The sequence below is a fragment of the Paenibacillus sp. FSL E2-0151 genome, from assembly GCF_037993015.1.
GTDB lineage: Bacteria > Bacillota > Bacilli > Paenibacillales > Paenibacillaceae > Paenibacillus > Paenibacillus amylolyticus.
The window spans coordinates 576716-634386 of the sequence record NZ_CP150308.1; the positions used below are offsets into that span (position 1 = coordinate 576716).

General features: G+C 47.4%; 48 protein-coding genes and 1 riboswitch (2 of these 49 running past the window's edge). Of the genes, 37 read left to right on the forward strand and 11 right to left on the reverse strand.

Features of this window, described 5'->3' with window-relative positions:
• The 9 genes from MHI55_RS02840 to MHI55_RS02880 all read left to right on the forward strand — a co-directional run.
• A protein-coding gene (locus MHI55_RS02840) for a phosphotransferase (RefSeq protein ID WP_340388701.1) crosses the window boundary here: on the forward strand, positions 1-510 show its final stretch. 522 nt of this gene lie to the left of the window's left edge; 510 of the gene's 1032 nt are visible here — the last part of the coding sequence; the start codon falls outside the window, past its left edge; the stop codon is at positions 508-510.
• Positions 511-702: 192 nt separating this feature from the next.
• A complete protein-coding gene (locus MHI55_RS02845; RefSeq protein WP_047840351.1) occupies positions 703-1413 on the forward strand; it encodes a response regulator transcription factor in 711 nt (236 codons plus the stop codon).
• Positions 1410-2900 carry a HAMP domain-containing sensor histidine kinase gene (locus MHI55_RS02850; RefSeq protein ID WP_340388703.1) on the forward strand — a complete coding sequence of 497 codons (1491 nt, stop codon included), beginning with the start codon at positions 1410-1412 and terminating at the stop codon, positions 2898-2900. The genes MHI55_RS02845 and MHI55_RS02850 overlap by 4 nt, the downstream gene beginning before the upstream one ends.
• Position 2901: 1 nt before the next feature.
• Complete coding sequence (locus MHI55_RS02855) at positions 2902-3996, forward strand: hypothetical protein (RefSeq protein ID WP_340388705.1); 1095 nt, start codon at positions 2902-2904, stop codon at positions 3994-3996.
• Positions 3997-4203: 207 nt separating this feature from the next.
• On the forward strand, positions 4204-5880 hold the full coding sequence (locus MHI55_RS02860) for a collagen-like protein (protein ID WP_340388707.1): 1677 nt from the start codon (positions 4204-4206) through the stop codon (positions 5878-5880).
• 134 nt (positions 5881-6014) lie between these two features.
• A riboswitch (glycine riboswitch) is annotated at positions 6015-6139 on the forward strand.
• 279 nt (positions 6140-6418) lie between these two features.
• Positions 6419-7108: an L-serine ammonia-lyase, iron-sulfur-dependent subunit beta gene (sdaAB, locus tag MHI55_RS02865; RefSeq protein ID WP_074093257.1), complete on the forward strand. Its 690-nt coding sequence runs from the start codon at positions 6419-6421 to the stop codon at positions 7106-7108.
• Positions 7098-8036, forward strand: coding sequence for an L-serine ammonia-lyase, iron-sulfur-dependent, subunit alpha (sdaAA, locus tag MHI55_RS02870; RefSeq protein WP_036672202.1), 939 nt, complete (start codon positions 7098-7100; stop codon positions 8034-8036). Before sdaAB ends, sdaAA begins: the two co-directional genes overlap by 11 nt.
• Positions 8037-8301: 265 nt before the next feature.
• Positions 8302-9516, forward strand: a complete 1215-nt coding sequence (locus tag MHI55_RS02875) for an ABC transporter permease (protein WP_180361883.1) — start codon at positions 8302-8304, stop codon at positions 9514-9516.
• Positions 9517-9570: 54 nt separating this feature from the next.
• Positions 9571-10083: a helix-turn-helix transcriptional regulator gene (locus MHI55_RS02880; RefSeq protein ID WP_076329668.1), complete on the forward strand. Its 513-nt coding sequence runs from the start codon at positions 9571-9573 to the stop codon at positions 10081-10083.
• A 140-nt stretch (positions 10084-10223) separates the two neighbouring features.
• Here MHI55_RS02880 and MHI55_RS02885 read toward each other — a convergent pair whose 3' ends face one another.
• On the reverse strand, positions 10224-11978 hold the full coding sequence (locus MHI55_RS02885; RefSeq protein ID WP_340388709.1) for an alpha-glycosidase: 1755 nt from the start codon (positions 11976-11978) through the stop codon (positions 10224-10226).
• Between the two features lie 227 nt (positions 11979-12205).
• On the opposite strand from MHI55_RS02885, the gene MHI55_RS02890 reads away from it, so the two are divergent.
• The 6 genes from MHI55_RS02890 to MHI55_RS02915 all read left to right on the forward strand — a co-directional run bounded on the left by MHI55_RS02890 (position 12206) and on the right by MHI55_RS02915 (position 20246).
• Positions 12206-12889 carry a response regulator transcription factor gene (locus tag MHI55_RS02890; RefSeq protein ID WP_017690959.1) on the forward strand — a complete coding sequence of 228 codons (684 nt, stop codon included), beginning with the start codon at positions 12206-12208 and terminating at the stop codon, positions 12887-12889.
• A gap of 44 nt (positions 12890-12933) precedes the next feature.
• The gene (locus tag MHI55_RS02895; protein ID WP_340388711.1) at positions 12934-14445 is read left to right on the forward strand and encodes a HAMP domain-containing sensor histidine kinase; all 1512 of its coding nucleotides are present in this window, start codon (positions 12934-12936) and stop codon (positions 14443-14445) included.
• 84 nt (positions 14446-14529) lie between these two features.
• The gene (locus MHI55_RS02900) at positions 14530-15444 is read left to right on the forward strand and encodes an ABC transporter ATP-binding protein (protein ID WP_047840345.1); all 915 of its coding nucleotides are present in this window, start codon (positions 14530-14532) and stop codon (positions 15442-15444) included.
• Positions 15441-16157: an ABC transporter permease gene (locus MHI55_RS02905; RefSeq protein WP_340388713.1), complete on the forward strand. Its 717-nt coding sequence runs from the start codon at positions 15441-15443 to the stop codon at positions 16155-16157. The genes MHI55_RS02900 and MHI55_RS02905 overlap by 4 nt, the downstream gene beginning before the upstream one ends.
• Before the next feature lies 1 nt (position 16158).
• Positions 16159-16893, forward strand: a complete 735-nt coding sequence (locus tag MHI55_RS02910) for an ABC transporter permease (RefSeq protein ID WP_340388715.1) — start codon at positions 16159-16161, stop codon at positions 16891-16893.
• A gap of 644 nt (positions 16894-17537) precedes the next feature.
• Positions 17538-20246 (forward strand): PAS domain S-box protein, encoded by a 2709-nt coding sequence (locus tag MHI55_RS02915; protein ID WP_340388717.1) that lies wholly within the window; start codon positions 17538-17540, stop codon positions 20244-20246.
• 163 nt (positions 20247-20409) lie between these two features.
• On the opposite strand, the gene MHI55_RS02920 is transcribed toward MHI55_RS02915, so the two are convergent.
• Positions 20410-21363, reverse strand: a complete 954-nt coding sequence (locus MHI55_RS02920) for an L-lactate dehydrogenase (protein WP_036607494.1) — start codon at positions 21361-21363, stop codon at positions 20410-20412.
• Between the two features lie 545 nt (positions 21364-21908).
• Between MHI55_RS02920 and MHI55_RS02925 the strand changes: the two genes are divergently transcribed.
• The 3 genes from MHI55_RS02925 to MHI55_RS02935 all read left to right on the forward strand — a co-directional run bounded on the left by MHI55_RS02925 (position 21909) and on the right by MHI55_RS02935 (position 23963).
• Positions 21909-22595, forward strand: coding sequence for a hypothetical protein (locus MHI55_RS02925; RefSeq protein WP_340019051.1), 687 nt, complete (start codon positions 21909-21911; stop codon positions 22593-22595).
• Between the two features lie 105 nt (positions 22596-22700).
• Positions 22701-23552, forward strand: a complete 852-nt coding sequence (locus tag MHI55_RS02930) for a protein kinase (RefSeq protein ID WP_340388719.1) — start codon at positions 22701-22703, stop codon at positions 23550-23552.
• A 162-nt stretch (positions 23553-23714) separates the two neighbouring features.
• Positions 23715-23963, forward strand: coding sequence for a hypothetical protein (locus tag MHI55_RS02935; RefSeq protein WP_017690948.1), 249 nt, complete (start codon positions 23715-23717; stop codon positions 23961-23963).
• A gap of 423 nt (positions 23964-24386) precedes the next feature.
• Here MHI55_RS02935 and MHI55_RS02940 read toward each other — a convergent pair whose 3' ends face one another.
• Positions 24387-24596 carry a hypothetical protein gene (locus MHI55_RS02940; RefSeq protein ID WP_017690946.1) on the reverse strand — a complete coding sequence of 70 codons (210 nt, stop codon included), beginning with the start codon at positions 24594-24596 and terminating at the stop codon, positions 24387-24389.
• Positions 24597-24803: 207 nt separating this feature from the next.
• Between MHI55_RS02940 and map the strand changes: the two genes are divergently transcribed.
• Positions 24804-25550, forward strand: a complete 747-nt coding sequence (map, locus tag MHI55_RS02945; RefSeq protein ID WP_340388721.1) for a type I methionyl aminopeptidase — start codon at positions 24804-24806, stop codon at positions 25548-25550.
• Positions 25551-25724: 174 nt separating this feature from the next.
• A complete protein-coding gene (locus tag MHI55_RS02950) occupies positions 25725-26738 on the forward strand; it encodes an NADP-dependent oxidoreductase (protein WP_036607487.1) in 1014 nt (337 codons plus the stop codon).
• A 120-nt stretch (positions 26739-26858) separates the two neighbouring features.
• Here MHI55_RS02950 and MHI55_RS02955 read toward each other — a convergent pair whose 3' ends face one another.
• Complete coding sequence (locus MHI55_RS02955) at positions 26859-27344, reverse strand: cytochrome c biogenesis protein CcdC (protein ID WP_036607484.1); 486 nt, start codon at positions 27342-27344, stop codon at positions 26859-26861.
• A gap of 217 nt (positions 27345-27561) precedes the next feature.
• Between MHI55_RS02955 and MHI55_RS02960 the strand changes: the two genes are divergently transcribed.
• The 4 genes from MHI55_RS02960 (at position 27562) to MHI55_RS02975 (ending at position 31324) form a co-directional block, all read left to right on the forward strand.
• The gene (locus MHI55_RS02960) at positions 27562-28716 is read left to right on the forward strand and encodes a HEAT repeat domain-containing protein (protein ID WP_036607482.1); all 1155 of its coding nucleotides are present in this window, start codon (positions 27562-27564) and stop codon (positions 28714-28716) included.
• Positions 28697-29074 (forward strand): glycosyltransferase family 2 protein, encoded by a 378-nt coding sequence (locus MHI55_RS02965; protein WP_340388723.1) that lies wholly within the window; start codon positions 28697-28699, stop codon positions 29072-29074. Before MHI55_RS02960 ends, MHI55_RS02965 begins: the two co-directional genes overlap by 20 nt.
• Positions 29075-29140: 66 nt before the next feature.
• A complete protein-coding gene (locus tag MHI55_RS02970; protein ID WP_340388725.1) occupies positions 29141-30139 on the forward strand; it encodes a glycosyltransferase family 2 protein in 999 nt (332 codons plus the stop codon).
• A 54-nt stretch (positions 30140-30193) separates the two neighbouring features.
• Positions 30194-31324: a hypothetical protein gene (locus MHI55_RS02975; RefSeq protein WP_076254452.1), complete on the forward strand. Its 1131-nt coding sequence runs from the start codon at positions 30194-30196 to the stop codon at positions 31322-31324.
• A 1054-nt stretch (positions 31325-32378) separates the two neighbouring features.
• On the opposite strand, the gene MHI55_RS02980 is transcribed toward MHI55_RS02975, so the two are convergent.
• Together MHI55_RS02980 and MHI55_RS02985 are read right to left on the reverse strand one after the other, a co-directional pair.
• The gene (locus tag MHI55_RS02980) at positions 32379-32951 is read right to left on the reverse strand and encodes a TetR-like C-terminal domain-containing protein (protein WP_340388728.1); all 573 of its coding nucleotides are present in this window, start codon (positions 32949-32951) and stop codon (positions 32379-32381) included.
• The gene (locus MHI55_RS02985; RefSeq protein WP_340388730.1) at positions 32948-33679 is read right to left on the reverse strand and encodes an MBL fold metallo-hydrolase; all 732 of its coding nucleotides are present in this window, start codon (positions 33677-33679) and stop codon (positions 32948-32950) included. The genes MHI55_RS02980 and MHI55_RS02985 overlap by 4 nt, the downstream gene beginning before the upstream one ends.
• A 430-nt stretch (positions 33680-34109) precedes the next feature.
• On the opposite strand from MHI55_RS02985, the gene MHI55_RS02990 reads away from it, so the two are divergent.
• The gene (locus MHI55_RS02990; protein WP_091038227.1) at positions 34110-34574 is read left to right on the forward strand and encodes an Rrf2 family transcriptional regulator; all 465 of its coding nucleotides are present in this window, start codon (positions 34110-34112) and stop codon (positions 34572-34574) included.
• Between the two features lie 262 nt (positions 34575-34836).
• A complete protein-coding gene (locus tag MHI55_RS02995; protein WP_036607468.1) occupies positions 34837-35463 on the forward strand; it encodes a nitroreductase family protein in 627 nt (208 codons plus the stop codon).
• Positions 35464-35647: 184 nt separating this feature from the next.
• Here MHI55_RS02995 and MHI55_RS03000 read toward each other — a convergent pair whose 3' ends face one another.
• Positions 35648-36331, reverse strand: a complete 684-nt coding sequence (locus MHI55_RS03000) for an S-layer homology domain-containing protein (protein WP_340388732.1) — start codon at positions 36329-36331, stop codon at positions 35648-35650.
• Between the two features lie 144 nt (positions 36332-36475).
• Positions 36476-37336 carry an AraC family transcriptional regulator gene (locus MHI55_RS03005; protein ID WP_180361885.1) on the reverse strand — a complete coding sequence of 287 codons (861 nt, stop codon included), beginning with the start codon at positions 37334-37336 and terminating at the stop codon, positions 36476-36478.
• 235 nt (positions 37337-37571) lie between these two features.
• Between MHI55_RS03005 and MHI55_RS03010 the strand changes: the two genes are divergently transcribed.
• The 7 genes from MHI55_RS03010 to MHI55_RS03040 all read left to right on the forward strand — a co-directional run bounded on the left by MHI55_RS03010 (position 37572) and on the right by MHI55_RS03040 (position 46137).
• Positions 37572-38627: a lactonase family protein gene (locus tag MHI55_RS03010; RefSeq protein ID WP_101314924.1), complete on the forward strand. Its 1056-nt coding sequence runs from the start codon at positions 37572-37574 to the stop codon at positions 38625-38627.
• A gap of 366 nt (positions 38628-38993) precedes the next feature.
• A complete protein-coding gene (locus MHI55_RS03015) occupies positions 38994-40190 on the forward strand; it encodes a transcriptional regulator (protein WP_340388734.1) in 1197 nt (398 codons plus the stop codon).
• A gap of 244 nt (positions 40191-40434) precedes the next feature.
• Positions 40435-42312 (forward strand): rhamnogalacturonan lyase, encoded by a 1878-nt coding sequence (locus MHI55_RS03020; protein WP_340388736.1) that lies wholly within the window; start codon positions 40435-40437, stop codon positions 42310-42312.
• A 482-nt stretch (positions 42313-42794) separates the two neighbouring features.
• Positions 42795-43874 carry a sulfate ABC transporter substrate-binding protein gene (locus MHI55_RS03025; protein WP_340388738.1) on the forward strand — a complete coding sequence of 360 codons (1080 nt, stop codon included), beginning with the start codon at positions 42795-42797 and terminating at the stop codon, positions 43872-43874.
• A gap of 87 nt (positions 43875-43961) precedes the next feature.
• A complete protein-coding gene (gene cysT, locus MHI55_RS03030; protein WP_340388740.1) occupies positions 43962-44798 on the forward strand; it encodes a sulfate ABC transporter permease subunit CysT in 837 nt (278 codons plus the stop codon).
• A 67-nt stretch (positions 44799-44865) separates the two neighbouring features.
• Positions 44866-45741 carry a sulfate ABC transporter permease subunit CysW gene (gene cysW, locus MHI55_RS03035; protein WP_340388742.1) on the forward strand — a complete coding sequence of 292 codons (876 nt, stop codon included), beginning with the start codon at positions 44866-44868 and terminating at the stop codon, positions 45739-45741.
• A gap of 156 nt (positions 45742-45897) precedes the next feature.
• A complete protein-coding gene (locus tag MHI55_RS03040; RefSeq protein WP_036607453.1) occupies positions 45898-46137 on the forward strand; it encodes a YezD family protein in 240 nt (79 codons plus the stop codon).
• 90 nt (positions 46138-46227) lie between these two features.
• On the opposite strand, the gene MHI55_RS03045 is transcribed toward MHI55_RS03040, so the two are convergent.
• Positions 46228-47868, reverse strand: a complete 1641-nt coding sequence (locus MHI55_RS03045) for an extracellular solute-binding protein (RefSeq protein ID WP_340388744.1) — start codon at positions 47866-47868, stop codon at positions 46228-46230.
• A 242-nt stretch (positions 47869-48110) separates the two neighbouring features.
• Positions 48111-50432 carry a helix-turn-helix domain-containing protein gene (locus MHI55_RS03050; protein WP_340388746.1) on the reverse strand — a complete coding sequence of 774 codons (2322 nt, stop codon included), beginning with the start codon at positions 50430-50432 and terminating at the stop codon, positions 48111-48113.
• Between the two features lie 364 nt (positions 50433-50796).
• Here MHI55_RS03050 and MHI55_RS03055 point away from each other — a divergent pair, with 364 nt between their 5' ends.
• Positions 50797-53508: an S-layer homology domain-containing protein gene (locus tag MHI55_RS03055; RefSeq protein WP_340390566.1), complete on the forward strand. Its 2712-nt coding sequence runs from the start codon at positions 50797-50799 to the stop codon at positions 53506-53508.
• 978 nt (positions 53509-54486) lie between these two features.
• Here MHI55_RS03055 and MHI55_RS03060 read toward each other — a convergent pair.
• Positions 54487-55374 (reverse strand): hypothetical protein, encoded by an 888-nt coding sequence (locus MHI55_RS03060; RefSeq protein ID WP_340388747.1) that lies wholly within the window; start codon positions 55372-55374, stop codon positions 54487-54489.
• Between the two features lie 111 nt (positions 55375-55485).
• On the opposite strand from MHI55_RS03060, the gene MHI55_RS03065 reads away from it, so the two are divergent.
• From MHI55_RS03065 to MHI55_RS03075, 3 genes are all read left to right on the forward strand, one after another.
• Positions 55486-55914, forward strand: coding sequence for a GNAT family N-acetyltransferase (locus MHI55_RS03065; RefSeq protein WP_340388749.1), 429 nt, complete (start codon positions 55486-55488; stop codon positions 55912-55914).
• 319 nt (positions 55915-56233) lie between these two features.
• Complete coding sequence (locus tag MHI55_RS03070; RefSeq protein WP_036607440.1) at positions 56234-56866, forward strand: NAD(P)H-binding protein; 633 nt, start codon at positions 56234-56236, stop codon at positions 56864-56866.
• A gap of 202 nt (positions 56867-57068) precedes the next feature.
• Positions 57069-57671 carry the 5' portion of an NAD(P)H-hydrate dehydratase gene (locus MHI55_RS03075; RefSeq protein ID WP_340388751.1) on the forward strand. 1077 nt of this gene lie beyond the right edge of the window, so 603 of the gene's 1680 nt are visible here — the first part of the coding sequence; its start codon is at positions 57069-57071; its stop codon lies beyond the right edge, outside the window.

Here is a 57671-nt window from a genome sequence, read left to right on the forward strand (position 1 = left end):
AGCCATGAGAACTTGGTCATGCTCGGGCAGCTAGAAGAAGGCGTCCGACTGGGGATTTTTACAACGGAAGACTTCGATCTGCTTCGTGAGACGTTTGAGAACATTAATGAGCAGTTAGAAACATACCCGCAGCACGCAGGGACATGGGGGATCATTCATGGGGATATTACTCGCAACAATCTGCTGATAACGGAGCAGGGGATTTCCATGATTGATTTCTGTCTACACGGTTATGGTTATTATCTTTTTGATGCCGGAGGGGCAGCACTTATGTTCAATCGGGAGGAACGTGACATATTTTTATCCGGTTATACCCAACAGATCGCACCACTGACGGATCGTGATATTCGATTGATGGAAGGGTTCATGTTGATCTTTACACTGGGTTATTATGCTTTTCAGATGGCGAATGAGTCGAGGCACGAATGGATGAAAGATCGCATGCCGAAGCTGTGCAGTAAGTATTGTAGACCCTATGTACAGAACGAGAGCATCTTCTATGAGTTATGAGGTGTTTCCTTTTCTAGGAGCTATAACTTAGGATTAAGATTGTGAATATTACCTGGGCGTCCTGAACAATCGGGGTGCTCTTTTTGCATGCATTAGATAACGATCTTAATGGACATTTATGAAGAAAGTATAAACTCTGAGGAGAGTCAACTTTTCTTAGCTACAATATAGTCATGGGAGGATGAAGCAGCGATGAGAGACAGCGAGAATATATTGCTGGTGGAGGATGATCCGGAGATTGCCCGTATTTTGAGAGATCATCTACGTCATGAGGGTTATGGGGTAACTTGGGCATCAAGCGGTTTGGAGAGCTGGGAAGACTTTAGGGAGGGAACCTATCAATTAGTCTTGTTGGATCTGATGCTGCCGGAAATGGATGGGTTCACGGTATGCAAAAACATTAGACTGATCAGCGATGTTCCGCTGCTCATGATGAGTGCTCGAATCGAGGAAGAGAGCAAAGTCAGGGGGCTTGGGCTGGGAGCTGACGATTATATTACGAAGCCCTTCAGTCTAACGGAACTTACAGCTCGCATTAAATCTCATCTGAATAGGTACCGCAGATATCAGGGCGTGGAGCCGGATTCGACAGATAGACAGTATAACGATGGGTTATCGATTGATTATTTGAATCAGCGCGCACAGGTTCATGGAGAACATGTGGCACTAACCAACAAGGAATGGGCTTTGCTCATACTGCTTGCTTCTCATCCGGGCCGGGTGTTTACCAAGGCGGAACTGTATGAACATGTCTGGAGTCAGCCAGAGGCGGGGAACTCGAGTACAGTAACAGTTCATGTGAAGAGCCTTCGGGCCAAGCTTGGTGACGAGCCCCATCATCCACGCTGGATTCAGACGGTGTGGGGCAGTGGTTACCGGTTCGTGGGGGAGCCTGAGGAATGAAGTTGAAGTACTGGTTAATGCTTGCCTTCCTCATTGTAATGCTGCTGCCTGTCGCTGCTGGGTGGGCGCTGTACTCCCTGTATAACTATTACAATGATCAGCGTGCCGTAACGGAATATGTGGAGTTGTCCGGACAATTGGCTCCTATTGAACTGGCTTTATCTGACCCGGGACTGTACCAGCTGCACTCGCCTGATGCTTTCGCTGCACTCTCTGAATTGGAGAATGGTCGGGTGAACTTTGCTCTGTATTTACCAACAGGGATTCGGGTGTACACATCAGAGGGGAGTACATGGTCTGCTGGAGCTTACACCGTTGGGGGGGCGGAGCTGTATCGTAATTTGTACAACTTACAGATTCGTCATCGTACATTCTCGTTGAAGAAACCCGTATGGGAAAAGGGTGAGTTGGTCGGCATTTACGAAATCGTCATGCTGCGTGGAGATTGGCTGGAAGGCATATCCTTGCGGACTACCTGGGTCATGGGTCTCGCTGCTACTTTCTTTATTCTGTTATACGGAACAGTGCTGTGGTTGCTATCCCGAAAGCTCTTTCGGCCGATGAAATATCTCATAGAACGAATGGATGCTTTTGCACGGGGAGAGGCTGCTACGGATGTGGTACCTGTTCGTCATGATGAAATGGGCATCTTGCTCCAACAGTTTGATGCAATGCAAGACAAGATCAGACATACTCAGGCCGATGTGGAGAGGGAGCAAAAAGAAAAAGAGCTCATGATCGCCTCGTTATCCCATGATCTGAAAACACCGTTGATGTCCATTAGTGCCTATACGGAAGTACTTAACGGTGATCGTCAACTGAAACGCCTTGAAAGGCAGGAATATCAGGATGTGCTGCTCGGAAATGTGGAGCGGATGAAACAGATGATTAGTGAACTTGAGATGTATACGGCGTTGGGTTCCAGTGAATCGGAGATGGCCATGGTTAAGGTGGAAGGTGAAGAGTTTTTTGATATGCTGCTTGGGAGCTATGAGGGACTTGCCGAGCGTGGTCAGATTGACGTGAAGATGGATGTCCGCACAGATCAACTGTACCGAGTTCATCCGGAACAACTGATGCGCCTGACAGATAATCTGATAAATAATGCACTACGCCACACAAGGACGAACGGTGTAATGGGACTAGGGGTTATTGCTTCAGATTGGGAGCTTCCTGAATGGATTATTCCTTCGCTTAGAGCTGAATTGGATAACTACAGGGCGGGAGCAACATTGATCATAGTACAAAACGAAGGTCCTGCTATTCCTGAGGAACAGCTCATTCGTATCTTCGAACCCTATGTTCAACACCAGAATCAGGAGGAGAAGACATATGCAGGTGGTTCGGGATTGGGATTGAGTATAGCCAAACGGGTTGCAATAAAGCACGGAGGGGATATGCGCATGTGGTCATACGAAGGATATGGAACGCTGGCAGCATGCCGATTGCCTGAACATGGAGAATGTAAACGCAGAGAGGGTGGATAAGATGATGAAAAAAGGATGGATGATGCTGGGTACTGCTGTGTTGGCAGGCGCCCTGCTTGGAGGTTGCGCGGAGAAGGATATGCTGGCTATGTCAGGAGATGAGATGATTGAGAAGGTTGTCTCAGCAGAAACAGAACCCGCCTCGTATTATGCGGAAGGTGTGATGAAGATATGGGCGGATGACAAGCTGACTAACACGATGCAAATTAAGGAATGGGTAGATGGTGAAACCGGACGAAAGCGCACGGAAACATCAGAGAATGGCAATGTCAGTTACGCAGTTAATGATGGAAAGAAGATCATCATATATGAAAAAGAAACAGGGGCAGCATATTCCATGGATGCATCATCCGTGTCACAACAACCTAATCAAACCCAGAAGCAAATATTGCTCGATCAACTAGAGCGGTTACGTACTACGCATGATGTGAATATGATGGGACAGGAGAAACTTCATGGACAGGACGTCATTCATATTGAATTGACACCAAAAGAAGAAGGCGCATTCTCCATATCTTCAGAGTATTGGGTAGATCCCAAAACGTGGATGATTGTCAAAGTAAACAGCGCGTATGGGGATGGAAAATCAGAAATGGTCTATGATCCGATTCAGTATGACCCTGAATTCACAAAGGATACTTTCGTAATTGACATCCCTGAGGAGGTCGATGTGAAGGACTTGAACGATATGATGCAGAATTCCGAAGTGACCCTAGAGGAAGCGGAAAAAGCGTTGGAACAGCCGTTCCTACAGGACATGAGTGGAGAATTCGAACTATCACGGATCGAAATGTCTACATCGCGCGGTGAGCTGAGCAGAGATGAAGTAACCTTGTATTATGTAAGTAACGACAAGGTAGAAGTCAGCCTGACGGTATTCAAGATGCCGGAAGAAAATGTGGACGATACACTAATACCGGATGAAGCCGAGATTAAGGTTCGTAACACCGAGGGTTCATATATGAAGAGCATTCGGAACATATCATGGAGTGAGAATGGCTTGCGGTACTCCATCATGGGTGAAAACGAAGGATGGACAAAGGCAAAGCTGCAAGCTTGGGCGGAAGAACTGACCTTTTCCAATCCGTCTAGATGAGCTAAAGAATAACAATAAGGTTGCCGCAGAAACGAGCGGCAGCTTTTTTTGTATATTCTCCTTTTGGTGTGGTGGATATCTATTCGATCTCCTTTCAGTCCACTCCAAAAAGGCAAGAGGGCAACTTCACGTTTACAGTTCAATATGCATATTCATAGAAGACAATCTTGATTTGGTGATGGAGGCAGGAGAAAGGGGCATCGCAGGATGGCTGTTTTATCAACAGGGCCAATAGAAAATAATATAGTGGTGGGAAGCGGCGAGCGTCCTACACAGAGAATTACAGTGAAATTAGACAATTGGAGTCTCACTAGTTTCTCTACCGTTCTGGTTCAAGGATATTATTTGAATGGTGTTCGCACACTATACGTTGAGGAATTGTTTAATGTTTTGCCTAACCAGGTTATAACAAATGACTATTATGCAGATTTGGATGCATTTGAGTTTATATTTATCACAGGTGATGATGCGGAGGATGAAGTTCAGATTTCGGTATGGGGGAAAAACGAGAACGGTCAACTGGTAACGGCACATCGTTTGGTGTCTGAGGAATTGTTAGGAGCGAACCCCGGTCTAGTCGGGGTAACGGGTGCGACTGGAGCTACAGGGACAGCAGGGGTTGCGGGAACAACTGGTCCTACAGGGGCTACAGGTGTTACAGGACTGACAGGAGTTACTGGTCCTCCTGGAGGAACTACGGGATCGACGGGAGAGACCGGTGTCACTGGGACCACGGGGGAGACAGGATCTACCGGAGTGACAGGAGTCACGGGCGCTACTGGAAGTACGGGGACCACAGGAGAGACAGGGCTTACCGGAGTGACGGGTGTTACTGGGAGTACAGGAATAACAGGAACGACTGGAGTCACCGGGAGCACAGGGGAGACAGGGTCTACTGGAGCCACGGGGATTACCGGGAGCACGGGAGAAACAGGGTCTACTGGAGCCACGGGGATTACCGGGAGCACGGGAGAGACAGGGTCTACTGGAGTGACGGGGATTACCGGGAGCACGGGAGAGACAGGGTCTACTGGAGTGACGGGGATTACCGGGAGTACGGGAGGGACAGGGTCTACTGGAGTGACGGGAGTTACTGGGAGTACGGGAGAGACAGGGTCTACTGGAGCCACGGGGATTACCGGGAGTACAGGAATAACAGGAACGACAGGGGTCACTGGTGTTACAGGTGCAACAGGCGTAACGGGAGTAGCGGGAACGACCGGAGTCACTGGTGTTACAGGAGCGACAGGACTGACGGGAACAACTGGAGTCACTGGTGTTACAGGAGCAACAGGACTGACGGGAACAACTGGAGTCACTGGTGTTACAGGAGCAACAGGACTGACGGGAACGACCGGAGTCACTGGTGTTACAGGAGCAACAGGACTGACGGGAACGACCGGAGTCACTGGTATTACAGGAACAACAGGAGTGACTGGGGCTACCGGTACGACAGGTGCCACGGGATCAACTGCAGCTTCGGCTCCGGCAGACTCTTCCTTGTTTGCTGATAGCCAGACCACGGCGTTGGGTCTTTCATTAGTAGCTGAAACAACGATTCAGACACTTAATGTACCTGTAGTGGCAGGTCAACGCGTGAAAATCGATAATAGTACACAAGTAGCAATAGTTGTAGGGTCTAACTGGAGTATTGCGTATAACATTAATCTGAGACGTAACGGAGTTTTAATTAATCAATTGCAACTCTCACGAACCGGTAATGCTTCGGGAACGTTGAGGTTTCTTTCCTCCAACACTTACGTGGATACATCCCCGACTACAACGACTAATGCATACACGATAAGTATCCAATTTACGACAACTAGCAACGTCACGAGTGCCTCAGCGGAAGTGAGAAATCTGAATGCTATTCGTTTCAGTTAAAATAGACATCGAACTTATGATAATTACACGTTACTTTTGTTGACATATATGATATTGTACATTACTCTATGGGTATACTTGATCAAAAATTTAGAAATATACCAATTCGAATCGAATTAAGATAATACAGCGGATGATAACGAGCGGGAGAGACCTGGGTTAGCCGAGCCAAATGGCTAGTGTTCAGGCACCGAAGGAGCAAGCTGCTGCGCACCCGGCGCAGTGGTTAATCTCTCAGGTAAATGTACCATCGTTGGACGCAACTCTGGAGAGTGCGCGAACTGCGCCACCCAAGGGGTATATGATCAGTCAGCCCGGTGAACTTGTCTGTAATCGCAGGCAGTGCACCCTTGTCGTGAGACACTGCTGATCATGAAACTCTCAGGTATCGAGGACAGAGAGAGGGCCTAAGGCCTTCTTCTGTCCTTTTTTGATGTCATCATACCTAAATAAGGGACATTGTGGATGAAACTCCTGGATCGAAATGACGAATACATTTTACAAATATGAATCATGATTAATAATGGAGGGTTACAAGGTGCGATTTAAAGATGTTTTCTCAATTATTGGTCCGTCGATGACGGGGCCTTCAAGTTCACATACAGCTGGAGCGGCAAGGTTAGGGAGAATTGCTCGACAGTGGCTAGGATGTACGCCAGATCGTGCCCGGCTGACGCTGTACGGTTCATTTGCAGATACGTATCAGGGGCACGGAACAGATCTGGCACTGATCGGCGGTCTGCTGGATTATGTCACAGACGATCCGCGTATCCCGGATGCAGAGCAATACGCAGAGGAAGCGGGCATGGAGGTTGAGTTTTATACAAGTGGCCTACCTGCTCCTCATCCTAATACGGTCAAAATTGAGTTGTGGCATGGAGAACGTGCCTGCTCCTTAATCGGTGCATCCATTGGTGGTGGAAGCGTATCCGTGCATTCGATGAATGATTTTCGTGTTCAGATTAGTGGTGAGTTTCCAACACTCGTTCTGCGGCATGCGGATAAAGCGGGCGTACTCGCGTCAGTGACGTCCACGATCAGTTCATCCGGGGTTAACATCGGGTATATGCAGGTGGACCGGAAAGCCCGTGATGGCGAAGCGCTTACCGCGATGGAAATGGATGGTGTGCCTAATCCTGATATGCTCAAGCGTCTAAGGGAGCTGGACCATGTATTGGACATTCGTGTTATCGATTTGAAGAGAGGAGTTGATTCGGATGCGGTTTAAACATTTGCACGAACTGAATACGATCTGTACAGCGGAATCCAAAACCATTGCTCAGCTGATGATCGAGGAGCAAGTTCAGGAGACCAATACACCGGAAGCGGATGTTGTGAAGCAGATGTCTGAATATTATCAGGTGATGAAGGAAGCGGTACGCAAAGGGTTAACGGAAGATACGACATCACGCAGTGGATTAACAGGTGGAGACGGCAAAAAAATGGCCGAGTACATTCGCAAGGGTGAGACTTGCTCAGGAGATGCTTCCGCACTTGCCATGGCGTATGCCCTGTGTGTATCTGAAGTGAATGCCTCCATGGGTCGGATCGTGGCTACACCAACAGCCGGTTCCTGCGGCATCATCCCGGGTGTGTTTATCAGTTCACAGGAGCGATTTGGCTGGACGGACGAACATTTGGTGAACGGGTTGTTCTGTGCGGGAGCAATTGGTTATGTTATCGCCAATAATTCATTTATCTCCGGGGCCGAAGGTGGCTGTCAGGCGGAAGTGGGTTCCGCTATCGGCATGGCTGCGGGTGCCATGGTTGAACTGCGTGGAGGTACACCGGAACAGGTTGTTCATGCCGTTGGTTTGGCGTTAAAAAATACACTGGGCCTTATCTGCGATCCGGTCGCAGGCCTTGTTGAAATCCCGTGCATCGTCCGTAATGGACTGGGTGCAGTTACGGCGCTGGCTGCGGCTGACATGGCCCTGGCCGGAGTGCGTAGTGCCATTCCGTCAGACGAAGTCATCGATGTCATGCTGGAAGTAGGCAGTGCAATGCCGAGCCGCCATCGGGAGACAGCCCAAGGTGGACTGGCCCAGACACCAACCGGCCGCAAAATGATGCAGAAGTTGGCTAAACCAAAGGCAAAGCGTGCCGAGCCTGAGCCGGAGTCCCCTGCTGAAAATGACGTAGAAACTAAGGCATAAATCGGATTGATATGAATTAAATCTAACGCTAACTTGTGGAGCCTGCCTTTAGCCTTGATTATTAAAGGTGAAGAAGAGTCCTTACATGATATGAAAAGCCGGTACAAATCTTCCTGGTGAAGAGATGTATCGGCTTTTTTTGTCTTTTTCCAACGAAGAAAAACAAAAACATTGACGATCTATATATCGGTTAGATATATTAATTGTTGTCATATATCAATACGATATATATAGGAGCGAAACAAAATTAAAGGAGATGGATAGAATGAAAGGTATTTTCCAGACGAGTCTGCTGTTTTTGAAAAACGGAGCCACCATTGTAGGTTTAATTACGGCTGTGCTGTTTCAGGTTTTTTTTAACATCATCTGGCTTAGCGGATACGACCAGGTTAACGAAAGAATGACTCAATTGGCTGTCACCATCGTGAATGAAGATGGGGTAGCGGCTGAACCGGTGGCCGAGTCTCTGGCAGCGGGCCTGAATTTCGAGGTCAAAACATCTGAATCGATGCAAGAAGCGAGACAGATGTTAACGGACCGGGATGTGTACATGATTATTGAGATTCCATCAGGTTTCATGCAGCAGGCAGAAGACTTGTCAAAACCGATGACAGTGAAGTATGTGATGAACGAATCAAACGTGGCTACCGTGAAAAGTGTGATGCAGAACGTAGCCGCACAAGTTACAGCGACATTGAACCGTGAAGTACAACAGGAGGTTATTCACGGAGTGCTGAATCAATCCGGTATGACTGCTGATCAGTCCGATGCGCTTGCGGTAGGGTTATCTTCACGCGTGGAGGCAGAGGTGGAGCGACTGAATCCTGTTGATAATTTTGCTTTCTCGATGGTACCGATGTTGATTGTAACGGCTACGTTTACCGGAGCGATGTTGCTAAGCATGAATCTGCAAAAGGTTTCTGGTGAACTGAGTGGCAGGGCAGGGAAATGGGAGCGCTTCTGGGCACGTAACATTATTAATCTGGGTGCGGCATTTATCGTCTCACTCGTTGGATCGGGGATGATGCACATTATGGGGGTATCGTCAGCAGCCAGTTGGTTCATGTTATGGCTGTTCCAGTTGCTGGTCACCATATCTTTTATACTCATGGCTCAGTTGAGCTTGTTGTTGCTTGGCAATGCTGGGGCTTGGTTAAACAGTGCGTTGTTGCCTCTGCTGATGCTGTCCTCGGGATCAACGATTCCGCGAGATGTAATGCCTGACTTCTACCAAGTGATCGGTCATTATCTGCCAGCGACTTATGCCGTAGAAGGGATGATGAACCTTGTGCTCGGAGGAAACGGAATTGGCCGGGATGCGATGTTGCTCGCCGTAATCGGTGGTGTAACACTGACTCTGGGTGCGCTTTGCATCTGGATCAGACGCTCCGGCCCGGTACGTTCTGAAGCTCGTAGGGAGGACCAGCCTGCTGCTGTGCCTGTTGCTCTGAAAGCAACCGTTTCGTCATCTGATCATTGAACAAGGGGTACTGATTGTGATACGTTAAGGGGAATGGAAAGGAGCGGTACACCGATGAACACGCAGCATGTCATCCTCGGAATACTGCACAATCAGCCAAGTTCCGGATACGAGATCAAGCAGTACTTTGAACAATATTTTTCATTTTTCTTTGATGCCAGTTTCGGCACCATATATCCTACACTTGCGAAGATGGAAAAGTCAGGATTGCTGACTAAGGAATCGGTGAAGCAGGAAGGGAAACCTGATAAGAACGTGTATTCATTGACCCCTGAAGGAGCAACGCAATTTCACGCCTATTTAATGAGTCCTTTGGAAGCTGAGGTATTTCGTTCTGATTTTCTGATGCGGTTGTATTTCGGAGAGTTGGCGGATGAAGATACCGTAACGGGTTGGATATCCAGCCAGTTGAAGCGAAAGGAAATGTTATACGCTGAACTTCAGCGCCAGATGGAGGAATTCGGCGAACGTATTTCGCCTGCACAGCGTCTGTGTCTGCAAGTGGGGCTTGTACAATATGAGGCCACCATCCAGTTGCTCAAGGAACAGCTGGTTCGGCCAGAGTAATCCATGGCCATAATGAATAACGTCAAAATCAAATAGGTGCTCCACAGATCAGGAACAGATCTGGGAGCGCCTATTTCGTTTGATATGCCGATGAACTGAACAGACTCCAGTCTTGCATATGAGCAAGTATAGCTTGGTGTTTATATGAGACTAGTACTCAGTACGGCATATCCATACGCGGGCAGTTCAATGGCGAGTATGCCATCTTCCTTGGCAGTACGATGGTTTCCGCCGAATAACTCGGTCCATTCCTCGTCACCAGCCTCCAGCTCGACAATAGCCGTCTCTTCTGATCGATTGAACAGAACCAGAATGCGTTCCTCCTCATTTTGTCGCTCAAATACCAGTTGGCTGCCATCGGGACGAGCCTGCAGGAAACGAACGGTGCCTTCTGCACGCAGGGCAGGATGAGCATGACGTAGGGAGATCAGTTTCTGATAAAAGTTAAACAGCTCTCGGTCCTGCTTTGCTTCATCCCATTCCATGCATTTACGGCAGCCCGGATCATGTTCGCCGTCCATGCCAATCTCGTCTCCGTAATAGATACACGGAGCACCCATATAACTGAACTGGAATAACGCAGCCAGCTTCATCTTGCGCTGGTCACCTTCACACAGCGTGAGCAGCCGCGGGGTATCGTGGCTGTCCAGCAAGTTAAACGCCACTTCGCTGGCCTGAAGCGGATAACGGGATAACTGTCGCCCGATGGAGTTTGCGAACTGTTCGGCGTGCATCGTATTTTTCACCAAGAAAGCATTCACGGCATCGGTAAACGGATAGTTCATGGACGCATCGAACTGGTCACCTTGCAGCCAGGAGGAAGACTCGTTCCATACTTCGCCCAGAATATAGGCCTCCGGATTAGCCGCTTTGACTACACGGCGGAAATCACGCCAGAATGCATCGTCCACTTCGTCTGCCACATCCAGCCGCCATCCGTCCGCACCCACTTCCTTGATCCAGTACTCGGCAACCTCCAGCAGATAGGCCTTAACCTCAGCATTCTCCGTATTCAGCTTTGGCATATGCGCTTCGAATCCGAATGTCTCATACGTTGGAATGCCGTCCTTCACGTCCAGCGGGTATTCATGTACATGGAACCAGTCCTTGTATTTGGATTGTTCTCCGTTCTTCTGCACATCAACAAACGGAGCAAATGTCTTCCCGGAATGGTTGAACACGGCATCCAGCAGTACGCGAATTCCACGTGCGTGGCACAGCTCGACCAGTCGTTTCACGGTATCTGCGTCACCAAAGTGCCGGTCTACCTGCAGGTAGTCTTCGGTATCGTATTTGTGATTGGTGGTGGCTTCAAAGATGGGTGTGAAGTAGATCGCATTAATGCCAAGATCGCTGATGTAATCCAGATGGTCAATCACGCCCTGAAGGTCACCGCCGAAGAAATTGAAAGGTGTCGGCTCACCACCCCACGGCTCTACCTTTTCCGGACTAATATTTGGGTTGCCGTTGGCGAATCGTTCAGGGAAAATCTGATAAAACACCGCGTCCTTAACCCATGCAGGGGGTGTGAATACAGCTCCGGCATGAATATAAGGGAACTGGAACATACGACCCGGATCGTCCGGTTCTTTTTCCTGGAAGTCCGTTTCGGTCATCCAGATCTGTTCGTCTCCGTTTTTGAGCAGAAAAGAGTATTTCAGTCGGTGGTAGGGAGGTTTCACCTCACCCTCGAAGTAATCGAACATGGAGTCAGAGGTGAACTTTGTTAAGGGAACCAGCGCTTTGGTTGCATCCCACGCATATTTATCCCCGGTCAGGGCATGTACCTCGGTCAGATCATTCTTTTTGGCACGCAGGCGCAGATGGATTGTATCTTGGTCATAGGCATAGGCCCAGTTTCGTTTCGGTTGATGATAAATAGCTTCCAGCAACATAATGATTTCCTCCCGTCAGGTGTAGCACTGATATGTACTTGGTAGACTTGATTAATATGACATTCCCCACGTTAATGGATAAGCTATAATTAGCATGTATGGTAACGTAAAGGACTTCAACATTTGCTCAACAAGACATGAATCCATATGATATAGACAGCTTTTATCATGATGATGCTCAGATATATCATTAACCCATTGGGGGCAGAAAGGAAACGAATATTCGGATGAAAACCAAACTGTTATATATTGAAGATGATACGGAAATTGCGACTTGGGTCAGAGCCGATCTGGAGGAGCGCGGTTATGAGGTGGTATGGCTCGGCAGTGGTGAAGGTGCAGCGGAGGCTGCTGTCGGTTGTTCACTCATTATTCTTGATGTCATGCTGCCTGGGCTGGATGGATTTACGGTGGGCCAGCGACTGAAAAAAGAACATCCCGCCGTGCCCATTGTCATGCTCTCGGCCAGAACGTCCATTGACGATAAGTTGCACGGTCTTGATTTTGCCGATGACTATGTGACCAAACCATTTCACCCCGATGAACTGGCTGCCCGGATTGAAGTACAACTGCGTAAGGCAGGAACAGCGGTCTCATCGGATACAGCCCTGAAGCTGGATCATCTCTCCATCTATGAGAAGGACAACCGGATCGTCAATGAGGAGACGGGAGATGAGATTATTTTATCGGGAAAACAGTTCCACATCTTCGCCTACCTGCTACGACATATGGGTATGATTCGAACCAAAGAGCAGATCTATGAAGCCGTCTGGAACGAGCCCTATCTGGATGGGGACAAAACTTTAATGGTACATATTCGACATCTACGCGAAAAGCTGGAGCTTGATCCGGCCAATCCTGTAGTTATTCAGACGGTCCGCGGTGTGGGATATCGTGTGAAGAAGCCATGATTCGGTTGTTCAGAGAACGGAAGATCATGAAGGGAGAACGAAGCATGGAGCAAAAGCAATCCGGGCGGCGCAAGCTTCGCTTTGGGCGGTCCTTGATGTCCAGATACATCCTCCTGATCTTGGCGGCTGTATTATTTGTGCCCGTTGTACTTCCGATCATATCCGTTATATATATTGTTGTAGTGAATAACACGGACACGAATATGAACCGCGCCGCGCCTTACGGTGATGTTACTAAGATCAGTAACCTCTGGTCACATGAAGCGAAGAACCTGGATGGTGCTTCGGATGAAGAGATTAAGGCCCGGTTGGAGCAATTACATGGCTCGTATCCCAAATCTTCCATGTATCGTGTGAGTGTGAGCGGTGAGACCCTCTTTATTCTTGGGGGTGAAGATGTAACGCTTCTGAAATCCACGTCGCCGGACGGGAGGACAGACAAGACATTGAGATGGTCACTGGATTCCGGGCAAACGACAGAGACTCATATTCCAGCCTTATGGAATGTAAACAATACGGTGCAATTCATGAAAGAAGCTTCTTTTCGCGATCCACTGACCGTAGTTGCATATATTGGCGGAGCTGAGCAGGACAAAGGACAGGGATTCATGATCATTGAAGTGCCACGGTCACTTCTGCAAATGAATCAGAGTAACTGGCCGATGGAACTCTTGTATCTTGGTATCGTAATGACCCTCATCTTTCTGATCTTTATCATGATGTCGATTCTCTTCTTCGCACGCATTCGCAAACGACTTATTCGTTTGCAGACAGCCATGATGACCACAGGCAAGGAAGGCCTCCCGCTTCCGGTAGATATCCGCCAGTCAGACGAGATCGGTCAACTGGAAGAAGCCTTCAATCAGATGGTGCATCAACTGTCCGACAGCCGTCACCGTGAACGCGAGGAGGAACAATTGCGCAAACGTCTCATTGCGGGGCTTTCCCACGATCTGCGTACCCCGCTAACGGTGATTCGTGGACATATGCATGCCTTGCACAAGGAAGAGCTGAGCGAGCAAGGTGACCGTTCATTACATCGCATGGAAGCAAAGATGGAGGACCTCGGCGGGCTCATTGACAACATGTTATCCTACAACTTGCTCACGAGCGGGAAATATACACTGAAGCTGGAAGAGAAAGATATACTGCGGATCGTCAGGGAAACGGCGGCGGCCTGGTACCCGGTCTGGGAGAAAGAGCAATTCGAGATTGATATTGACCTCCCGGAGGAACCGCTGATCTGGCATATGGATGAACAGGGCATGCGCCGTGTACTTGATAATTTGTTCCAAAACGTGATCCGTCATGCCGCCAGCGGGAAGTATATTAGCATATCAACCCAGGAGATTCAGGGTGAGACGGCTATTGTTATTCAGGATCAGGGTCCGGGAATGCAGCAGGATTCCGACACAAAAGGCACAGGTCTGGGCTTATCCATTGTAGACCTGTTGATTCGTGAGATGAGTCTGCGCAAGCGGGTAGATAGTTCCGATGCGGGTGTACAGACATATATCTACAGTGGTAAGGGAAATAAGGAAACAACAAACCGCTGAAATAGCTTTTTAAACTAAACTTAAACTAGAGACTACTTTGGCTTTAACCTTGGAAGGTTACGATAGTTCTGAGGTGATCATACAGTGAGTGAAAATATTATTCAAACGGCTAATCTATGGAAAACATACCGGGACCGTGCAGCGGTCCGTGAACTTGATCTGCATATTAAAAAGGGAGATATCTACGGCTTCCTCGGTCCCAACGGCGCCGGCAAAACAACAACGATTCGCATGCTTCTCGGCTTGATTAAACCAACCAAAGGTGTGATCCGTGTCTTCGACAAGGATATCCGCAAGGATCGCATGGATATTTTGCGCCGTGTGGGTTCCTTGGTCGAATACCCGTCCTATTACGGACATCTGAACGCAGTAGAGAATCTGGAAACTTTGCGCCGCATCATCAATGTACCAAAATCAAGAATTGCTGAAGTGCTGTCCATTGTAGATCTGACCAAGGATGCCAAACGTTCGGTGAAGGGGTATTCCCTTGGGATGAAGCAACGTCTGGGTATTGCCAGCGCTTTGCTGGGTGAACCGGAGCTGCTGATTCTGGACGAACCAACAAATGGGCTTGATCCTGCCGGTATTCAGGAGATTCGGGAACTGATCAAACGCATGCCTCTGGAACACGGCATTACCGTTCTGGTTTCCAGCCACTTGCTGAGTGAAGTCGAACAGATGGCAAGTCGTGTTGGTATTATCCGTGAAGGCAAGATGGTGCTTCAGGATACTATCGCAAGTCTGCATAGTCAGACGGGTAGCTCTATCCGGTTAACGGTTTCCGAGCCGGAAGAGGCTATGAAGCTGGCGAGAGAACAGGGACAATTTGGTCAGCAACAAGGTGCTGCATTAACGTTCCCTTATATGGATAACAGTTCAGTGGCACTGCTTGTGCGCCGATTAATTGAACAGGATCATGATGTGTATCGTGTAGAGGAACAGCGTCAGTCGCTGGAAGATCTGTTCATGCGGGTCATTGGCGAGGGGGCTTCCATATGACCGGGCGTGCATTATCGTCAGACTGGCTCAAGATTCGGGGGAAAGGGATCTGGTTTCTTGTCTTTCTGGCCCCTCTTGGATTGACAGCGATGCAGGCGCTTAATTTTGGCTTACGGCTGGACTATCTGAAAGAGCAGTATGCAGATAACCTGTGGGGCGGATTATTGGGCGATGTGGTTGTCTTTGTGCCCTTGTCTCTGATGCTGGGAGCAACCATTCTCAGCTCCATGATCGCTAATGTTGAGCATGAACAGGGATCGTGGAAACAGTTGCTCGCGATGCCCATTCCCAGACCAGCCGTGTATTTAGCCAAGTTCCTGCTTGCCTGTGTGCTGCTGGTGATCTCCTGCCTGCTCTTAACCGCAGGAATTGTAGGTCTGGGTCTGATCCTCGGATTCCATGCCAGCGAAATACCTTGGACACATGCGATCAAGCTGGGGCTATTGCCTTTGGCTGGTGCACTTCCGGTGTTGTCACTGGAGTTGTGGCTCACGATGGTTAACAAAAATCAGGCGCTTCCCGTCACCCTGGGCATCGTTCTCGCGATAACGGGTATGTTCTCACTCAGTATCTCACCAATCTTTCCGCTCGCATGGGCACAGATGGCCTGGAATGGGCCTAATCCATACCTGTATGCAGGCATGGGGGCAGGTCTAGGGTTATTAATCCTGTTGCTGGGTATGATGCATTTTAGCCGGAAGGATGTGGCCTGATATGAGCTTTGCGATAACGTACTTCCGAATCTTGTCCGCTGAACGATTGAAAATGAGCAAATCGCCCATATGGCTCCTGATTCTGCTGAGTCCACTCATTGCGCTGCTCATCGGACTGTTGTCCACGCCATCGGGAAATTGGCAGGTATTGATGACCACGATGGTTTTCCTGCACGGATTGTTATTGTTACCGATGCTGACTGGCGTGTTTACGTCCTTTGTCTGCCGTTTTGAACATGCGGGTGGAGGGTGGAAGCAGATGCTGGTTTTGCCGCTCACACGTTCAGGTGTATATGCAGGTAAACTGACGATTGTACTCATGCTTCTGGCGGGTACGCAAGCATTGTTGCTGATGTCCATTCTGCTGGCAGGCATAATTCATGGCATTACGATGCCAGTACCTTGGGGATTCTTGGTAGGAAAACTGCTGCTTGGGTTGCTGGCCTGTGTACCCTTGGCTGCCCTGCAGATGTTCGTTTCATTAGTGTGGAGCAGCTTCGCCGCACCGCTCGCACTGAATTTTGCACTGACCATACCGAATATTCTCATTGTAAACTCGGCGACATATGGGCCGTATTATCCATGGGCACAACCGATGATTCTGATGACACCCGTGGACGGCGCAGGTTTCGGAGCCTACAATGTTCCACTGATCACAATGCTGGCGGTTGTTGGAGGCAGTGCTGTTATTTTCATTGGAATCGGCATGATGTATTTTGCAAAAAAAGAAATCTGAATAATCTGTTACACCCTTGGTTATCGTAGATCCAAATCCTCTTTAAGCAAAACATGCAAGCTCTATTGTATGTAGGCTTCAGGAGGATTTTTTCTAATGTCTGACCCACCCATCATGAATGATTAGCTCGCTAACGAACCTGAGGAGTCTTAATCATGGATTTGAAGTGTTCTCAACAATCTAAGGAACCTGAGACATGTTATATCCAATGAAACAACCGTTTGCAGTGTGTTTATGACAGGAGATTATGGGGATTAACGTGTCTGATGTTCCTTAAAATATAAAAAGAGCACATGGACGCCAAATAAGATGTCCTGGGTTCTTTAGAAAATCGTTTAGCCATCCGCCAGAATCAGCTGACGTGGAATTGAACTTCAAGGTTGTTAGAGGCTTACATTGATCCTTGTATAAATTGTCTGCCTTTGAAGGCGCCTCCTAAGTAAAATAAAAATTCTAAGTATTACCTCACACATCATGTGAATTGAATCATAGATTGTAAGCAAAATGAGACGAGAATCTGGTAAAATAAAAAAAGCTGTTTCTAGGCAGGCTTACATGGTTATTCGAGGGTAGGCCCATTTTGTAAGGGATAATTAATCCCTGCTGTTAGATGAAGATATTGGCTGAGAAAAGAGGGGTAAGCCTTGGATATTAATAAAATGGAAACCCTGAAGCGCATTATTTCTGAGGGAAGTTCTTACCAATCACTGTTTTTTAACCATCCGGATGCCATTTATGTAATGGACATCCATGGAAACTATATTGATGCTAATCCCTCGGTAGAGCGGATATCTGGGTATACACTGGATGACTTGATTCGTATGAATCAGAGTGAGATCTGTCCTCCGGACAGTGAAAATTCACGCAAACAATACATTAAAGAGGTACTGGCTGGACGTTCAGTCAGTAATCCCATTACTTTTTATCATAAAGATGGTTCCCTGAAACAGGCAGAGATAACGTATGTGCCTATAACGGAGGGAAAAGAAGTTGTAGGAATCTATGGCATTGCCAAAGATGTTACCGATATCCTGGAAGTGCAACGTGAGCTTAAGGAGGCACAGGAGAAATATCAGGTGCTGGCTGACCATGCACAAGATCTGATTACAACTTGTGCTATGGATGGCGAGTTGTTATACGTTTCCCCTTCCGTGTACACCTTACTGGGTTATAAGCCGGAGGAAGTCATAGGTAAGTCCTTCAAGGATTATTGTTATTCGGGAGATTATCCGGACCCTATGGATCTTTCCAAGATCGGCAATGGCTGCAAGATGCGTGTGTTGCACAAGAAGGGACATTATATCTGGATGGAGACATTGGCGAAACCTGTTGCTGGAGAGCGTGGCAAGAGTGTCCAGATTGTAAGCATCAGCAGGGATATTACCCAGCATAAGGATGCGGAAAGACGTCTTCGGGAAAGCCGTCAGCGATACAGATCGTTGTTCGAACATAACCCGGCAGCTGTGTATTCATTGAATCTGGAAGGTAAATACAGCGCAGTGAACAGCAAACTGGTGCAAATGTTGGATATTCCGCGCAATAAGCTTATTGGCCAGTCTTTTTTATCCAATCTGGATAAATGCGAAGTGCAACATGGCAAACATTATTTTGACATGGTGAAGCAAGGCGAACCGCAATATTATGAGACCCGAGTCGTCAATTCAAGTGGTCGGAAGATTGAAGTATCTGTTACGAATGTGCCCATTATTGTGGATAAGGAAATGGTGGGCGTCTATGGGATCGTGTCCGATATTACCGAGCGCAAGGAATACACGGAACGGCTTCAGGAGCTTAGCAAGCAACATGAGCTGATTCTCAACACGGTTACGGAAGGAATATTTGGTTTGGATGCGGATGGAATCACCATGTTTATGAATCCAGCAGCAGCTTCGATGTTCGGTTATGAGGCGAAAGAATTCATTGGCAAAAACTCACATCCCATCATCCATCACACCCGTGCAGACGGAAGTCATTTGCCACAAGAAGAATGCCCGATCCACATGACCGTGTTGGATGGACAGATACGTTCAATCAAGGAAGATGTGTTCTGGCGTAAAGATGGCAGCAGCTTTCTGGTGCAGTATCAGGTGACGCCGATTATTGAACAGGGACAGATTCAGGGCGCGGTGGTTGTATTTAATGATGTGACTGGCGAACGTGAAATTGTACGTGCCAAAGAGACAGCTGAGCTGGCAGCTCAGGCCAAGTCGGAATTTCTGTCGATGGTTAGCCATGAGATCCGGACACCGATGAACGGGATCGTGGGGATGACAGAATTGTTGATCGGTACCGATCTATCGGAAGAACAGCGTGAATATGCCGAGATTATTCGAGACAGCGGTGATGCTCTACTGAACATCCTTAATGATATTTTGGACTTCAGTAAGCTGGAATCCGGGAAAATGGCACTGGCTTATGAACCATTTGCATTACGCAAGATGTTGGAACAGGTTGCCGAACTGTTTAAACCGCTTGCAGATGAGAAACATCTGGAGATCAGATATCGTCTCAATCCGAGCATCCCTGAGTTCATGGTCGGCGATGCCATACGAATCCGGCAGATTCTGGTGAACTTGGTTGGTAATGCACTCAAGTTCACAGATCAGGGAAGCATTGAGGTTGCCGTGGATATTATCAAGGGCAGAAAGCCTGAAGACAGTGTTCTTGATTTTGCGGTGCAAGATACGGGAATTGGCATCCCCGCTGACAAGCTGGATCAGTTGTTTCAGTCCTTCTCTCAACTACACCCGGTGATTAACCGGAAGTATGGTGGTACCGGACTGGGACTGGTCATTTCCAAGCGACTCGTGGAGATCATGGGGGGCAGTATCAGTGTCGAGAGCATAGAAGGGGAAGGCTCAACCTTCCGGTTTGCTGTTCCTGCGGCGAGTGTAGATGCTTCAGCAGAACAGACAGCAAGTCAGTTCCATCATGATCGCACACGTCAAAGTGATAAGGTGGCCATGCGTATTCTGGTGGCGGAGGATCATCCGGTGAACCGGAAGATTTTACGAGAATATCTGGAGAAGCTCGGATACCACGCAGATGTATGTACTAATGGTGTGGAAGCAATTGATGCCATCTCTCAGAATGCTTATGATATTGTCCTGATGGATATTCATATGCCTGTGATGGATGGACTGAAGGCGACAGACCTGTTACACCGCCTAATTCCACAGGATCGCATACCTCCGATCATCGCAGTTACAAGCAATGCCAAACGTGAAGATAAGGAAGCTTGTCTGGAGATTGGTATGCGTGACTTCATTAGCAAACCGGTTATGCTGAGTGAGTTGAAGCGGGTGTTACAACAGTGGGGGCCAAGGGACGAACCTCAACTTGCACCAAATTGAACAACTACTCAAATCAATTATGAAATTGATTCATCTGGCTGTGAAAATAATAAACGCAAACATGCCAATAAGACTCCTCACATGGAATGTTATTGGCATGTTTGTGTTGGCAGACTTTTGAAGTTGAACTGAAGCATACACAGTGGAGTTGTATACGAATGGCTTATACCAATGTCAGACGATTGATGTTACCTGATAGGATTTCACAGGAATTGTTGAATTTCTCACGTTCCGTTGCATCCAGATTCAATTCGATAATCTCTTGAATACCATTGCCACCGATGATTGCAGGAACACCGACGCATACGTTATGTTGCTCGTACTCTCCGTCCAGAATAGCCGATACGGCGATGATCTTGTGTTCGTCATTGAGGATGGAACGAGTGATATGCGCGAGGGCATTGCCGATTCCGAATTGGGTAGAACCTTTACGGGTAAAGATTTCCCAGCCGGCATCCTTTGTTTTGCGTGCAATATCCTCCAGATCCAGATGTTTGAAGCGCTCCTTGTGCTGATCCATGATATGCATAATCGGTTTGCCACCGATGGTCACATGCGACCAGGCCACGAACTGTGATTCTCCATGCTCCCCGAGAGCATAACCATGCACACTGCGTGGATCGATGGAGAAGACTTCAGACAGCAGTGTTTTGAGTCGTGAAGAATCAATGGACGTGCCTGTACCGATGACGTGTTCGCGTGGGAGGCCGGATAATTTCCATACCATATAAGTTACTATGTCAACCGGATTAGCAGCGACGACAAAAATCCCGTTAAATCCACTGTTCATGATCGGGACCACGATGTCTTTGGCAATCGACTCTGCTTCCTCCAGAATATCCAGCCGTGTTTGTCCTGGCTTGGGATTCGCCCCGGCAGTTAAGATAATCACATCCATATTGCCACAATCGGCGTACGTGCCTGCATATACCTTGGTGCGGTTATGTGTGAAGTCCATACAATGGGAAAAATCCAGTGCCTGTGCTACAGCACGGTCATACGTCCGGTCCACCATCATAATTTCCCTGCATATCGATTGATTAATCATGGAATACGCACAACTCGAACCGACAAGACCCGCCCCGATCACCGCTACTTTGCCTGATTTGCCTAACACTGCCGTTCAGCCCCCATTTAGATTGATATTTATCCATTACTAATGCGTCCTATGTTAAGTATAGTCCTTTATTTTATGCTGGAATCCACTTCTACGTTACATAAGATAACACATGAAAAAGCTGTGCAGCAATGATATCCGCTATCGCGGGAGCGTATTGGAGTAACGGAGTTAACAAAAATGACATGATTAATTCATAATCATACGATTTGACGGCGTTTGCACCCGTGTCATTCGACATGACAGCATTCATGCTTGTTGTCGGATTGGGGGTTATTTGTGCGGATCATATACCTGACAAAACTTCTTAGGAATCCGCAGAAACAGAACAAAACCGCCAAAGGGATCTGCCGAGAAGCTGACGAATACATACGGACAAGCAAAAGATAAGCATACTTGATCCATGAGACAGGTTGCCCCGATCCGATGACGGTTCCATAAAGGAACGCTGAAGCCATAATGTTTTTATCCAAGAATCAATTTCATAACTCACTAAGGGTATTATGAAATTGATTCCCAAAAGACTTCATTCCGGGAGGGAATTAATGATGATTGAAGAAGCAGGAGCAACGACGGAAACGGCCAAGAGCCTGGGCATAGGTGCCAGTACTCTTCGTAAATATGCGGCGGCACTGGAAGAACAGGGATACCGGTTCGAACGGTCAGCCAACAAATCCAGACTATTCAAGTCCGACGACATCGAGTGCATTGAACGCCTGATGACTGAACTCAGAGAGCATAATCTACCCCTGGCTGATGCTGTGGTGACTGTATTGGCTCCAGAAGTACCTGTAGCTGTAGTAGAAGTAGATGTCCCGGTGGTGGGAATTGAAGGTCTGTCAGAGACGGAATGTGCAGCGACAGTCATGTCATCTGTACTCCCTGAAGAACCTGAAATAATGGGTAATCTGAGATCCTATGAAGGTCTGGGGCAACTGGTAAGTGAGGTGACTTATGGTGCTGTAGAACAACAGCAGGATGATCGGGTACAGCTGCTGCAACAGCGGGTCGATGAACTGGAGCTGACCCTTCAGCATCTGGCGGAGACACATATGGCGCTTCAGGAACAGATGGAGAAGCAGCGCCTGTGGATGAATGAGAAGCTGGAGGAAGAGCGGGATCGTGAACTCGTAACCAATCTGCGCAGTTTCCAGGGAAGAAAACGCAAACCCAAAGGAGTATCCCTGCGTATGTTGTTCGGGTTCCTGCCCAAGAAGCATAAGGAAGCTTGAGCAACAGGCATTTACCCATCGTGATTTTGCATTATGGGCCTGATATAATAAGCTCCATACAACATGAAGACTGGCAACGAACTGCTCAGTATAGATAAAGACTGAGTGGATCAGGAAGCTGGCGTGGGAGGATCTGTGGAGCTGCGACGAAGTTGGCAAAGATTGCTCGGACTATGGACGGATCGTCCTCGGCGGAAAGGCACGACCATTGCTGAGCGTTATACAATACAGGAATTGCTGGGTATGGGGAGCTATGGGCTGACATACCTGTGTACAGATGACCAGAACGGCAGGGAAGTGGCATTGAAGGAGTCCAAGCCTAGCAAGGGCAGACTCTCTGCGCACCTGTTGGAGCGGGAGGCGGACGTGATGAGACGTCTGCATCATCCAGCGATCCCTGATCTATTGGATGTGTTCACATCCGGGAGACGAAGTTATATCGTTACCGAGTATATTCGTGGACAGACGCTGGAAGATTGCATATTTGAGCAAGGTCTTCGATATACGGAGCGGGAATGTGTGGAATTGGCAGGTCAACTGCTGGCTCCGGTGGCTCATGTGCATGAGCAGGGATATATTCATGGAGATGTGCGGATTCCCAATGTTATTTTACGTGAAGGGACGGTGCATCTGATTGACTTTGGCCTGGCGAGACGCTTGGGGGAGCCGTTGTTGCCGGAGCTGAAGCGACGTATGCGTGAAGTCCCTGAGCCTGAAGATGAACCGGCTACACCGGATCATGATTTGCAGGATATCGGCCACTTTCTTCTCTTTATGCTGTATTCGGCTTATGAGCCAGAGAAGGGCCGTGAACCCGCCAGCTGGCAGGAGGAACTTAAGCTTACGCCGGAATTGCACCAGATGCTGGAGCGACTCCTTGGACTCCGGCCAAGTTATGAGGGTGGGGCGACAGAGTTACAGGCAGAGATTGAGAAAGTGTTGCTGAAATTACAATGAAAATAAGCTCTATAGGCGGATCTATATTTGTTATCCGTGACCTCTTCGTATGATATCTGCAGGGGTCTTTTTCCTTTTTACTGAAAATGCACAACGTATCAAAACAGTGGGTTAAATGATATAATGGATAACAATTACACGTTGAAGGAGGCGATTCATCTTATGCTTAAAAAACTGGAAGGCGATCATGCCGAATTATTCAAAACATGGTTTCATAGCAAAAAAGACACCATTGTGGATATTGAAGGTAAGCATTATTTAATCAAGCCGCTGGAAAACGTGGTTCAGGAAGAAATAGAAAGTGATCTGGAGCTCAAAACTTTAATTATGCAAGCCAAAAAAGATATTTCTTCGGGTAGGGTCTACTCTACAGATGATATAATTGACGCAATTGAAAAAGGGAATTTATAGATGTTGATCCAGTGGACACCTTCAGCAAGAAAGGCTCTCGCTCAAATCAGAAGTGTTCGTTTCACTCAGGAAGAGACAAAGCTCTATAAGATTGAACTAGTTCGAAGAATTGAGATGAAAGTGGCTGTCATGGCGGAATCCATGCCAGCTCAGGAACCATCCTGGCAAGGGACGTACCGGATATTAGTTGATAAATTTAAAGTGTATTATTCGTTCTCCCTGGATAAGCGAATTTGCTATATTGAAGCATTAAGACATCAAAATCAGCAAAATTGATACATACTTATATAGAAACAAATAAAGGGGTGTTCTGCTGGCCGTAAGTACGGCTAGCGAACACCCCTTTATTACATATTCATTTATTGTAGCGTCTAATAAGCTGCTGGCACGATCATTGCTCTTTAAAGCAGTGGTGAAAGCCGCTTAGCTGGAGCTGTATTTTCTGCTTTTGTAATACCCGGAGCCACTACGGCTGTCCCGGTATTTCACATCCGAAGAAGAATAGCGCTTGTAGGAACGCTTGCCTGAGGAGCTGCTGTGACGTTTATATGAGCGCCTGTCCGAGGAGCTGTAACGTTTGCGGTGAGATGAAGATTTGGAATCGATAAGTTTGCCGATAATCTTTTTGAACATGAGCTTTCACCCTTTCGACTTCAACTGTTTTAAGCATATACGTGGTCAGATATGGAGGGGTTTCGATTTTTTCATGGATAATTGTATTCATTGGACAGGAGCTTGGCGTATAATAGGATGTTGCTGATTGCACGGAATTTTTTATTTTGAGTGTTTAGCGTTACAATAGAGGACAGGATAAGATTTTAACGGACAGGAGTAGTTATTATGATTACATTGAAGACCAAAGAACAGATTGAATATATGAAAAAAGCCGGAGAAATTCTCGCCGCATGCCATAGAGAAATTGCAAAGATGATTCGTCCAGGCATTACGACACAGGAGATCGACCAGTTTGCAGAAGCTTTTATGAAGAAAAATGGCGCTACGCCGGAACAAAAGGGATATAACGGATACCAATATGCGACATGTGCGTCGGTTAATGATGTGATCTGTCACGGGTTTCCGGGAAAATATGCACTGAAAGCCGGCGATATCGTTACAATCGACATGGTCGTTAATCTGAATGGCTGGCTGGCGGATTCGGCTTGGTCATATGCCGTAGGTGAAGTGACTCCGGAAGCACAACATCTGCTGGATGTAACGAAAAACTCTCTGTACAAAGGCATTGAACTTGCCGTGGTGGGCAACCGGATCGGAGATATCTCCAATGCGATTCAAGTGTATGCAGAAGGTGAAGGCCTATCGGTTGTGCGTGAGTTTATCGGACACGGCATTGGTGAGAAGATGCATGAGGAACCACAAGTGCCTCACTACGGTCCGCCTCATCGGGGTCCGCGTCTCAAGGAAGGCATGGTTATTACGATCGAACCGATGCTGAATATTGGTACGTTCCGAAGTAAGCTGGATTCAGATGGATGGACTGCTCGTACTTTGGATGGAAGTCTGTCTGCCCAGTATGAACATACGATTGCCATTACGGCGGATGGTCCAGTGATTTTGACAGCACAATAATAGCCAAAAGCAGCTACAATGTGACGATATTTGCATATTTCAAGGCGGCCCACGTTTGTGAACCGCCTGTTTCGGTTTAAACTATTAAGAAGTGATAACACAGAGCCAGTGGTAAGTGATCTCAGCTGACAAGGGTTAACCTTGCGTCCACTTGGCAACAAGGAGGTAATTTTGGTGTCTTTAAATAAACAGATCGTACTTGCTTCTCGTCCCGAAGGTGCCCCATCCAGAGAGAATTTCAAATTCATTGATGCACCTCTTCCTGAACCGGAAGCTGGGCAGGTCCTGGTACGTACATTATATTTGTCGGTTGATCCATACATGCGGGGCCGCATGAAAGATACAAAATCCTATGCTGCACCGTACGCGTTAAATGAAGTGATCAAGGGTGGAGCAATTGGACAGGTTGTGGAATCTTCGGAACCGAATCTGCGCAAAGGTGACCTCGTATCCGGTATGTGGGGCTGGCAGCAATATGCCGCAGTGAATACGGCTGATCTTTCGCTAATTGATACCGAAGAAGCACCAATCACGGCTTACCTGGGTGCGCTGGGCCTGACGGGTCTGACGGCTTATTTTGGTATGGAGGACATCGGCAAACCGAAGGACGGCGAAACGGTTGTTGTATCGGGAGCAGCCGGAGCGGTAGGCATGATTGCAGGTCAGATTGGTAAAATTGTGGGAGCACGCGTGGTTGGCATTGCAGGCTCTGATGAGAAATGCGCTTATTTGAAAGAGAAGCTGGGCTTCGACGTGGTGTTGAACTACAAGAAGGAGCAGGATATGTCAGCGGCCATTGAACGGGCTTGCCCGGATGGTGTAGATGTCTACTTTGACAATGTGGGCGGTGACATCTCGGATGCAGTCTTGCGTCACATCAATCGGAATGCACGTATTCCGTTATGCGGTCAGATCTCGTCTTATAATCTGGAGAAGCCGGATATCGGGATGCGGCCACAGACGTTGCTATTAACAAATACAGCATTAATGAAAGGTTTCCTGCTGGGTGACTATACGAAATCCTTCAAGGAAGGCCGTGCCAAGTTGGCGAAATGGATCAAGGAAGGTCATATCCAGTATGAAGAAAACATTGTGGACGGGTTCGAACAGACGCCGGAAGCATTCATGGGTCTCTTCTCGGGAGATAATCTGGGCAAGCAACTGGTTAAGGTTGCAGATCCTGAATAGATATTGAATGGTTTACATGTACAATTAGGTTGAAAACGAAAAGACACGTTCTGCACACCGAGGGTGCAGCAGAACGTGTCTTTTTTATCTGTAAATCTGTGCGTGGTCTATGTAGGGCGACTAGTGTTCGGCGACCAGCACTTCTTTGTAGTGTTTGTACATATATACACGCCAGCGTACAATCATGCCAAAAGCCAGCAGGAAGAACAATCCGCCTGTTTGCGGAATACTTACATATCGCTGAATGACTTCATGCAGGATCAGGCGTACGGCCAGCAATCCAAGCAAGATAAAAGCAAAGCTGCGAGAACGTGTGGCAAAAATTTCTTCACCTACTCGTTCAAACCGTGTACTGCGAATGAGGGGATAGGAGAAGAGGAACCAGCCCACCAGAAACGCAAAGAATGCCCAGAGTAGAGGAACATGTGTTGCCGGTACAACAAACATGAGAAATCCTGTGCTCATGCCGAGCGGAGGAATAAGGATTTTACGAATGGTCACCGGTCTGTGACTGGCTTTCATGCGGATGAAGATGGCAAGCAGTGCCATGACAAGCATGCCCACGGTTGCTCCGATTTGCAGGTAGTACGGACTGATTTGAGCCACGTAGAACTCCCTCTTTCTGGAATAATATGTTATCCGGAGATCCGGAACCCAATACGAATTGCCGGAATTTTCAGTTCCTATTATATCACAAACGCAGAAAGCCGATAGAAAGCTTAGTGTATCATATACCCGATATGTATTCACAGGGTGTATTTGAAAATTTTGTATTATTGTGCCCGTTGTAAGGCTGTTTATTCGATTAAGGGGAAATCATGCAATGATTGGACAACAATGGATGTATATCAAGCTTATCGGCTCACATCATAGAGGGTGGCTTGTAGGCAATACAGATTGGTTAGTACATGTGGTCAGCCTCATATGTGCAAGTGTACTAGCTTTTTTGCTGGTTATCTACGGTTACATCTTATGGATGAAATATAGCAGTAGGCACAGGGAAAAGGTTAAGACGGTACTGATGCAGGAATTACTTTCCGAAGATTCAGTGTTACAGCAGTATCTGGGCCAAGGAGAAGTGAAAGCTGACTTACTGAACATGAGTGGAGATCAACAGAGTGTTTTGCAGCAGCTGTTATTGCAACGGCTTGCTCAAGGTCCGGAAGAGCACGAGACTCTGCGAATTCGTCTGTTATCCTGGCAAGTCTTTGGAAGTTCATACCGGTCGGTTCTGAAGACGGGAAAGTGGAGTGAACGGGTCAACACGTTGTTATATATTGAACAGTTTCATATGATAGAGCTTCTGCCCAGGTTAGAGGATATGCTGCGGGTTACTTCCTGTACGCCGCTTGAACGCTTCATCATATTGCGCATATATGCCAGAACCGGTTATTTCAGAATCGTGAAGGAATTGATGCGTGAGCAATATGTATGGTCCGATTCACAGTATCTGCAGATTCTGCTGTTGCTTACCGATTCATCCTGGACTCGTCTAAAGGATCATTTCAAGGATGTACCTTACCAGGTCCAGTCTAATATCGTCCATGCCATTCGTATTCGAGATGATCAGACGGAGGGTGCTGTTGTCCTACTGGAGAAGCTCATTCTTGGAGAGGATGCATTGCTCCGTACCCATGCGTATCAGGCATTGGCTCAAGTGAGCAGAGGTCGTGAAGATTTGCTGAAGGGGCTATTGCTGGTATGGAACGAATCTGGTGAGGAGAGGCAACGCTTTGAAAGACTAACAGTGACCCAGCTTATGGGTACTGTTCATGCGGATGCTTTTATTCCTAGACTGAAGGTAATGATGGGTGATCCTTCTTTTCAGATCCGACAGGAAGCGGCGAACTCTCTTGCCCGGTACGAGCAGGGACTTGAAGAACTCCGGGATACGGCTGTAAACCATCCGGATAAATATGCAAGGCAGATAGCGGAGGAAACGCTGGAAAGGATGCAGTATGGACGAAAGATGGATTGAGATGCTGCGGAGTTTTGTTTTGGCATGTTACGAGGGGATATTTATCTATCTTGTGTTAGCGATTGTGATGTGTAGTGTTCTGGTAGTTGCTGCCGCTCGCACATTGATCCGCCAGAGGGATCTGGACCCGCTGCAATATCATGAGATGTTGGATGAAGAACTGGCTCCTGCGGTATCCCTGCTTGTTCCGGTGCGGAATAGCGAGGATACGATCGTACAGCGAATCAGCTGTCTGTTGGATATTCGGTATGCACGTTATGAGGTTATTATCATTAATGATGGATCAGAGGATGAGACCATGCGGCGTCTAAAAGAAACCTATGATCTGATGCCCATTCGGAGTAAAGTTCATTATTAGGGACTCGGTCAGGAGACGGCTCAGATTAAATGTGTCTACCAATCCAGATTACATCATCGTCTGATTGTGATCGACAAGGCGTATGGGGGACGAATGGACTCCCTGAATACAGGTCTGAATATCTCGCAATATCCTTATATCGCCTCTGTTGGACCCTGGACAGTTCTGGAACGGGATGCATTGGTGAAGATTATGAAACCCGTTATGGATGCTCTCCCAGGAGAAGAGGTCGTTGCTTGTAGTGGACGAGTAGATCTCATGGCCTCCAGAAATACGAATCAAACGGATTTAACGGATAACAGCACACGACTTACGGGCAGTACGTTGTATGTAATGCAGACCATTGAATACGTGCGTGCTTTTCTGATTAGCGGCGTGGGACTTGTTCGTTATAATATTAATGTGCTTTTATTTACGTCTGAAGTATTCGGTATATTCAAAAAGAACCGGGTGTTGGAAGTTGGAGGATACAAGCGCGATGACCAGGTCGCTCACATGGAACTGGTGATGCGGTTGCAGAAACATATGAAGCAGATTCGGAAACGTGGCCGTATTATATATATTCCCGATCCGATCTGCAGGGTAGAAGTACCCGGTACATGGCGTCAGCTGTGCAGACAGCGTATCGGTTGGCACATGCAGCTTGCAAGCAGTCTATGGACTCAGCGGAGCATGATCTTCAATCCGGCCTATGGCTGGATGGGGATGGTATCCATCCCTTATTTTATTTTGATCGAATTGTTGGGGCCTGTGTTGGAACTGGGAGCGATCGTGCTGTTCATTGCAGGCATAGGGCTACAGTGGGTGGATATTAACCTATGCATCATTCTCGTTCTGCTACTGACCCTCTATGGTTCCTTGTTGTCCGCAAGTGTGGTGATGTTCGAAATATGGTGTTCACGCAAGGCATATACGTCCCGAGAGGTGACACGTCTGCTGTTGTATGCATGTACGGAGACGTTCTGGTTCAGACCGCTGAATAACATATCCCGTATATATGGCATGTTGCAGGCTATGGGATTGCGGAAGGCAGAGGAAAAGGACAGCAGACATGGATTAGGGTAATCTAACGATCGATCCTGACAATACCTTGGAACAGAGCAAGGAGGAATACGCTTCATGAAAAAAAGTTACAGGCCAGCCACGATGTGGACGTTGGCTTGTTTTACAGTGGTATCGGTGGTGCTGGTTGTCCCCTGGATTATGTGGCAATCCCAGGCCCCGGTTTCACTGAACATCATGATTATTGACAAGAGCAGACCGGACTTGTCCTATCAGGGGCACAAGGGGTTGGTTTGGCTTCTGAATCAACAGAAGATTGTACAGCACACAGGGGAATACTACTCGTATGAAGAGGATTATTACGGCTATGATCTTCAGAACGGGCTTCCACGGATGAAGCAACTGCTGCCTGATGAGGTGACAGATACGGATCTGATCTATCTGACGGCGAATCGGAGTAGTCTGTCTGCACAGAAGAGTGAAGGGAAACAAGGCGGAATCTATGAAGGATTAACGATATATGATGTGCAGAAAATCCGCGAGGCTGCGTATAAAGGGGTAACGATTGTTGCCGAATACAGTGCATTGGCAAATACGGCTTCCAAGATGACAAGAGAGCAACTATACCCCATCTTGGGTGTGAACAGCAGTGGATGGCAAGGGAAATCGGTATCTAATCTGCAAAGTATAGAGGAAGTACCCCGTTGGATTCGGACGAACTATGAGCAGCAGGAGAAGAAGAAATGGTCTTATCAAGGAGCGGGTATGCTGCTGATCCATATGGATGGACAGGTTATGGTACTGGAGAAAGGTCCGGATGTGAAGACAGGCAATATACAGATTGCATTTACACCGGAAGGCAGCGATTGGAGCGGTATAACCCAGGATATACATTACAATGGCTGGTTTGATATCATTGTGCCGCAACAGAAGAATTCCATACTGGCCTGGTATAAGACGGATCTGACGGAGACAGGCGAGCAGAAGCTGGTGGATGCAGGAATTCCGGCGGAATTTGCTGCACTTGTCCGATATGACGACTATAATCGGTCGTATTACATGGCAGGGTCCTTTGGAGAGATGAAGCATTATTCCTTCTGGCGCCGAATCCGGGGATGGGAGGTCGTCCGGTCCAAGCTTACGCCAGATCAGAAAGATATTCCGGACATGTTCTACTGGAAGGTGTACGTGCCCGTGATGAAGCATATTTTGAATGAAGTGCAGGATGGACGGCAGCAATGGCCATAGATAGGCTATCGAGAACCGTTTCAATGGAAAGAGGGAAACCAGCGTCCATTCCACCTTTCGAGAGGAACGGGAGATGTACATATTAGAGAAGTGCGTAGATGTGAAAGGCAAAAGTGCGGTTGAGAGACAGGGCGTATCAAGTAAGGATCAGATTGCCAGGTGAAATGGGACTGGGACTGGGTAGATCGAATATGTTTCAGACTCTTACCGCCCTGAACAATGGGAGTTGTAGCTAGATCCAAAACAAAAATTATCCCGCTGCGGCGTACATGTAGTGTGAGCTATAAAATGATTCGTATTAGGACACGTATTAAAACAGGTACTAAAGTGTGCATCACGAACAGGGTAAGCTCCGTATCTAGAATCGCCCCAATGTGTGTACTGAACTATAGCGTGATCTATACATGAATAGTAATAAAACATGTACTACTATGTGCATTATGATCAAGGTAAGATCCTTATCTAGCCATGTATCCGCATCCGCATGATCAACGCAATTTGGAGCATGAACGCTCCGTATTTAGCTCCATAACACAATGTGTGTCTGGACGTGTGCCGCTATGGCAATGTGATTTGAAGCACCGTACGTAGCACATTCTAACGAACTGAGCACATCTTATTTGTCCTAATTTGGTACGTTGGTAAATGTAACGAATCACAGACAGGTTAAATGACGGAATATACTCATTATTCCTGTCCCGCAGCCAGTTTTCTGCGAAATAGGATGTGTGGAGTTTGTTAGTTGTTGTTATTCGCTCTAATTGCCGCTATAGAGTGTCCTCGGTTCGTTAGATTTTGGTCAGAGGGCACCGATCATGGCATCGTGCAACCGAGGCGCCATTTTTCTCTGTATTAAATGAAATTGTAAAGAAAGAAATTATAAAGAACACAAGCGGATGAAAGATGAATTCAAAGTGGATGTTAATGTGTTAAAAGTCATTGGCGCAACTATAGCATTATTATTGTCAAATCTGTGGGATGTACCAGTATACGGCAATGAAAAAGGACTGCAGATCCTCTGCAGTCCTTTTTCATGATGCAATGCGTGGCTTAACTAGTCCTGGTGAAGATGCCGGAGTCCGTGCAGGAAGGCGGATACGGTCAGACGCAGACTTTCGTCCGGATCAAAGTCCATGCCGAAGCCGCCTTGTGCCTCAATGGAGGCAAATCCATGGCAGAGGCTGCGCAAACCACGAACGGCGTGTAATGCTTCCGCTTCGGTTAGCGGGTAGGGCTGCAAGCTGTGCAGCAGCAACTCCAGCGTGGCTGTGCTGGCCGCGGCGAGCTGTGGCTCCTCGCGGTCCGGGGCATGAAATGAGGCTTCGTACAGCCCGGGGTGCTCGCGGACGAAGCCAATGTATGCCGCAGCGATGGCCTGAATGGCATCATCGCCAGTGTGGTCAGCGATAGCCGCGGTTAATGCGCGGCTAAGCTGTTGTACGGACATCAGCGCCATTTCCTGGCGAAGCCCGGGAAGTCCGCTGATGTGGTTGTAGAGCGACGGCGAGCGCACATCCAGCCGCTGTGCCAACGCGGCCAGTGTCAGCGCCTGAAAACCGTCGCTGTCAGCAAGCTGGGTGGCGGCGCTGAGCAGAGCGCCGCGATCCAGCCCTTGCCGGGGGCTCATAGTTGCCCCCCGGCAAGATCAAACCGCTGCTGTGCATCAGCGGTTGCCGCGCGCATGGCGGCCGCGGGCTGGCGCAGCATCCGTCCGTGGCCTACAGCCAGCACGGACGGTTCCAGCTCCGCCAGGCGCTTCGCGCTGGCCAGAGCCGCTTCGCGGTTCCACGTCGCCAGCGCGGGGAACGGGAAGAGTGGGCGCACGCGGCCGGATACGGCAAGGCCGCCTTGCAGCTGGTACGCGTCGCCAGCGATGAGCACGCGGCTGCGCGTATCCATGAAGGACATATGCCCCGGCGTATGTCCTGGTGAGGCAATGGCGACCAGTGAACCAATCTGGTCACCGTCATCCAACAAGTGGTTTGGCTGGGTGCGCACCGCTTTGGGCTTAGGCACGCCTCCGCGTACCGGGGTTTGAGGCTCACCGGGAAGAAGGGAAGTATCACCCGCCAATAACCGGGCATCTCGTCTGGAGATGAGGACCTCGGCTTGAGGCAGTGCCTCTTTGAGACGATCCAATGCACCAATATGGTCACTATGAGCGTGAGTCAGGATGATCTTGGTAATGGGTTTTCCAAGGGACTGGGCAGTTGCCAAAATCCCCTTAAGACTGACCGGTATTCCGGCATCAATCAGGGTTAAACCATCTTCCTCTTCAACCAGGTATACGTTCACAGGGAAGAGTCTTGGGAAAAACGTAACTTGAACGACATCAAATTCTCGGGTAATACGCATCGTTAAACCCTCCTTAAAACTAATGGTATTAGTATAATAACTAATGGGATTAGTTTTAGCAATACCTGTTGTTTAATTTATTCAAATAAAAAAAATTTAAAATAATGATGCACTTTACAAAAAAAGCGTTTTCAAATTGGGGATTACCGATTATAATAATCACGTAAGCCCTTTCATATGTCTATCTTATTGGAGCCCTTCGCGTAGCGGAAGGCTCACTTTTTTGTTCTTTTTGGATTAAAATGAAGAAAGGATGTTCATCCTAGCTTAATTATGTTGATGAGCTGTAAGTATTGGTATAACAGGAAAAATCACGTTTGATCTCCATGCTGGGTGAAAGTTGACAAACATAACTGTTATTCATATAATGACAGTTATACTTACCTTGAGTTGGAGTTCATCGGTGTTGTAAGCCGGGAAGGAGTAAGTTATGAACAGTGAATTTACCATAGCGGTGCATTGTCTTGTTTTTCTGTCGATGAGAGATGAGTGTATGGCCAATAGTGAAGATTTGTCCCAGAGTGTGGGTACACACCCGGCCAGAGTCCGTAAGGTACTTAGTGTTCTGCGCAAGCATGGTTACCTGACGACCAAGGAAGGTGCTCATGGTGGGTACTTGCTTAGCCGTCCAAGTGAAGAGATCAAGCTGGGAGAATTGTACAGACTGGTAGCTGGTGGTTCACTCGGTCCCAACTGGTGCTCAGGGGAGTCCGGTTCATCATGCGTGGTATCTTCCAATATGCAGGATGTGATGGGGAACATATATAACGGAGGCGAAGAGGCGCTCAGCGCTTATTTTGACCGTATATCCATCCAGGATGTGAAAGAGCGCATAGGTCATGGGGAAGCGATAACCCTGTCGCTGAATGGATTGCCTGCAAAGGAGAAGTCCTGACGGAGTCCACAACGAATGGTCCTTCATGACATGGCCTTGGTTTAGTCAGGCATGGTGGACAAGTTACGGCATGGGCGTATGCTCCGGTGAAAGATCCATTGATGTTCTCAAGCGATTCCGGGCATAACCTGAACACAGATGAGGAGAGATCGTCTGCGCTGATGTTATTTTCGGAAGGAAAATCCCTGGTAGAGTAAACTTCGAGATCACCTTGCGAAAGTAAAAGAAGTATAAACAAACTAGATTCTGGGGAGTGGAACACATGTCAGGCATTGAAAAAAATGAAACACTTCGCGTTATTAGCGAACGCCATGCTGTCAAAAAGTACGAAAAAGGGTTTGAATTGCCTGAAGCTGATCTCAATGCGATTCTGACAGCAGCTGCGGAAGCACCATCTTCATGGAACCTGCAACACTGGAGATTCCTCGTGATTGAATCCGAAGCAGACAAAGCGAAATTGCTGCCAGTTGCTTACGGTCAAAGTCAGATCGTGGAAAGTTCGGTTACGATTGCTGTTCTCGGAGATTTGGAAGCAAACCGTAACACCGTAATCTACGATCAAGCTGTTGAAGCAGGCGCACTGACTGCAGAGGTTCGTGACGCATTGGTTGGACAGATCAACGGTGCTTACCAAAGCCCGCAAATCGCTCGCGATGAAGCGATTCGCAATGCATCCTTTGCTTCCCAAAATATTATGATTGCTGCACGCTCCCTGGGTTACGATACATGTCCAATCGGTGGATATAATCCACAAAAACTGATGGAAACATTCAACATTCCTGCACGATTTGTGCCAACGTTGTTGATTACTGTAGGTAAAGCTGCACAGCCAGCTCGCCCGTCAGGACGTTTACCGTTGTCTGAAGTTGTTGTTAAAGGTTCTTTCTAAGTTAGAAAGTTAAATCTGATGATTGCATCAGTGATATAGGTATAATACAAACGGCCGCACTTTCCTGTTGAGGGAAGGTGCGGCTGTTTGGCATATTGGGGTTGTATGGAAAAGGCCATTCATTGGGACCCCAATAGATCGGATTCACCACTCAAGTGAGTTCTTAGCTTCCACCATGAAATGATTACTTCTCAGGTGTCCCCGGGATTTGTGGTGCATGGAACGATTCCATGTACTCGATTGCGTTATACATCATCACTGCTGCTTCGGCGCGAGTAATCGTTTGTTTTGGATTGAAGTTTCCGTCGGCATCCAGTTCATTGATTTTGAGAACGAGTGAACGCTGAATGGCACCTTGATACTCTGGCGTAAGTTCCTTTTCGTCGGTAATGTCCACAGGTTTGATATTAATCATCGGCAGACCGCCTTTGGTCTCTATGCCTTGCATCAGGAACAGTGTGAATTGTTCACGAGTAAGCGGTTTGGACGGATCGATATTCTGTGACATCTGAATGCCATTATATTGTGCGCGGATAAATGCATCACTGTACCATACGCCATCTTTTACAGCAGAGAAGTAGTCACTTGGTACCGGCATTTTGATAAAACGAATCGTGTCCAGATTCAGATTCAGGCCGTCCGCAATCAGTTGAATGCCCTGAGCGGTATTTAACTCCAGTTCAGGTTTGAACAAGCTGTCACTCACACCTTTGATGAATCCATCTTTATGGAGAGATTCGATTTTGTCTGCTCCTGCGATACCTTGAATATCCGTGAATTGGGCCTGCGCAGCGTTGATCGGGCCTGCACTTAGAGACAGCGTGAGCAGAGCTCCCGCAGTTAATGTAGCAAGTATATTTTTTTTCATGATAGGTTCGCCTCACTTTTCTAGGGATGATCCCTTTATATAAAAGTTATTTGCCCTATAGACGACCCTTCTGTTCAAAAGGTTGCTGGAATTTTCCAACTGAATTCATAATCATTCAGATAGGGCTAAGTAAAGGCACTGCCTCTAACCTTTGGATTTATTTCGATAATCGGTGGGTGAACGTCCCATCATTTTGCTGAACAGACGGGAGAAGTAGTACGGGTCCTTGAATCCAAGCTCGGAGCTGATCTGCTTCACGGTCCAATCGGTAAAATCCAGATAGCGGCAGGAATGTTGAATCTTAAGCCGTAGGAAATAATCGATGGGTGAATGCCCCGTAGCTTGCTTGAATAACTGAGAGTAATGAGGGACAGACAGCCGCGCGTGAGCCGCCAGTTCCTTGAGGGTGATTCCATTCTCCAGGTGCTCCAGCATATATTGAACGGATTGTTCGGCCGCACGTTTGCTGCTCACGATCCCACCATCTGTTCCTGTCGTCTCCGGTCCATAAGCGAGCATACCAAGCATATAACCGATAATCTGGGAGGCATACGTCATCGTCTGCATGGAGTAACCCGTCTCAAGTGCGCCGTAACATTCATGGAACAGCTCAAGCCATTTTTGAGCCTTGGCCGGTGGCATGGTAGTAATATGATGAGTTAACAAGGGTTCTATGTAGGATAAAGCGTGTTTCCCGCGCAGATGAATCCAGAAGATGCTCCAAGGTTCAGCTACGTTGGCACCATACACATGAGGGACATGTGCAGGTAATATAACAAGGTTTCCCGGGCTGACATCATAAGTCTTGCTGCCATCCATCGTATACCAGCCTGTGCCTTGGGCACAGTACATCAGAATGTGTGATTCACAACCATCGGGACGATCACGGTAATGATGCTCCGCTTCGTGAAAGTAACCGATATCGGTAACATATAATCCGGACGTGACCGGATAAGCTGCGGTTTCTTGCAGCAGGGAGTCCGGAAGCACAATGAGTTTTTGCATACGAAATCCGTCAGATTTACGCTGTAGGGGTGGTCTATTGTTAGGTCTCATACTTTGTATTATGGTGAGAGGCGATAAGGGAGTCAATGACAGATATGAGAGCGCTCACCGGAGGTGTTCTCGATTTAGAAAGCCACGTTACAGGAAGTGAAGCAGTTGCCCGTGAATTGGGTAAGTACATACCAGTGGGAAGAATCAGAACAGTGAATATACAAGATAAGGGAGAGATTTAGATATGGAACCAGTCAAAAAACAGGAAACGCTTTTCTATACAGGTACGTATGCGTCAGCGGATGAACCCGGAATATTCCTATGTGCGTTGAATGCGGATACAGGAGAGATGCGAATCGTCAATCACATGGATGGTGTGGAAAATCCGTCTTATCTGGCGCTAAGCCCGGATGGAAACTGTCTGTATGTGGCGAGTGAGACGGACGAGGGAGAGGTGTTGGTCTATCGGAGAGATGCGGCAACGAGCGAGCTGCACCTGATGGATCGAAAACAGACCAGAGGGGCTTCTCCATGTTATGTGTCTGTCTCCAAGGATGGTCAGTGGGTGTTCTCATCCAACTATAGCAGCGGCAGTGTAAATGTATTCCCGGTTGGCGATCAGGGGACGCTTGGTGAGATGAGTGCATGGGTGGAGCACACGGGAAGTGGAATCAACGAAGAACGCCAGGAAGGGCCGCATGCACACTCCATTCAACCCGATCCGTCCGGGCAGTATGCTATCGTATGTGACCTCGGTCTGGATCAGATCATTGTGTATCGCTTGGAAGAGGGACGTCTGGTTACCCATCGTGAGACGGATCAGCCACCAGGCGCAGGTCCAAGGCATCTTGTGTTTCATCCCAACTCGAAGTGGGCATATGTAATCAACGAATTGGACAACACGGTTACGGCATTCCTGTACGATGAGCGCAGAGGGGAGTTCACTACGGTGCAGCACATTTCCACACTTCCAGATGGGCATAAAGGAGAGGGTACGGCTGCAGACATCCGTGTATCTCCATGTGGACGTTTCCTGTATGCATCCAATCGGGGAGATGACAGCATCGTGCTCTATCATATTGACCAAGAGAGCGGTAAGTTGGAAGCCGTAGAGTGGACGTCCACGATTGGGCAGACACCGCGTAACTTTAATATTTTGCCAGGTGGGATTCTGGTCGTGGCGAATCAGGACAGCAATAACCTCGTAGGTTTCCAGATCAGTGAAGAAGACGGACGTCTGACGCATAACGGATTCAAGCTGGAACTGCCTCGTCCGGTATGTATTGCGCCTGTGGTATAAAATTGGTCTATAAGCTGTGAAATCATGGAGAAACACATGGTTTTACAGCTTTTTTTAGTCTTTTTATGCGATTAACTTGAAAATAGTGGCAATTATAACATTTTTTTATTGACCATTGTTCGAACGTTCATTATGATCAGAATATATAGGGATAAAACCTAAAATCTGGATGTTGCACGAAGGGTGGTGCTTTCCTTGGAACCTGCAAATTCAATTCGGGAGCAATTAACCCAGTTTATCGATAAGAACAGCATGACGCTCTCCCGATTCTCGGAAGTCTCTGGCATTAATACAGGCACAATTAGTCGTATTATACATGGGAATCGTCCCATATCCGTGAGTCAGTTGATTGCGCTATCATCAGGAATGGGCGTGGCAGCGGATCATTTTTTTACCGACTATGTGGAAGAATGTTTTGCTTATTCCGTATCCATGCGGCGGATCAGACCGTTTATTCTCCGAAGTGCGGAGTTGAATCGGCTGGACTGCATTGAACAGATTCTTTATCGGCTACTGGACGACCTGGATTATGCGACAGAACTATTTGAGATGGCTGAACAATTATTTGAACAAAATCAGCGGTCTGCGGCGGCATTGTTATATAAGAGTGTGAGTGAAGTTGAGAAATATCAGCATTCCGAACGGCTTGCGATGTGTCAGTATCGATTGTTTCTAATTGGACAAGGAGAGAACCTGGAGGAAAATCTAAGGTTGGCTATCTTGTTCGAGCCCTATGTTGACCGGTTGGATGAGGGGTACCAACTTGAAGCCTTCAAAGATCTAATCCATGCTTTTGGCTCGGTAAATAAATGGAGCGAAGTTAAAAATTTCGCTGACAAGATGTTACAGTTAGCCAAAATTCAATATAATACAATTAACATTTCGGAACGACAAAATCAGGAGTGGAAACTAACAGTACGGCCACTTTACTTTTATATACTATATGCTTGGTTGATTCAGTCGACGGTATTTGAGGAGCAGGGAGACTATGACAAAGCATTAGAACTTGTGGGGCTTTATGCAAGTGGACAGAGCTGGGTGCGGGAGGACGATGAGGAGTCTCGACGTGTGCTGAAGCAATTCGAAGAATGGGCAACGGCTAATAAGTATCTCTATCAGATGTTATCTGGGGATATAAATGTTGTTAAAAAATATGCAAATTACATCACACAATACCCGGATGAGATATTTTTGGCATTACGTTACATCATCCAGGCAGCGAATAAGTTTAACTGGAATATTGATGATATTTTAGAGCGTTTCTCGGATTACATTCCTTTACGTACATACAAGACAGAATTTGGACAATACAATTCTTCAATGATGGATCAAAATTATGCAAAACTTCTAGGGGAATTGGCGATATACTATTTAAACCACAATCGCGATGTTGCAATAAGTCGAATTTTAGAAGGATTGAACTTCTCTATCCAAAAAAATAATGATCTCAATTTCATTAAATATGTAATGGCTTTTCTTGAAAAAAGCTTTAGTAGTGAAAATTTTGAAGACAAGGAAAAGCTTAAATTACTAATTAATGAAATGCAGCGAATTAATGCTTAATAGAAGTACTTCAGTTCTGAATCTATTTAGCATATTTAGCATTATGATTAAACTGTAATATACTTAACGCAGTCGAAGGAAAAATCCTTTGGCTTTTTTCCTTTACCACCATCCAATTACTAAATTAGACCTATAGATGGAATTATATGTTTAATTTAAAATAATTATATATTAAAGCGCTTACATAAAAGATGGCGCTACAAGGGCATCGGGCTTACCAAACCAATTGGGGAGGCAATTGTTTATGGGAAATCGTTCATCATTGTGGAAGCGCACATTACGTACAGCGGGAGTATCCCTGCTGAGTTCCGCGTTACTGGTTACTTCGCTTGGATTGGGCAACACACCGGTAACACATGCAGCGGGTGCAAGGCAGATGGAGTATCTGGATCGCGGAGTGGTGGCTGTGAAGACAGGTACAGGTGTGTTTATCAGTTGGCGGCTTCTGGGTACGGAAGGTTCAAATGTATCGTTTAACGTCTATCGGGATGGAACCAAGGTGAACGCATCGCCCATAACAAACAGCACCAACCTTCAGGATGCAAGCGGGACAAGCAGTTCCAAATATACGGTTCGCGCTGTCGTCAGTGGAACGGAGCAGGCTGCTTCAGCGGCAGCGAGCGTGTGGGACAACAACTATCTGTCTGTTCCTCTTAGTGTACCCGCAGGTGGGACAACGCCCGATGGAGTAGCCTACACCTACAGTGCCAATGATGCCAGTGCAGGTGACCTGGATGGTGATGGTGAGTATGAATTGATTGTGAAGTGGGACCCTTCCAACTCTAAGGATAACTCCCAGAGTGGTTATACCGGGGAAGTGTTTATCGATGCCTACAAATTAAACGGAACACGCCTCTGGCGGATTAGTCTGGGCAAAAATATCCGAGCGGGTGCTCACTACACCCAGTTCATGGTGTACGATCTCGACGGTGATGGCAAAGCCGAAGTTGCGATGAAAACAGCCGATGGCACCAAGGATGGCACTGGCGTGGTCATCGGGGATGCAAGCAAGGATTACCGTAATTCTAGCGGTTATGTGTTGTCTGGTCCCGAATTCCTGACGGTTTTCAATGGGCAGACTGGCAAAGCACTCTCCACGGTGAACTACGAACCGGCGCGTGGCAATGTATCCAGTTGGGGGGATAACTACGGTAATCGGGTGGACCGATTCCTTGCCGCCATTGCTTATCTGGATGGAGAGCGCCCAAGTCTGGTCATGGCGCGTGGGTACTACACCCGCACAGTGCTCGTGGCTTATAACTGGCGTAACGGACAGCTGACCAAACAATGGACATTTGATTCCAATACCTCCGGTAACTCGGGTTATGCCGGGCAGGGCAATCATAATCTGAGTGTGGCGGACGTAGACGGAGATGGGAAAGACGAGATCGTTTATGGTGCCATGGCGGTGGATGACAACGGCAAAGGATTGTACACAACAGGACTTCATCATGGCGATGCCATGCATTTGAGTGACCTCGACCCGGACCGCCCTGGACTTGAGGTATTTCAGGTTCATGAGACGCCATCCAATGCCGGAGTGGAATTCCGTGATGCAGGTACAGGCCAGTTAATCTGGGGAGTCAAAACAACGAAGGATATTGGACGTGGCATGGCGGCAGATATCGATCCAAGATATAAAGGTGCCGAAGTATGGGCAGACGGCAGTCTGTACACAGCCAAAGGGCAGAAACTAGGGACAACCCTGCCTTCCTCCACGAATTTTGGCATCTGGTGGGATGGGGATCTGCTCCGTGAACTGCTGGACAGCAACCGAATCGATAAGTGGAACTATGCTAACAGCACAACGATGAACCTGCTCACCGCTTCCGGCGTATCTTCCAATAACGGAACCAAGTCTACGCCGAATCTGCAGGCCGATCTGTTCGGGGACTGGAGAGAGGAAGTGGTATGGCGGACGAATGACAGTTCAGCACTGCGGATCTATACCACAACAGCAGTTACGGACAAACGCATCTATACGCTGATGCATGATCCAGTGTACCGTCTTGGCGTCGCTTGGCAAAATGTAGCCTACAACCAACCGCCACACACCGGTTTTTATCTGGGAGAAGGCATGAGCACACCACCGGTACCCAATATCCGGTATGCGGGCAGATGAGGAATGGACAAGGTGTGGCTGTCCAATTCCGTTTATGTTTACAATAGCCAGCGAAGCATGGGATTCGCTGAAGGGAACAACGGACGCTGGTTCGTTGTTCCTCTTTTTTTTGCCAATAGCCCAGAAATACGGTAAAAATCGGAAAAAACGTTTGACAGGTATATAGACTGCCTTTATTATACGTATATAACTTACTAAACAGGTAGGAATAATAAAAATGAATCTGTTTTCATTGTGAAAACGGTCATTTTACAGACAGATGCAACCATGCAACCTGAACAGAATAACGTTCTCACCGTATAGACGGAGGAACACCGCAGCGCATCCTTTCCAGATGGAGCACGCACGGCCTTAAGCCGGCATGACTTTATGGGGAGAAGTGCGCGGGGGTTCCTCCGTCTTCTTGTTTTTTTACGGGGCGTTTGATCCTGTTCAGCCGGCCTGAGGTAGTCATGCAGATCTATATCGGGGGAGTGTTATTTATGAAAAAGAGAATTCATAAGGGTATTTTGGTTGGTCTGGCACTGGTGTTAACAGGGGTACTGGCAGCATGCGGATCGGATAGCGGCGGGTCCAGTACGGCAGGAACATCGGGGGGAGCGGAAGGCGGCACAGAAGGGGCCAAGGCCATCGAGCTGCTGAATGTTTCCTATGATCCAACGCGGGAACTCTATGAACAATATAACAAAGCGTTTGCGGCGCATTGGTTGAAAGAGAAAGGCCAGGAAGTGACCATCAAGCAGTCCCACGGGGGCTCGGGTAAACAGAGCCGTTCTGTTATTGACGGACTGGATGCAGACGTGGTGACGCTGGCATTGGGATACGATATTGATGCGATTGAAGATAAAGGTCTGATTAACGAAGGTTGGCAGGATAAATACGAGCATAACAGCTCTCCGTATACCTCTACGATTGTATTCCTTGTGCGTAAAGGCAATCCAAAAGGCATCAAGGACTGGGATGATCTGATCAAAGGGGATACCCAAGTCATCACACCGAACCCCAAAACGTCCGGCGGAGCGCGCTGGAACTATCTGGCGGCATGGGGATATGCCCTTAAGCATAATAACAATGATGAAGAGAAGGCGAAGGAATTTGTTGGTGAATTGTTCAAACATGCGCCTGTGCTGGATTCGGGTGCTCGCGGATCTACGACAACGTTTGTTGAACGTGGCATCGGTGATGTGTTGCTTGCTTGGGAAAATGAAGCTTTCCTATCGGTAAAAGAGTTGGGTCCGGACAAATTCGATATTGTCGTGCCTTCGGTTAGTATCTTGGCTGAACCACCAGTTGCGATTGTGGACAAAAATGCAGACAAAAAAGGAAGCCGCGACGTGGCGGATGCCTATCTGAAATATTTGTACAGTGAAGAAGGACAGACGATTGCTGCTGAAAATTATTACCGCCCAACGCTGGACAGCGTGGAGGAAAAATTCAAAGATCAGTTCCCGGCACTTGAGCTGTTCACGTTGAAAGATGTATTTGGCACATGGCGGGATACTCAGGCCAAACATTTCAATGACGGTGGTATCTTCGACCAGATCTATGTTCCAGGCAGCTAAGGTTGCTCTGTTCAATGAACACCTGATCAATCGCGCTGTGAGCGGCCAACCAGCCTTACCGGCTGAAGGCAGAGAGGATGAACGTGCATGAGCAAGGTGATGGTGGCGCGGAGACGCACATTGTCGGGATTTGGATTAACGATGGGTTACAGTGTGTTCTACCTGAGCCTGGTTGTACTTATTCCACTGGCTGCGCTGTTATTTAACTCAACAGGGCTGACGTGGGCAACCATGATTGAGGTTGCGACCAATCCCAGGGTGCTGGCTTCATTCAAGGTCAGCTTCCTGACCGCAGGTGCAGCGGCGCTGATTGATCTCGTGCTGGGGTTACTCCTGGCATGGGTGCTTGTTCGGTATGAATTCCCTGGCAAAAGGCTGTTTGATGCGGTCATTGATCTGCCTTTTGCCTTGCCGACAGCGGTAGCAGGGGTTGCTCTTACGGCGATCTATGCCGGCAATGGCTGGATTGGGCAGTTTGTAGAGCCTTTGGGCATCAAGCTCGCCTATTCACAGGCCGGGATTACGCTGGCGCTGATGTTTATCGGAATTCCGTTTGTAGTTCGCACGGTGCAACCGGTGTTGGAAGAGCTGGAGGCAGAAGTGGAAGAGGCAGCTGCGACACTGGGAGCAGGGAGATGGCGGATATTCCGCACGATTCTGCTGCCAGATCTGATTCCACCGTTGCTGACGGGTTTTGCTCTGGCTTTTGCCCGGGGGATTGGCGAATATGGCTCGGTTGTATTTATCTCAGGCAATATGCCGATGAAAACGGAGATTGCTCCCTTGCTGATCATGGCCAAGCTGGAGCAGTTCGATTATGCAGGCGCTACAGCTGTAGCTTTGCTGCTGCTTCTGGTTTCTTTCATCCTGCTGCTGATCATTAATTCCTTGCAACGTTGGAGCCGGAAGGCGGGCAGAGCATGACGATGAAGCATGATGGAATATGGATACACTCAGATGTCACTCACCCAAACCAAAGGAGGTGCAGCATATGGCGGGTCCTGTCCCACTAAGCCCTGTTCCACCCGTAAAGACCGGGCGTGGAACTAACCGTGCAACAACGGAGGCTCCATGGGTCAAATGGTTGTTAATCGGACTGGCAAGCCTGGTACTCATATGGCTGCTTATTTTGCCACTGGCCATTGTGCTCATGGAGGCGTTGAAGCAGGGTTGGGGTGTGTACATCGCGGCTCTTACCGAACCGGATGCCATGTCTGCACTGAAACTCACGTTATTGGTTGCGGCGATTACCGTACCGCTGAATACGATATTTGGTGTGGCCGCTGCATGGGTCATTACCAAGTTCCAGTTCAAGGGTAAGGGACTTATGATCACCCTGATTGATCTTCCCTTTTCCATCTCGCCTGTGGTGGGCGGGTTGATCTTTGTATTGGTCTTTGGTTCGAATGGGTGGTTAGGGCCGTGGCTGTCCGAACATGATATCAAAATCATTTTTGCGCTGCCAGGCATTGTCATTGCAACGCTGTTTATTACCTTCCCGTTCGTAGCGAGGGAGTTGATTCCACTAATGGAGGACCAGGGAACCCGGGAAGAGGAAGCGGCGGTTACGCTAGGTGCTTCCGGGTGGCGAATCTTCTGGAGTGTAACCTTGCCCAACATCAAATGGGGACTGCTGTACGGTATTATTCTGTGTAATGCCCGCGCTATGGGCGAGTTCGGAGCCGTATCTGTGGTGTCCGGGCATATCCGCGGGGAGACCAATACGTTACCACTTCATGTCGAGATTTTGTATAACGAATATCAATTCTCGGCTTCATTTGCCGTAGCTTCCCTGCTCCTGATTCTGGCTCTCGCCACGTTGCTACTCAAGAGCTGGCTTGGACACAAAGCCGTTTCAGAAAAGTGATTATGAGAAGAAGAAAATACAGATTGACAGCTACTGGAAGCCCTGCTAATGTATAAACCAAGTATATAGGTTGGATAAGAATGATTTATAAATCCGTTGGATGACAGCGTACTTAGGAATATGGCGGGCAATAGCCCGAGAAGAGGAGGCGGCTCTATGGCTAAGCCGTTAAAAGTGGATGAGGTATGGTTGGACCGAATTGCCGGACAGCTGAATGACATGGAGTTTGGTTCATTGCATATCGTGGTGCACGAAGGTCAGATTGTGCAGATGGAGCGGACCGAACGCAAGCGTTTTGAAAACACGCCCTCAGGCAGCGCCTCCAAATCCGGAAGCACGGCACGAAGCAGTTCAGCCCGTTCACTACGCGGATCAAATGCGAGTGCGAAGGGATAGAGAGTGACGTGAAGGAAGCGAAGATAGGTGCATAAAAACACATGTAAAATCCAGAAACTCATGGGAAATGCATGTTCCAAACCATCCTACCTATTGGGCACGACTTGTCTCCATATGCTCTTTATACCAATGATTCGCTTCGAGCAGTACCTGTTGCCCACCTGCATCCATGAATTCTTCCACAAAGGTATCGAAATACCCCACAGGCTGATCGCCAGTGATGATGGAGATGTACGCTCTGTCTCTCATGCGAATCAATTCAGATGAATATTGAATGAGGGCAGGGGTTGCAACCTCCAGGCGATTATAGATACCATTCTCCGTCAACCCTGCAGATGCAGCCCACTGTTCACGTTTATCCGAGGGTGTACCTGGAACCGTCATCCCGATACTTGAGCCGATCATATTAATATAATTCTCCATTCTGTTGTATGGGTAAAGTAAATGGAACGAGTTTGAATCTTCAACGCTCCAATTCCAGTGTTTTCCTGGAAGGCCATACTCCATTTTGATCTGCTCCTCCGGATCGGGGTTGGCACTTACATAATCGAGTATCTCCAAAATTTTCTCCAGTTTTCCCGGCTCCTTCGCAGCCTCAGCACCTATAGCAATAAAATTCATCAGCAGATTGTTCCCTTTTGAACCGCTATGTCCATCAGGACCAATAACAGGAGAACCAAATACAACCTCTGCAGTTGCGTTCTTCTGTAACAGCTCATTAACATTGAACGAGGCCCCCACTGGAGTTTCTTGGCCATTTTCATTAAGGACACTGTAGTCTCCCTCTTGATTCCAATGATAATAGTTGCCCATCGAGGTCATCCCAATTTTTCCATTAATAAAAGCATGGGATAGATGTTTATAGCCGCCTTTATTTTCGCCGGTTATGAACTCAGGGTCGATAATCCCGTCCCGATACCACTTTTGCATATAAGCCAATGCTTTTTTCATCTCAGGCTCCAAAGCACCGATCACAAGTTGGTTGTTTTTTTCATTAAAATACAGTTGCTCGGTGAAAACGGACTGTCCAAAGGCACCAAACACGACATTTAAGCCCTCTCTGGATAGGCCATACGTATCTTGTTTACCATTTCCGTCTGGATCATCTTTGGCAAAAGCATACATAACCGTTTCAAATTCATCTAATGTCTTTGGCACCTCCAGACCAAGCTGCTTAAGCCAGTCCTCTCGGTATACAACAGGGGTTCGATAGATGTTGGTCTGATTAATGGCCGGAATTCCATATAAGCCACCGTTTATTTTTCCATACTCTAGGTAACGTGAATCATAATCGCGAATTCGCTGTACGATATTTGGCGCATATTGTTCAAGAACTTCCGGGGGAATTTCCGCTAAGACCCCTTGCATTTGATACTTAAGCAGATCATGTGGTTGTCTGATCCGGAACAGATCCGGTATTTTCCCTTGAGCAAGCTCCAGATCCAGCAGTTCCTCATACCGCTTGTTCTCAAGGTTCCACACCCCCAGATCGACATCAAACCGATCCTCAATATATGTAATCATCTCGGCGTCTTCAGGAACAGGGATATTTTGATGCATGGTCCAGGATATCGTATACTGCGGTGCTGTCTCCTTCTCAGCGCTTGCCAAATGGCCCTGCTGTTGCACTTGTGATCCTTCCCGGTTTAGAAAGGTACAACCGCTCATCAATCCTATAAGAATAGATGTAGCAATCAATAGATATAGCTTTCTTGAAAGGTTGATGTTCATAGCAGCTCCTTTACTAATTTTAAATTCTATATAGCTTCAATTTAACATTTACACAAAAACGGAGAGGACAGAAAGAACCTGAAGAAGCGAAGCTACAAGTTTTCTGTAAGAAAACTACTTCGAAAGCATACGCTATTCCCGGATTTCCCCTTTTAGAAAAGGGATCGAAGAAATCTGGGAATAACAGCGATCGGAAGGTTGTTCTGTCATCGGAGTGTCCGTGTAAATATTCCTAATTGACCCTATATAGATCCCTGTTCCATTAAATTGCGCATGAAGTTTTTTGGTGTACAGCCGTGGATTTCTTTGAACTTTTTAATGAAATAAGCAGGGGTACGGTAACCAACCGTACTTGCGACCTGCTCAACCGTAATTTCGCGTTGTGTCATGAGTTCCCGTGCGCGTTCCATTCTCTGATTCGTAACATATTCGGAATAAACAATCCCGGTTTCTTCCTTGAAAAGTTTACTCAGATATTTAGGGCTGATGAATACTTGCTCTGAGACATGATCCAGCGTGAGATCGCCTGATAAGTGCTCGTGAATATAGGCTTTGACAGCCGAGATGGTATCCACACTTCGTACCTCGCTTCGCTTCTCCATCTGCATCACAAATTCGGTCACGAGATGAATCATCCATTCCGAATATCGGTTGATATTGTAGAACAATGAAAATTGCTTGTACATATTCAATGAACTCGCCTCGGTGGGTTGCAGGCGCACCTGATTAATACACTCAGCGTAAATAGATACCGTTTTTAATAAGATGATCCGACTGTATTCGGCTGAATAGGGGCCTTCTTTTATTGTCGCGACCAATTCCTGAATGGCCTGAACCGTACCTTGCACATCCCGAGTCTGCAATTTCTTTTCAAAGTTTACGAGGTATGACTCCGGGATCTCCAGACTGCTGGCTTCCCTGTTCAGAAGATCAAGATCCTGAATGGCAGACTGCTCGGGAAAGAAGTAGCTGTATCGAATCAGGGTATTCGCCTGATGATAGCTTGTGTGAATCTTCGTGAAGTGCTCTACCCATCCGCCTAACGATAGTACAAATTCCAGACCAAATCTGCTGCTCGCCTCAGCGTGAATAAAGTCTACAATGTGATCAGAGAGCGGTTCTTCGGGTTGGTTGGTACAGATGATTACGGCTATTTTGTGATCCTGCAATTCCTCTGCCAGCAGTTGAGTTCCATCCATTTCTGCGATCTCCAGTTGCTGGATCATCGTATACAACGTATGCTGCAACTGTCGTGGCTGCAGATCCTTCCACTTCTCATTAACAGGGTCAATGACGATGCAACGGAAGCGAGAGTAGGCCATTGAAATGTGAACAGACTGGAGCTGTTCCGTAAGTTCCTCGGGTGTAAATCGGTTATTTAACATATTGAGCATGATACTATGCTTAATTATTCTGTGATTGGCCTGTAAGGTTTCTTCAAGACTATCAACTTTATTGGACAGACTGTTAAACGTTGTATCGATGAACCGATATTCGTCCTGCTTTAAGCTGGTTGGGCTATCCATCCGGCTCTTGATGTTATTCATGATTCGTTTAAGAGGACTATAGTTGGCCCTGGTAAAGATGGACGACATCGCTATTCCAACGGCAACAGCCAATAAACCGAGAAGAACCGAAATCTCCTTCAAGCTATCCAATTTATAATAGAAGCTTTCATTAGGTGTGGTTGTGTAGATTCTCCATGCATTTCCTTTAAATTGATCTTGGGTAACGACATGAGAGTCATAGTTAAATACAGGTGTGAAGCTCTCATCTGAAGTATGAAAGGTGAGCAGCGACTGCGTCAGATTCTCCTCCGTGGAGCTACCTATCAACGTTTTGTCCGCGGCAGATATGACGGTTCCGTCCTGATCGATGATTAATGTATTTGCATAGTCAGCAGGGAGCATATTTTTAATGATTTGACTGATCGCTGATTCTTTGATATCAATCGCAATCATGGCCTTACTGTCTTGTCCAGACGATTGAAACGGGTAACTATGGACATAGGAAATTAGAGGACTCATCTTGCTTTGTTCCCGTGATTCGATATAGACATCCTGAGGCACCATGCGAGTCTTCATCCATAAGGAGCTTTCTGGAGTCTCTTTCATCGCAGCAATCCAATCCGTCGTATGATCCACACTCGAAGGCGTGTCCTCATAGAGCAATAGCCCATATACAGATGAGACGATGAAGTGGTTCTTCGTATCGTACACATGAATAGCTTCAATGAGATCGGAGTAATTTTGTACCATATTTTTGAGGGACTGTTCGATGTCCAGGATTTTGCTATGGTTTCCTTTTAAGCTATCTAAATCGATACTAGCGGCGTTACCGAGTGCCAGGGACAGATAGACCTGATTCACCTTCTGGATAACGGAGCTCTCAATAGTATTGACAGTGCTTTTCAGTGACAGCTGATTATTGATTCGAATCTCTTTGCTGTATTGATGGGAGAAGAAGAGGTATAGAATGGAGCCGAAAAGAAGCGCAATGACAAGAACAACAGCAAGGTAGGAAAGAACCATCTTGGATCTTACAGTTTGAAATGGCTTATGCATTCTTTTTCCCCCTTCATGTCTCTTTTCTAAACAACTTCATCATTATATAGCAGGCCGAGGACTAGAAATCATGTTGATCGAAATTTAACAAACTCCCACTCCATAATTTACTTTCAGTTAATAAAGCGTTTACAAAAGTAGGTATTTTAATTGATAAATGTAGTATCTAACTCCATTTTTCTTGGCATATAAGCTCCGGAACGTACGATTTTGATATAAAACGGAATTTGTTCTATAGATGCGAAACGCTCCCTAATGCTACAGTAACGGCAGATCAGACATCTGTATAGAGTCTTTCTTACTCATTTGCAGATGCAGAAGCAAAAAAATAATTTACCATAATGGGAGCGTGTATTTGCAAGCCATGAGAAAACCACTTAAAAAGTCACTGGCATTACTTCTAATGTTGTCTATGGTAGGTCCGACATTTGCAGAGAAGAGTTTTGCAGCCGATCAGAAGATTCAGTTCTCTGATATTAAGGGACACTGGGCGGAAGCGAATATTCAAGCATGGGGTGATGAAGGATTAATTCGAGGTTACCTGGATCATTCATTTAAACCAAATACGTATATTACCAGAGCAGAATTTATGAATTTGGTAAACGGTGCCTTTGGATATTCCGGACAAGCTAAAATTACCTTTAACGATGTGTCTGAGAGTGCATGGTATTACGAAGCAATTTCTATTGCAAATGCGAATGGATATATAGATGGATACACCGATGGCACAATGAAGCCGCAAGATCCGATCACCCGTCAAGAAGCAGCTAAAGTGATTGCTGGCATTTTGAATCTGGAGTTAAATGAAACAGCAGCGAATGTATTTAGCGATTCATCGTCTATAGCGGCGTGGAGCAAGGGAGCTGTAGGTGGAGCGGCAGCAGCGAAAATTATCTCTGGTTATGCAGATGGAAGCTTCAAACCGCTTAATTCCATTACTCGTGCCGAAGCAGTGTCTGCGCTCGTTAAGGCTGTGGAAACAGATGCTACTACAGCTGCCAAACCAGCTAAGCCAAAGGGAACGGCAACTGTGCTGAATGTTAATCCCCCAGCAGATGAAGCTCGGTTGTCCGCCGTGAAGCACGGAGCCAATGCCGGAGACGACACCTTGAAAAATATTGCGGAAACCAATCCGTTTATTGATATCTTGGACGGTTTTGATCAAGTATGGTCCATGAACCTAGCGGATTGGAGAGATGGAACAGCGGCAACCAAAATTGGAGCTGACGGGAAAAATGCAAAGTATGGAGATGGACCGACTCCATATTATGACGGCTTTAAGAATGATCCAACCGTAGCTGTTGCTGATCAGAAAACATATGCAAATGAAGAGATCCGAAACAAAGCAACTTGGGAAGCCAATATCAAATATGTAGAAAAGGTCACGCAAAATCGCACAGGTGAAGAGACATTGGCAGCCTATTATGATGACCAAAGAGATAAGATCTATAGCGTGATGGAGGGCTTTGGTCCGTTGGCTAACACGTATGTAGATATCATCAAGCCAAAGACAAACGTTGAACGAACGGTGGACGAAATGAATGTGGTATTGACCGAAGAAACAGTGGAAGATGAAAGCCAAGGCATTGGAGATTGGGAAGCAAAGACGGAACTTTCAGACTTGGTCCATTTAGTTGATCTGGTTCGATTCAAAATTCCTGCCTCATCTAATCCTTCTAAATATTTCTACTCTTCCCCTAGACCATGGAGAATGAATTCCAATGGAGAAGTGAAAGAAGTTGTTGACAGCAAAGGACTGCCTGTATGGGAAACCTTAGGTGAAGGTGAGAAAAAAGAAGTACCTCTGGCTTCAGGCGGAACCAAATCAACAGGAGAAAAACATTACCAGCAATACGAAACCAATGTTAAGCTTATTCCTGCGTTAACTTATGTCAAACGAATCGCTGAGGATGGAAGAGGAAAAGATGGCGCATTTCCGAGCGGACATACCAGTGCAGCTTACTTATCCGTATTTCCTTTGGCATACGCTACACCAGAACGATTCTCTGAATTGTTAACGAGAGCAGCTCAGTTGGGCGAGAATCGAGTCGTTACAGGGATGCACTCACCGCTTGATATTATAGGAGGAAGAATACAGTCGACGGCCATGGCTGCCTATGCACTTAATCAGGCTGAGAACAAAGATGTGTTAGAGAAAGGCTATGAGAATGCAGGAGAAGTATTTGGAGCTGCAGCCAAGGAAAACAATATGAGTCTGTATGAGTATGCACACACCGTAACCGAAGATTACACGTTCAAGAGTGCTTACGATGAACACAAATGGGAAGATCATGATGCCAATAAAGCCTTCTATAGAGAGAAGATGACTTATGGTCTACCACAAACAGGAACCAAAGGGTTGGCTCCCGTTGTACCGCAAGGAGCAGAAGCTCTGTTGGAAACACGTCAACCGTATTTAACAGATGAGCAACGCAGACAAGTATTGTATACAACGTCCATTGACTCTGGATATCCTGTACTGGATGAATCCAAGGGCTGGGGTAGAATTGATCTGGTCACGGCTGCGGATGGATACGGTGCATTCTTGAACAATGTAACTGTGGATATGGATGCTTCCAAAGGACGGTTTAATGCAGAAGATTGGTGGAGAAATGATATCACCGGTAGTGGAATGCTCACGAAAAAGGGAACAGGAACCCTTACATTGACAGGAAAAAATAGCTACACAGGCGGAACCTTACTGCAAGCAGGAACATTGGTAGCCGAATCCGCAACGGCTTTTGGTACGGGTGATCTGTATGTGGAAAATGGAACAGTTGTCGTTGATGTCGACGGAGCACTCAACTTAAATAGGAACTTTACCATGGATAACGGTACGTTGGAATTGGTAGTGACTGACAACAACAGTCAGCTGAATGTCGGCAGAAAGCTCTATATTGATGGAGGAAGTCTCAAACTCGACTTGTCCAACTATAAGATCGAAGGTTCCAAAGATATTACGTTAATCACCGCTAATGGAATTACAGGTGAATTCGACAGTGTAACGGCAGATGGTTATGACGTGACTGTCACGTACGAAAAGGGCCGCGTCATTGCACATGTTGTAGCCAAATAAGTGAAGTAATTATCCATGATATAAAGTGAACTAAAGAATGTCACACATGCCACTTCGATGACAGAATAACTTTCCGATCACTGTTATGCCAGATTCTTTCCTTCTTCAAAGGAAAAAATTCGGGGATAAGCATATGCTTTCGATGGAGCTTTCTTTCCGAAAGGCTTTAGGCGTAGCGAATGCTTTCGAAGTAGTTTTCTTACAGAAAACTTGTAGCTTCGCTTCTTCACGTTATTTCTGCCCTCTCCGTTTTTGTGTAATTATTAAAGTTCGTTTTATATCGTTCAATTCTTCGCAAGAAAAGATTATAGAAAAGGGCTTAAACTACAATGTAGTTTAAGCCCTTTTCGCGTACAGATACGTTGGATATAGGGGATGCTTTAAACACGTGCTGAAAGCCGAAGTGTATCTGAACGTGTCCGGAGTAGGCAAGCGCTAAATACTGAATGTAAGAGCAAGCAATTAGGACGTCGCAAAAGCGATTTTCCTATTTTCCACTACCAATGAGAATTTTCGCTTCGTACGAGAGGGACACGAGGTTTCCTCTCAGTCGCGTTTGGAACAGAGCATGAGCAGGGGTTGAGCGCTAACGAATATGAGGCGTCTTATTTAAGGGTTTGAAGCACCCGCAGAAATCTAAGGAATCTGAGACGCGTTATATCGAAATGTACGGCGTTTTAGAGCGTTTTTATCGAGCGATTTTGGAAAATAACGTGTCTGAGGTTCTTTACAATTTTGAAAGAGGCTGTAGAGGTAATATAAGACGTCCTGTGTTCCTTAGAAAAGCGACTGGCTACTCAATAGGATCAGCCAGACGGGAGCTCGATAATTTTGGGACACTGACATCCATCATCGTATAGCATGCCGAGTAAGGAGACACGACCTGATCGGTGAAAATCCAGCCGAGGGAGGGCCAAGTCTCGTATCATCGAGGTGGGTATCTAAGTTTAATCATAAGGAAGCGGCTGGATGCGTAGGTTATTCGTCGGTGTTGGTACCAGATGTACGACGTGTATTTCCTTCCATCTCCGTAGAGACTTGCTTCGTTGGTTCCAGATCCGTATGTCCTGCGTAGGGGCGCTCACTTCGAGAGCGTGTCCCAGTCAACCCGAAACCCGAAGTGAATATAATCAGCTGTAGTCCCAGTGTATAGGGTGCAGCAACAGGTCCAATCAGATGGAGCAAGGAGCATAGCGCGATCAGCAAGGAGAGCATTTTGGTTACTGTACTTGACCTATCGCGTCGTGGGCTGGCCCAGAGCAGGTAACCATATATTATGGTGATCATCAGGGAAATTGCGCGAATCCATGGCAAGATGCTGTCCCATGAGTCCACAGGCACGTCCAACATCCGCTGACGAAATACCAGATCTATAACCAGAAACCCTGTAGCCGCCAGTGCGGCTGGTTCGGCTACAGGCCGAAGGATGGTCCAGACCGCTGTGCCCCAATGATCTGCATGAGTATCCCGGCTTAGTTCATCCGATAATACGGTGCATTCCCGTTCCAGTGCTCTGTGCATCAGTCCAAGTCGGGCAGGGTCATGATCCTTAATACAGTCACGGATCTGGTCCTGTAGCTGAGGAGATAGGTAAGATGCAGCTTTGCAGGCTAGCATTGCTGTTATCAGATCGTCATGTTCGTGTTCCGATCGTTCATAATTCCGATTTTCCTGGATGGTAAGTTGTCCCAAGAGGGCTGTACTTATGTATAATGTATCTCGTATCCTTCTCATTCGCCTTTCGTGGCTGCGGCGAACTTCAGTGGCAGACCATATGTATATCCCCAGAAGCAAAGCCATGACTCCAAACAGCACAGCCACAGCGCCTGGGCGCGATGTTAGATCTTCAATCCAACGTTGAAACACACTTGTTCCTCCTTTGCACCAACTTCACGTATCATGAAACACGCTTCACGTAAGCTTTCTCTCACTATTACACAGGAAGTAGATGAATTCAAGCAGAAAGGGGCACAATTCATGGATCATGTGAGTATTGAACACACACCACCCGCAGCGGTGGAGTATCTTGCCTTACGGCAGATTTCGGGTCTTAGCCCGATGAGCAGGGAAGGGGCAGAGATTGGATTACGGAATAGCTTGTTTGCAGTATGTCTGCGTGAAGAGGATATGCTGATAGGCATGGGGCGAGTGATTGGAGATGGAGGTTGTTTCTTTCAGGTCGTCGATATTGCTGTACACCCGGATGTTCAAGGAATGGGGTATGGAAAACTGATCATGAGCGAGATTATGAATTATCTGCGTAAAGCAGTACCTGCCCGTGGTTTGGTCAGTCTGCTGGCGGATGTTCCGGCTGATCAACTTTATGCTCAATTTGGATTTGAATACACCAGCCCAAAATCGGAGGGTATGTGGTGGAGGCAGGGAGAAGAAGGACCGACTACCTAGCGGAACGAAAACTGAAATCTTGAGATAAGAATAGATTCTATGTCGTATGAAATTATCTTATTATAGCCGCATTAAGCGGCTTTTTTCATGATTCGTGTTGAGTGCTTGCGGAGAGAGGGGATACTTAAGAGTGTCGGTGCTTCTTCCGCTAGTTGAAGTAAAGATTATTTTTCTACATATAAGCTGTAAGAGATAGGTTTACAAGATGTCACATCCGGTTTAAGATGGCGTGAGCCGTTTAAGGTATATAACAATAGGATTAAGTATTAAAATAACGGTAAGTTGACAAGATGATATCTACAGAAAAGAGGGAATTCATATGAAAGTAGCCATTTTTGGAGCAACCGGAGCGATTGGCAAGATGATACTGTGGGAGCTGATGGATCGTGGGCATGAAGTGACAGCGGTGGTGCGTGACCCTTCGAAGGTTGAGATGGTTCATGAGCGTTTGCGTGTAGAACAGGGAGATCTGCTTAATCCGGATCAGGTGGCTGATTTTGCAGCGGGTCAAGAAGTGGTTGTGAGTGCATATGGACCGAAGTTTGGTGGAGAAGAAGAGATGCTGGAAGTGACACGTTCGTTGATCGAGGGTGTACGCCGGGCAAAAGCAGGACGTCTGGTTGTAGTTGGTGGAGCGGGAAGCTTGCTAACCGATTCCGGTGATATGCTGATGGATACGCCGGGATTCCCGGAAGAAGTCAAACCACTGGCAAAAGCCCATGCAGAAGCATATGACCTGATTGAAGCATCAGGTATTCACTGGACCTACATGAGCCCTGCTGCGACAATCACAACAGGACGTCGAACAGGCCAGTTCCGGGTTGGCATGAACCGTGTGATTACGGATGATATCGGGGAAAGCTCGATTTCCGTTGGCGATTTTGCAGCGGCTTTGGTGGATGAACTGGACGATCCGCAATTTATCCAAGCACGGTTTACGGTAGGTTATTAAGCGTAGACAGGCTTTGGAATGGATGATTTAATCTGAAGGTCTCGTACACGGATCGATAGAGTTTTCGATGATGTATCGAGTGGATTGTGGTAACTGGATGAGGTAAGAGGAAAGATAGCGATACACATATAAGATGCAGAGTTTAGGTGCAAAGTTGCTACTTTTAAGTATGAGATGAGCTTGTCACGGGGAGGGATGAACGTTGTTTATCGTAACCGCTGAACAGATGAGAGCTGTGGACGAGTATACCATTCATAAGCTGGGTATTCCTGCTGCCAGTCTAATGGAGAATGCAGGCCGAGCCATTGCTGAGGAAGTGATCAAGCTGTGCCGGGAAGGGCAGGCAGAAGGCCGGCTTGCGGATTCAGGGCAGCTTGGCTATAGCAGCCAGACCGATGCTAGGCGGGCACACACCGGGCCCGGTGATCGGCAAGGTTATGGTGGCGACATCATCGCCGATCCGGCGCTGGTGATGGAGCGCCCGGGAGATCAGCTGTGGTACATGCTGATCGGCAAGGGCAACAATGGCGGCGATGGGCTGGTGGCCGCGCGCCATTTGGTTGAAGCAGGGCTTGGCGTGACATTGGTCTACGCCGATGCCCCTGATGCACTGCGGGGCGAAGCCGCAGTGCAACGGGATGCCGCCGCGCAGCTTGGCATCCCTGCTCTTGTCCACGGGCGCGAAGCCGTGGACTTCAGCCGGTGCACAGGCATCGTGGATGCGCTGCTGGGCACCGGCTCGCGGGGAGCGCCGCGCGGAGCTTACGCGGCGCTGATTGAGGCGGCGAACGACAGCGGCAAGTCG

Coding starts and splice junctions, on each gene's coding strand:
- MHI55_RS03000 (WP_340388732.1), bottom strand. CDS start 36,331: ATGAAAAAAAATATACTTGCTACATTAACTGCGGGAGCTCTGCTCACG.
- MHI55_RS03065 (WP_340388749.1), top strand. CDS start 55,486: ATGGATCATGTGAGTATTGAACACACACCACCCGCAGCGGTGGAGTAT.
- MHI55_RS02885 (WP_340388709.1), bottom strand. CDS start 11,978: ATGTTGCTGGAAGCTATTTATCATCAACCGAAACGAAACTGGGCCTAT.
- map (WP_340388721.1), top strand. CDS start 24,804: ATGATTACATTGAAGACCAAAGAACAGATTGAATATATGAAAAAAGCC.
- MHI55_RS03045 (WP_340388744.1), bottom strand. CDS start 47,868: ATGAACATCAACCTTTCAAGAAAGCTATATCTATTGATTGCTACATCT.
- MHI55_RS02845 (WP_047840351.1), top strand. CDS start 703: ATGAGAGACAGCGAGAATATATTGCTGGTGGAGGATGATCCGGAGATT.
- MHI55_RS03010 (WP_101314924.1), top strand. CDS start 37,572: ATGGAACCAGTCAAAAAACAGGAAACGCTTTTCTATACAGGTACGTAT.
- MHI55_RS02905 (WP_340388713.1), top strand. CDS start 15,441: ATGACCGGGCGTGCATTATCGTCAGACTGGCTCAAGATTCGGGGGAAA.
- MHI55_RS02875 (WP_180361883.1), top strand. CDS start 8,302: ATGAAAGGTATTTTCCAGACGAGTCTGCTGTTTTTGAAAAACGGAGCC.
- MHI55_RS03005 (WP_180361885.1), bottom strand. CDS start 37,336: ATGCAAAAACTCATTGTGCTTCCGGACTCCCTGCTGCAAGAAACCGCA.
- cysT (WP_340388740.1), top strand. CDS start 43,962: ATGAGCAAGGTGATGGTGGCGCGGAGACGCACATTGTCGGGATTTGGA.
- MHI55_RS02935 (WP_017690948.1), top strand. CDS start 23,715: ATGCTTAAAAAACTGGAAGGCGATCATGCCGAATTATTCAAAACATGG.
- MHI55_RS02925 (WP_340019051.1), top strand. CDS start 21,909: ATGATGATTGAAGAAGCAGGAGCAACGACGGAAACGGCCAAGAGCCTG.
- MHI55_RS02910 (WP_340388715.1), top strand. CDS start 16,159: ATGAGCTTTGCGATAACGTACTTCCGAATCTTGTCCGCTGAACGATTG.
- MHI55_RS02940 (WP_017690946.1), bottom strand. CDS start 24,596: ATGTTCAAAAAGATTATCGGCAAACTTATCGATTCCAAATCTTCATCT.
- MHI55_RS02860 (WP_340388707.1), top strand. CDS start 4,204: ATGGCTGTTTTATCAACAGGGCCAATAGAAAATAATATAGTGGTGGGA.
- MHI55_RS02960 (WP_036607482.1), top strand. CDS start 27,562: ATGATTGGACAACAATGGATGTATATCAAGCTTATCGGCTCACATCAT.
- MHI55_RS02975 (WP_076254452.1), top strand. CDS start 30,194: ATGAAAAAAAGTTACAGGCCAGCCACGATGTGGACGTTGGCTTGTTTT.
- MHI55_RS03025 (WP_340388738.1), top strand. CDS start 42,795: ATGAAAAAGAGAATTCATAAGGGTATTTTGGTTGGTCTGGCACTGGTG.
- MHI55_RS02980 (WP_340388728.1), bottom strand. CDS start 32,951: ATGAGCCCCCGGCAAGGGCTGGATCGCGGCGCTCTGCTCAGCGCCGCC.
- MHI55_RS02990 (WP_091038227.1), top strand. CDS start 34,110: ATGAACAGTGAATTTACCATAGCGGTGCATTGTCTTGTTTTTCTGTCG.
- cysW (WP_340388742.1), top strand. CDS start 44,866: ATGGCGGGTCCTGTCCCACTAAGCCCTGTTCCACCCGTAAAGACCGGG.
- MHI55_RS02985 (WP_340388730.1), bottom strand. CDS start 33,679: ATGCGTATTACCCGAGAATTTGATGTCGTTCAAGTTACGTTTTTCCCA.
- MHI55_RS02895 (WP_340388711.1), top strand. CDS start 12,934: ATGGAGCAAAAGCAATCCGGGCGGCGCAAGCTTCGCTTTGGGCGGTCC.
- sdaAA (WP_036672202.1), top strand. CDS start 7,098: ATGCGGTTTAAACATTTGCACGAACTGAATACGATCTGTACAGCGGAA.
- MHI55_RS02995 (WP_036607468.1), top strand. CDS start 34,837: ATGTCAGGCATTGAAAAAAATGAAACACTTCGCGTTATTAGCGAACGC.
- MHI55_RS03050 (WP_340388746.1), bottom strand. CDS start 50,432: ATGCATAAGCCATTTCAAACTGTAAGATCCAAGATGGTTCTTTCCTAC.
- MHI55_RS02880 (WP_076329668.1), top strand. CDS start 9,571: ATGAACACGCAGCATGTCATCCTCGGAATACTGCACAATCAGCCAAGT.
- MHI55_RS03015 (WP_340388734.1), top strand. CDS start 38,994: ATGGGCGTGGCAGCGGATCATTTTTTTACCGACTATGTGGAAGAATGT.
- MHI55_RS02855 (WP_340388705.1), top strand. CDS start 2,902: ATGATGAAAAAAGGATGGATGATGCTGGGTACTGCTGTGTTGGCAGGC.
- MHI55_RS02965 (WP_340388723.1), top strand. CDS start 28,697: ATGGACGAAAGATGGATTGAGATGCTGCGGAGTTTTGTTTTGGCATGT.
- MHI55_RS03070 (WP_036607440.1), top strand. CDS start 56,234: ATGAAAGTAGCCATTTTTGGAGCAACCGGAGCGATTGGCAAGATGATA.
- MHI55_RS02850 (WP_340388703.1), top strand. CDS start 1,410: ATGAAGTTGAAGTACTGGTTAATGCTTGCCTTCCTCATTGTAATGCTG.
- MHI55_RS02890 (WP_017690959.1), top strand. CDS start 12,206: ATGAAAACCAAACTGTTATATATTGAAGATGATACGGAAATTGCGACT.
- MHI55_RS03040 (WP_036607453.1), top strand. CDS start 45,898: ATGGCTAAGCCGTTAAAAGTGGATGAGGTATGGTTGGACCGAATTGCC.
- MHI55_RS03020 (WP_340388736.1), top strand. CDS start 40,435: ATGGGAAATCGTTCATCATTGTGGAAGCGCACATTACGTACAGCGGGA.
- MHI55_RS03055 (WP_340390566.1), top strand. CDS start 50,797: ATGAGAAAACCACTTAAAAAGTCACTGGCATTACTTCTAATGTTGTCT.